At 72.2% G+C, this 55,868-nt stretch carries 50 protein-coding genes and 3 pseudogenes (2 of these 53 cut by a window edge); 30 read left to right on the top strand and 23 right to left on the bottom strand.

The genetic code is table 11. The annotated features are described in order from the left end of the window. Positions 1-2,304, bottom strand: partial view of a pyruvate carboxylase gene (locus tag ACZ49J_RS20340; RefSeq protein ID WP_467449717.1) — the 5' portion only. Its footprint begins 1,071 nt before the window's first position; only the first 2,304 of its 3,375 coding nucleotides appear in the window; it begins with the start codon at positions 2,302-2,304; its stop codon lies beyond the left edge, outside the window. Between the two features lie 188 nt (positions 2,305-2,492). Continuing rightward, the gene (locus ACZ49J_RS20335; RefSeq protein ID WP_467449716.1) at positions 2,493-3,539 is read right to left on the bottom strand and encodes a LacI family DNA-binding transcriptional regulator; all 1,047 of its coding nucleotides are present in this window, start codon (positions 3,537-3,539) and stop codon (positions 2,493-2,495) included. 116 nt (positions 3,540-3,655) lie between these two features. Between ACZ49J_RS20335 and ACZ49J_RS20330 the strand changes: the two genes are divergently transcribed. The 4 genes from ACZ49J_RS20330 to ACZ49J_RS20315 are packed head-to-tail and all read left to right on the top strand — an operon-like array spanning position 3,656 to position 7,675. Then, a complete protein-coding gene (locus ACZ49J_RS20330; RefSeq protein ID WP_467449715.1) occupies positions 3,656-4,846 on the top strand; it encodes a phytanoyl-CoA dioxygenase family protein in 1,191 nt (396 codons plus the stop codon). Positions 4,847-4,862: 16 nt separating this feature from the next. Beyond that, a complete protein-coding gene (locus ACZ49J_RS20325; RefSeq protein WP_467449713.1) occupies positions 4,863-5,624 on the top strand; it encodes an SDR family oxidoreductase in 762 nt (253 codons plus the stop codon). A 30-nt stretch (positions 5,625-5,654) separates the two neighbouring features. Beyond that, positions 5,655-6,659 (top strand): Gfo/Idh/MocA family protein, encoded by a 1,005-nt coding sequence (locus tag ACZ49J_RS20320; RefSeq protein WP_467449711.1) that lies wholly within the window; start codon positions 5,655-5,657, stop codon positions 6,657-6,659. After that, positions 6,656-7,675 (top strand): Gfo/Idh/MocA family protein, encoded by a 1,020-nt coding sequence (locus tag ACZ49J_RS20315; protein ID WP_467449710.1) that lies wholly within the window; start codon positions 6,656-6,658, stop codon positions 7,673-7,675. The genes ACZ49J_RS20320 and ACZ49J_RS20315 overlap by 4 nt, the downstream gene beginning before the upstream one ends. A gap of 59 nt (positions 7,676-7,734) precedes the next feature. On the opposite strand, the gene ACZ49J_RS20310 is transcribed toward ACZ49J_RS20315, so the two are convergent. Further along, positions 7,735-8,622 (bottom strand): sugar phosphate isomerase/epimerase family protein, encoded by an 888-nt coding sequence (locus ACZ49J_RS20310; protein WP_467449709.1) that lies wholly within the window; start codon positions 8,620-8,622, stop codon positions 7,735-7,737. A 254-nt stretch (positions 8,623-8,876) separates the two neighbouring features. On the opposite strand from ACZ49J_RS20310, the gene ACZ49J_RS20305 reads away from it, so the two are divergent. Next, entirely contained in the window at positions 8,877-9,782 is a 906-nt protein-coding gene (locus ACZ49J_RS20305) for a 2-hydroxy-3-oxopropionate reductase (RefSeq protein WP_467449708.1), read from the top strand. A 5-nt stretch (positions 9,783-9,787) separates the two neighbouring features. Here the strand turns inward: ACZ49J_RS20305 and ACZ49J_RS20300 are convergent, their stop codons facing one another. Continuing rightward, the gene (locus tag ACZ49J_RS20300) at positions 9,788-10,501 is read right to left on the bottom strand and encodes a GntR family transcriptional regulator (RefSeq protein WP_467449706.1); all 714 of its coding nucleotides are present in this window, start codon (positions 10,499-10,501) and stop codon (positions 9,788-9,790) included. A gap of 211 nt (positions 10,502-10,712) precedes the next feature. Between ACZ49J_RS20300 and manD the strand changes: the two genes are divergently transcribed. The 5 genes from manD (at position 10,713) to ACZ49J_RS20275 (ending at position 16,998) form a co-directional block, all read left to right on the top strand. Beyond that, on the top strand, positions 10,713-11,921 hold the full coding sequence (gene manD, locus ACZ49J_RS20295; RefSeq protein ID WP_467449705.1) for a D-mannonate dehydratase ManD: 1,209 nt from the start codon (positions 10,713-10,715) through the stop codon (positions 11,919-11,921). A gap of 5 nt (positions 11,922-11,926) precedes the next feature. Continuing rightward, positions 11,927-13,339: a mannitol dehydrogenase family protein gene (locus tag ACZ49J_RS20290; RefSeq protein WP_467449704.1), complete on the top strand. Its 1,413-nt coding sequence runs from the start codon at positions 11,927-11,929 to the stop codon at positions 13,337-13,339. Positions 13,340-13,601: 262 nt separating this feature from the next. After that, positions 13,602-14,678 (top strand): L-idonate 5-dehydrogenase, encoded by a 1,077-nt coding sequence (locus ACZ49J_RS20285; protein WP_467449703.1) that lies wholly within the window; start codon positions 13,602-13,604, stop codon positions 14,676-14,678. Beyond that, on the top strand, positions 14,671-15,744 hold the full coding sequence (locus tag ACZ49J_RS20280; protein ID WP_467449701.1) for a sugar kinase: 1,074 nt from the start codon (positions 14,671-14,673) through the stop codon (positions 15,742-15,744). Before ACZ49J_RS20285 ends, ACZ49J_RS20280 begins: the two co-directional genes overlap by 8 nt. Before the next feature lie 243 nt (positions 15,745-15,987). After that, positions 15,988-16,998 carry a sugar ABC transporter substrate-binding protein gene (locus ACZ49J_RS20275; RefSeq protein ID WP_467449699.1) on the top strand — a complete coding sequence of 337 codons (1,011 nt, stop codon included), beginning with the start codon at positions 15,988-15,990 and terminating at the stop codon, positions 16,996-16,998. A 27-nt stretch (positions 16,999-17,025) separates the two neighbouring features. Here the strand turns inward: ACZ49J_RS20275 and ACZ49J_RS20270 are convergent, their stop codons facing one another. From ACZ49J_RS20270 to ACZ49J_RS20260, 3 genes and pseudogenes are all read right to left on the bottom strand, one after another. Continuing rightward, positions 17,026-18,027 carry a LacI family DNA-binding transcriptional regulator gene (locus ACZ49J_RS20270; RefSeq protein WP_467449783.1) on the bottom strand — a complete coding sequence of 334 codons (1,002 nt, stop codon included), beginning with the start codon at positions 18,025-18,027 and terminating at the stop codon, positions 17,026-17,028. A gap of 163 nt (positions 18,028-18,190) precedes the next feature. After that, positions 18,191-19,183, bottom strand: coding sequence for an alpha/beta fold hydrolase (locus tag ACZ49J_RS20265; protein ID WP_467449697.1), 993 nt, complete (start codon positions 19,181-19,183; stop codon positions 18,191-18,193). A gap of 68 nt (positions 19,184-19,251) precedes the next feature. Next, positions 19,252-19,512 (bottom strand): annotated as a pseudogene (locus ACZ49J_RS20260) (sugar-binding transcriptional regulator); the annotation flags it as partial. Between the two features lie 87 nt (positions 19,513-19,599). Here ACZ49J_RS20260 and ACZ49J_RS20255 point away from each other — a divergent pair. Continuing rightward, positions 19,600-19,914 (top strand): hypothetical protein, encoded by a 315-nt coding sequence (locus tag ACZ49J_RS20255; RefSeq protein ID WP_467449696.1) that lies wholly within the window; start codon positions 19,600-19,602, stop codon positions 19,912-19,914. A gap of 91 nt (positions 19,915-20,005) precedes the next feature. After that, positions 20,006-21,460: a glyceraldehyde-3-phosphate dehydrogenase gene (locus ACZ49J_RS20250; protein ID WP_467449694.1), complete on the top strand. Its 1,455-nt coding sequence runs from the start codon at positions 20,006-20,008 to the stop codon at positions 21,458-21,460. 234 nt (positions 21,461-21,694) lie between these two features. On the opposite strand, the gene ACZ49J_RS20245 is transcribed toward ACZ49J_RS20250, so the two are convergent. Further along, on the bottom strand, positions 21,695-21,886 hold the full coding sequence (locus ACZ49J_RS20245) for a hypothetical protein (protein WP_467449693.1): 192 nt from the start codon (positions 21,884-21,886) through the stop codon (positions 21,695-21,697). A gap of 163 nt (positions 21,887-22,049) precedes the next feature. Between ACZ49J_RS20245 and ACZ49J_RS20240 the strand changes: the two genes are divergently transcribed. Genes ACZ49J_RS20240 through ACZ49J_RS20225 form a run of 4 tightly spaced genes read left to right on the top strand, consistent with a single transcriptional unit; the run spans position 22,050 to position 25,867 of the window. Beyond that, complete coding sequence (locus ACZ49J_RS20240; RefSeq protein ID WP_467449690.1) at positions 22,050-22,988, top strand: ABC transporter ATP-binding protein; 939 nt, start codon at positions 22,050-22,052, stop codon at positions 22,986-22,988. Next, positions 22,988-23,836: an ABC transporter permease gene (locus ACZ49J_RS20235; protein WP_467449689.1), complete on the top strand. Its 849-nt coding sequence runs from the start codon at positions 22,988-22,990 to the stop codon at positions 23,834-23,836. The genes ACZ49J_RS20240 and ACZ49J_RS20235 overlap by 1 nt, the downstream gene beginning before the upstream one ends. Before the next feature lie 25 nt (positions 23,837-23,861). After that, on the top strand, positions 23,862-25,202 hold the full coding sequence (locus ACZ49J_RS20230) for a sensor histidine kinase (protein WP_467449688.1): 1,341 nt from the start codon (positions 23,862-23,864) through the stop codon (positions 25,200-25,202). Then, positions 25,199-25,867: a response regulator gene (locus ACZ49J_RS20225; protein ID WP_467449687.1), complete on the top strand. Its 669-nt coding sequence runs from the start codon at positions 25,199-25,201 to the stop codon at positions 25,865-25,867. Before ACZ49J_RS20230 ends, ACZ49J_RS20225 begins: the two co-directional genes overlap by 4 nt. 175 nt (positions 25,868-26,042) lie before the next feature. On the opposite strand, the gene ACZ49J_RS20220 is transcribed toward ACZ49J_RS20225, so the two are convergent. Continuing rightward, entirely contained in the window at positions 26,043-26,858 is an 816-nt protein-coding gene (locus ACZ49J_RS20220) for a LysR family substrate-binding domain-containing protein (RefSeq protein WP_467449686.1), read from the bottom strand. 159 nt (positions 26,859-27,017) lie between these two features. On the opposite strand from ACZ49J_RS20220, the gene ACZ49J_RS20215 reads away from it, so the two are divergent. Further along, complete coding sequence (locus ACZ49J_RS20215; protein WP_467449685.1) at positions 27,018-27,422, top strand: DUF5997 family protein; 405 nt, start codon at positions 27,018-27,020, stop codon at positions 27,420-27,422. Positions 27,423-27,551: 129 nt separating this feature from the next. Here ACZ49J_RS20215 and ACZ49J_RS20210 read toward each other — a convergent pair whose 3' ends face one another. Next, entirely contained in the window at positions 27,552-28,151 is a 600-nt protein-coding gene (locus tag ACZ49J_RS20210; protein WP_467449684.1) for a DUF998 domain-containing protein, read from the bottom strand. Positions 28,152-28,322: 171 nt separating this feature from the next. Here ACZ49J_RS20210 and ACZ49J_RS20205 point away from each other — a divergent pair, with 171 nt between their 5' ends. Next, complete coding sequence (locus tag ACZ49J_RS20205; protein WP_467449682.1) at positions 28,323-28,493, top strand: hypothetical protein; 171 nt, start codon at positions 28,323-28,325, stop codon at positions 28,491-28,493. A gap of 226 nt (positions 28,494-28,719) precedes the next feature. Next, positions 28,720-29,175, top strand: coding sequence for a tautomerase family protein (locus ACZ49J_RS20200; protein ID WP_467449681.1), 456 nt, complete (start codon positions 28,720-28,722; stop codon positions 29,173-29,175). A 168-nt stretch (positions 29,176-29,343) separates the two neighbouring features. Here the strand turns inward: ACZ49J_RS20200 and ACZ49J_RS20195 are convergent, their stop codons facing one another. After that, on the bottom strand, positions 29,344-29,934 hold the full coding sequence (locus ACZ49J_RS20195) for a TetR/AcrR family transcriptional regulator (RefSeq protein ID WP_467449680.1): 591 nt from the start codon (positions 29,932-29,934) through the stop codon (positions 29,344-29,346). 141 nt (positions 29,935-30,075) lie between these two features. On the opposite strand from ACZ49J_RS20195, the gene ACZ49J_RS20190 reads away from it, so the two are divergent. The 3 genes from ACZ49J_RS20190 (at position 30,076) to ACZ49J_RS20180 (ending at position 32,270) form a co-directional block, all read left to right on the top strand. Beyond that, complete coding sequence (locus ACZ49J_RS20190; RefSeq protein WP_467449679.1) at positions 30,076-30,507, top strand: tautomerase family protein; 432 nt, start codon at positions 30,076-30,078, stop codon at positions 30,505-30,507. Beyond that, entirely contained in the window at positions 30,500-31,510 is a 1,011-nt protein-coding gene (locus ACZ49J_RS20185; protein WP_467449677.1) for a zinc-dependent alcohol dehydrogenase, read from the top strand. The genes ACZ49J_RS20190 and ACZ49J_RS20185 overlap by 8 nt, the downstream gene beginning before the upstream one ends. A gap of 523 nt (positions 31,511-32,033) precedes the next feature. Next, positions 32,034-32,270 carry a hypothetical protein gene (locus ACZ49J_RS20180; RefSeq protein WP_467449676.1) on the top strand — a complete coding sequence of 79 codons (237 nt, stop codon included), beginning with the start codon at positions 32,034-32,036 and terminating at the stop codon, positions 32,268-32,270. A gap of 163 nt (positions 32,271-32,433) precedes the next feature. Here the strand turns inward: ACZ49J_RS20180 and ACZ49J_RS20175 are convergent, their stop codons facing one another. The 4 genes and pseudogenes from ACZ49J_RS20175 to ACZ49J_RS20160 all read right to left on the bottom strand — a co-directional run bounded on the left by ACZ49J_RS20175 (position 32,434) and on the right by ACZ49J_RS20160 (position 37,129). Continuing rightward, complete coding sequence (locus tag ACZ49J_RS20175) at positions 32,434-34,008, bottom strand: RICIN domain-containing protein (RefSeq protein WP_467449674.1); 1,575 nt, start codon at positions 34,006-34,008, stop codon at positions 32,434-32,436. 426 nt (positions 34,009-34,434) lie between these two features. Continuing rightward, positions 34,435-35,087: pseudogene (locus ACZ49J_RS20170) on the bottom strand (TetR/AcrR family transcriptional regulator). Between the two features lie 212 nt (positions 35,088-35,299). After that, on the bottom strand, positions 35,300-36,358 hold the full coding sequence (locus ACZ49J_RS20165) for a threonine aldolase family protein (RefSeq protein ID WP_467449672.1): 1,059 nt from the start codon (positions 36,356-36,358) through the stop codon (positions 35,300-35,302). A gap of 78 nt (positions 36,359-36,436) precedes the next feature. Next, positions 36,437-37,129, bottom strand: coding sequence for a TetR/AcrR family transcriptional regulator (locus ACZ49J_RS20160; RefSeq protein WP_467449670.1), 693 nt, complete (start codon positions 37,127-37,129; stop codon positions 36,437-36,439). Positions 37,130-37,448: 319 nt separating this feature from the next. On the opposite strand from ACZ49J_RS20160, the pseudogene ACZ49J_RS20155 reads away from it, so the two are divergent. Beyond that, positions 37,449-37,601 (top strand): annotated as a pseudogene (locus ACZ49J_RS20155) (4Fe-4S domain-containing protein); the annotation flags it as partial. Positions 37,602-37,718: 117 nt separating this feature from the next. On the opposite strand, the gene ACZ49J_RS20150 reads toward ACZ49J_RS20155, so the two are convergent. Continuing rightward, positions 37,719-38,987, bottom strand: a complete 1,269-nt coding sequence (locus tag ACZ49J_RS20150; protein WP_467449668.1) for an SGNH/GDSL hydrolase family protein — start codon at positions 38,985-38,987, stop codon at positions 37,719-37,721. A gap of 472 nt (positions 38,988-39,459) precedes the next feature. Between ACZ49J_RS20150 and ACZ49J_RS20145 the strand changes: the two genes are divergently transcribed. Continuing rightward, positions 39,460-40,836, top strand: a complete 1,377-nt coding sequence (locus ACZ49J_RS20145; protein ID WP_467449667.1) for an MFS transporter — start codon at positions 39,460-39,462, stop codon at positions 40,834-40,836. Positions 40,837-40,862: 26 nt separating this feature from the next. On the opposite strand, the gene ACZ49J_RS20140 is transcribed toward ACZ49J_RS20145, so the two are convergent. The 4 genes from ACZ49J_RS20140 to lnt form a co-directional block, all read right to left on the bottom strand. Beyond that, positions 40,863-42,785: a helix-turn-helix domain-containing protein gene (locus ACZ49J_RS20140; RefSeq protein ID WP_467449665.1), complete on the bottom strand. Its 1,923-nt coding sequence runs from the start codon at positions 42,783-42,785 to the stop codon at positions 40,863-40,865. A gap of 109 nt (positions 42,786-42,894) precedes the next feature. Next, entirely contained in the window at positions 42,895-43,695 is an 801-nt protein-coding gene (locus tag ACZ49J_RS20135) for a 3-hydroxybutyrate dehydrogenase (protein ID WP_467449663.1), read from the bottom strand. 60 nt (positions 43,696-43,755) lie between these two features. Continuing rightward, the gene (locus tag ACZ49J_RS20130) at positions 43,756-44,229 is read right to left on the bottom strand and encodes an NUDIX hydrolase (RefSeq protein WP_467449662.1); all 474 of its coding nucleotides are present in this window, start codon (positions 44,227-44,229) and stop codon (positions 43,756-43,758) included. 67 nt (positions 44,230-44,296) lie between these two features. Continuing rightward, positions 44,297-45,910, bottom strand: a complete 1,614-nt coding sequence (gene lnt / locus ACZ49J_RS20125) for an apolipoprotein N-acyltransferase (RefSeq protein ID WP_467449660.1) — start codon at positions 45,908-45,910, stop codon at positions 44,297-44,299. Positions 45,911-46,176: 266 nt separating this feature from the next. Between lnt and ACZ49J_RS20120 the strand changes: the two genes are divergently transcribed. Beyond that, a complete protein-coding gene (locus ACZ49J_RS20120; RefSeq protein WP_467449659.1) occupies positions 46,177-47,199 on the top strand; it encodes an O-antigen ligase family protein in 1,023 nt (340 codons plus the stop codon). Positions 47,200-47,208: 9 nt separating this feature from the next. Here ACZ49J_RS20120 and ACZ49J_RS20115 read toward each other — a convergent pair whose 3' ends face one another. Both ACZ49J_RS20115 and ACZ49J_RS20110 read right to left on the bottom strand, forming a co-directional pair. Then, complete coding sequence (locus ACZ49J_RS20115) at positions 47,209-47,769, bottom strand: hypothetical protein (RefSeq protein ID WP_467449657.1); 561 nt, start codon at positions 47,767-47,769, stop codon at positions 47,209-47,211. Between the two features lie 98 nt (positions 47,770-47,867). Then, the gene (locus ACZ49J_RS20110) at positions 47,868-48,653 is read right to left on the bottom strand and encodes a glutamate racemase (RefSeq protein ID WP_467449656.1); all 786 of its coding nucleotides are present in this window, start codon (positions 48,651-48,653) and stop codon (positions 47,868-47,870) included. Positions 48,654-48,711: 58 nt separating this feature from the next. On the opposite strand from ACZ49J_RS20110, the gene ACZ49J_RS20105 reads away from it, so the two are divergent. Then, entirely contained in the window at positions 48,712-49,881 is a 1,170-nt protein-coding gene (locus ACZ49J_RS20105) for a glycosyltransferase (RefSeq protein WP_467449655.1), read from the top strand. 37 nt (positions 49,882-49,918) lie between these two features. On the opposite strand, the gene ACZ49J_RS20100 is transcribed toward ACZ49J_RS20105, so the two are convergent. Further along, positions 49,919-51,196 (bottom strand): TerD family protein, encoded by a 1,278-nt coding sequence (locus ACZ49J_RS20100; RefSeq protein WP_467449653.1) that lies wholly within the window; start codon positions 51,194-51,196, stop codon positions 49,919-49,921. Positions 51,197-51,490: 294 nt separating this feature from the next. Here ACZ49J_RS20100 and ACZ49J_RS20095 point away from each other — a divergent pair, with 294 nt between their 5' ends. The 4 genes from ACZ49J_RS20095 to ACZ49J_RS20080 form a co-directional block, all read left to right on the top strand. Then, complete coding sequence (locus ACZ49J_RS20095) at positions 51,491-51,931, top strand: DUF6643 family protein (RefSeq protein WP_467449652.1); 441 nt, start codon at positions 51,491-51,493, stop codon at positions 51,929-51,931. A gap of 45 nt (positions 51,932-51,976) precedes the next feature. Further along, positions 51,977-52,801, top strand: a complete 825-nt coding sequence (locus ACZ49J_RS20090) for an MOSC domain-containing protein (protein ID WP_467449651.1) — start codon at positions 51,977-51,979, stop codon at positions 52,799-52,801. 196 nt (positions 52,802-52,997) lie between these two features. Continuing rightward, positions 52,998-53,603 (top strand): Rv1733c family protein, encoded by a 606-nt coding sequence (locus tag ACZ49J_RS20085; RefSeq protein WP_467449649.1) that lies wholly within the window; start codon positions 52,998-53,000, stop codon positions 53,601-53,603. A gap of 108 nt (positions 53,604-53,711) precedes the next feature. Next, positions 53,712-55,868, top strand: partial view of a right-handed parallel beta-helix repeat-containing protein gene (locus tag ACZ49J_RS20080; RefSeq protein ID WP_467449647.1) — the 5' portion only. It continues 282 nt past the right edge of the window; only the first 2,157 of its 2,439 coding nucleotides appear in the window; the start codon lies at positions 53,712-53,714; its stop codon lies off the right edge, out of view.

The following is a 55,868-nucleotide window of genomic DNA, read 5'->3' as shown; positions in this document are numbered from 1 at the left end:
CTGCGAGGTGGTGCCCGCCATGGAGGCCACCGCGCCGTCCACGGCGTCCGCGCCGGCCTGGATCGCGGCGAGGTAGGTGGCGAGCTGGCCGCCCGCGGTGTCGTGGGTGTGGATGTGGACGGGGAGGTCGAACTCGCGGCGCAGCGCCGACACCAGCTTCGCGGCGGCCGGGGCGCGCAGCAGGCCCGCCATGTCCTTGACGGCCAGGACGTGTGCGCCCGCCTCCACGATCTGCTGGGCGAGGCGGAGGTAGTAGTCGAGCGTGTACAGGCGCTCCGACGGGTCGGACAGGTCCGAGGTGTAGCAGAGGGCGACCTCGGCGACGGCCGTCCCGGTCTCGCGTACGGCGTCGATGGCGGGTCGCATCTGGCCGACGTCGTTGAGCGCGTCGAAGATGCGGAAGATGTCGATTCCGGTGGCCGCGGCCTCCTGGACGAACGCGTCGGTCACCTCCGTCGGGTACGGGGTGTAGCCGACGGTGTTGCGTCCGCGCAGCAGCATCTGGAGGCAGATGTTCGGTACGGCTTCCCGGAGCCCGGCCAGGCGCTCCCACGGGTCCTCGGCGAGGAAGCGCAGGGCCACGTCGTACGTGGCGCCGCCCCAGCACTCCAGGGACAGCAGCTGCGGCAGGGTCCGCGCCACCACCGGCGCGACAGCGAGCATGTCCTTGGTACGGACACGGGTGGCGAGCAGCGACTGGTGGGCGTCGCGGAACGTGGTGTCGGTGACGCCGATGGTGGGCGACGCGCGCAGCCAGCGGGCGAAGCCCTCCGGACCGAGGTGGGTCAGCTGCTGCTTGGAGCCGGCGGGCGGCTCGGTGCCCTCGGGACGGGGCAACTTGGTGGAGGGGTCGATCAGGTCGGGACGCTCGCCGTGCGGCTTGTTCACCGTGACGTCGGCCAGGTAGGTGAGCAGCTTGGTGCCGCGGTCGGCGGAGTGGCGGGCGGTGAGCAGGTGGGGCCTCTGCTCGATGAACGACGTGGTGACCCGCCCGGCCTGGAAGTCCGGGTCGTCCAGCACCGCTTGCAGGAAGGGGATGTTGGTGGCCACACCGCGGATGCGGAACTCGGCCACGGCGCGCCGGGCGCGCTTGACCGCGGTGGTGAAGTTCCGGCCCCGGCAGGTGAGTTTGACCAGCATGGAGTCGAAGTGGGCGCTGATCTCCGTACCGGCGTGGGTGGTTCCGCCGTCGAGGCGGATGCCCGAGCCGCCGGGCGAGCGGTAGGCGCTGATCCGGCCGGTATCCGGGCGGAAGCCGTTCGCCGGGTCCTCGGTGGTGATCCGGCACTGGAGGGCGGCGCCGCGCAGGTAGACGGTGTCCTGGGCGAGCCCGAGGTCGGCCAGCGTCTCACCGGCGGCGATCCGCATCTGCGACTGGACGAGGTCGACGTCGGTGACCTCCTCGGTCACCGTGTGCTCGACCTGGATGCGCGGGTTCATCTCGATGAAGACGTGGTTGCCGTCGCGGTCGAGCAGGAACTCCACGGTGCCCGCGTTGCGGTAGCCGATCTGCCGGGCGAACCGCACGGCGTCGGCGCAGATCCGCTCGCGCAGCTCCGGGTCGAGGTTGGGGGCGGGGGCGAGTTCGATCACCTTCTGGTGGCGGCGCTGTACCGAGCAGTCGCGCTCGAAGAGGTGGATGACGTTTCCCTGCCCGTCGGCGAGGATCTGCACCTCGATGTGGCGCGGCTCGACGACGGCCTTCTCCAGGAAGACGGTGGAGTCGCCGAACGCGGACGCCGCCTCACGGGACGCCGCCTCGATGGACTCGCGCAGCAGGGCGGGGTCCTCGACCCGCCGCATGCCGCGCCCGCCACCGCCGGCCACCGCCTTGACGAACACCGGGAAGCCGATGTCCTCGGCGGCGCGGACCAGTTCGTCCACGTCCGTGGAGGGTGCCGAGGATCCGAGCACCGGCACCCCCGCCTCCCGGGCGGCCGCCACCGCGCGCGCCTTGTTGCCGGTCAGCTCCAGGGTCTGCGCGCTCGGGCCGACGAACGTGATGCCGGCCTCCTCGCACGCGCGGGCCAGCTCCGGGTTCTCGGACAGGAATCCGTAGCCCGGGTAGACGGCGTCGGCTCCCGCCAGGCGTGCCGCGCGGACGATCTCCTCGACCGACAGGTACGCCCGCACCGGGTGCCCCGGCTCGCCGATCTCGTACGCCTCGTCGGCTTTCAGCCGGTGCAGCGAGTTGCGGTCCTCGTACGGGAAGACGGCGACGGTCCTCGCGCCCAGCTCATAGCCGGCGCGGAACGCGCGAATCGCGATCTCTCCACGGTTGGCGACCAGCACCTTGCGGAACATCCCTGATCCCTTCAGCCTGCCGGTGACGACACCATCGTGTCGGCGACGCCCCCTGCCGCGCCACGCGAGGCCCGGCCCGTCACCCGCAGGTGAGACGCCCGGCCTGTCGTCCGGCGGCCACACTAGGGGCGCAGCGGTGGCTTTCTGAAGAGCTGGGAGTCGTAGATCACGTCACTTCCAAGGACTCGTCAGCTCGCGTCCATCAGGGCGGACGCCCCGGGCGGCATGTTGTACGGGGTGACCACCTGGATCGCCGAGGGCAGGGCGGGCCCTTCGTCGGGCAGGGCCTTGTGGGCGCGCATGATGGACTGGCAGGCGCGGCGCATGTCCTGGCGCAGGTCGTGGTGGAGGACGGCGGACAGGCGGCGTTCGCCGAGCAGCCGGGTGTTGTCGTGGTCCAGGTCGTGGGCGACGAACACCGCGCACGTGCGTCCGAGGGTGTCGAAGGCGTCGAGGGTCGCGGCGTTGCCACCACCGGCGGAGTAGACGGCGACGATGTCCTCGTCCCGCTTGAGCGCCTCCAGCACCAGGTCTCGCTGGGTGGCGTCCAGGCCGTCGCTGTCGGTGACCTCCACCAGGGACCGCCGGGGGTGGGCGACGCGCATCGCGCTGCGGAAGCCCATCTCGCGCTCCTCCTCGTTGCGGAAGGAACCCCGGCTGATGGTGATGAGCACGTTGCCGGGCCGGTCACCGAGCCACTGCCCGACGAGGTAGGCGGCCGTGGCTCCGGCCGCGCGGTTGTCGATGCCGACGTACGCCATACGGGCGCTGCTGGGCAGATCGGTGACCAGGGTGACGACGGGGATGCCGGCCGCGACCAGCCGGCCGACGACCGCGCCGACCTCCGGCAGGTCCGGGGCCTTGAGGATGACGCCCTGCGAGCCCCGCTTGGCGATCTTGTCCAGGGTGGAGATCAGCTCCGAGGCGGGACCGGTCTCACGGAAGTGGAAGCGCGAACGCACGACCGCGGGGTGCAGGGACGGCAGTTCGGCCTCCAGGGCGTTCCGTACGGCCGTCGAGAACCGGTCCGGGGTCTGCATCACGATGTCGATCATGAAGGTGCGTCCCCCGATGCGGACCTGGGTCCGCTGCCGGTCCAGGTCCTTGATCGCCTGGTAAACCTCCATGACGGTGCTCTCCCGCACGCCTCCCCTGCTGTTGAGGACCCGGTCGACGGTGGCCTCGCTCAGCCCTGCCTGACGGGCGATCTCCCTGATCGGATACGGATGCCGCATGACTGTTCCCGAGTTCCCGAGAGCCGATGATGGACTTTTGATGGGTTGCTGCGGATTGAATGACGGGTGCCGGTTCATAAGACTTGCAGAAAGGCACGCGTGGCGAAAGGACCGGGATGTCCCTCACAGACGCGGGATCACGCACGGGGTCACGGACGTGGCTGAGTCAGGACGACTGCGATCTCGAGGCGTTCCGCTCGCTGGTCGAGCAGGCCACCGACCCTCAGGCGTACCCTTCGGCCGAGCGGGTCGAGCGACAGGTCCTGGTGTACGACAGCGAGCGGCTCCGTGGTCTGACGGCGGAGCCCGGGGGCCGGCGGGCCGTGCAGAGCGAGTTGGTGCGGGCCCTGCTGGACGGGCCGGGTGTCGTGGTCCTCAAGGCCGCCTACAGCGACCCGGCCGTGGTGGACCGGGCGTCCGAGGCCTTCGACGCGCTGATCGAACAGGAGCGCGCGGCGGGCACGGCACGGGGCGACCACTTCGCCAAGCCGGGCGCCAACGACCGGATCTGGAACGCGCTGGAGAAGCTGGCCGTACACGCCCCCGAGGTCTTCGCCGACTACTACGCCAACGCCGTGCTGGAGCTGGTCTCCGAGGCCTGGCTGGGGCCCGGCTACCAGGTGACCTCGCAGGTCAACGTGGTGAACCCGGGCGGCGCCGCCCAGAGCGCGCACCGCGACTACCACCTGGGTTTCCTCTCCCAGGAACAGGCCGCCGCGTACCCCGCGCACGTCCACCGCCTCTCCCCCCTGCTGACCCTGCAGGGCGCGGTGGCGCACTGCGACATGCCGGTCGAGTCAGGGCCGACGCTGTTCCTGCCGCACTCGCAGAAGTACGAGCCCGGCTATCTGGCCTTCCGGCTCCCGGAGTTCGTCGCGTACTTCGACGAGCACCATGTCCAGCTCCCGCTGGCGAAGGGTGACGCGGTGTTCTTCAACCCGGCGCTCTTCCACGCCGCCGGGCACAACCGCTCGTCCGGCATCAGACGCATGGCGAACCTGTTGCAGGTCTCCTCCGCCGTCGGCCGCGCGATGGAGTCCGTGGACCGGGAGGCGATGGCGAACGCCCTGTTCCCGGTGCTGCTGCGCCGCAGGGCCGAGGGCGCCCCGCAGGAGTGGCTGCGCCGCGTCGTCGCCGCCACGGCCGAGGGCTACCCCTTCCCCACCAACCTGGACCTCGACCCGCCGGTCGACGGTCTCGCTCCGCCGTCCCAGGCGGACACCGTCTGGCGGGCCGTGACCGAGGGCTGGGCTCCTGAGCGGCTGCGACAGGAACTGCGTGCGGCCGCCGAGCGCCGCCAGAGCTGAAGGAGACCACGTACTCATGGGACTGCTGGAGGACAAGGTCGTCCTCGTCAACGGCGGCAGCCAGGGCGTCGGCGCGGGCATCGTGCGGGCGGCCCTGCGCGAGGGCGCGACCGTCGTGTTCACGGGACGCAGGGTGGAGATCGGCGAGAAGCTCGCCGCGGACACGGGCGCGCACTTCGTGCCCGCGGACCTCACGGACCCGGACCAGGCGCGCGACAGCGTCGTCCGCACGGTGGCCGGGCACGGCCGCGTCGACTGTCTCGTCAACGCGGCGGGGCTGACCTCGCGCGGCTCACTCCTTGACACCACTCCGGAGCTGTTCGACGCGCACATCGCGATCAACCTGCGGGCTCCGTTCTTCGCCATGCAGGCGGCCGTCCAGCACCTGGTCGGCCGCAAGGCGCCCGGCACGATCGTCAACATCATCACCTCCTCGGAACACGGCGGGCAGCCGTTCCTCGCCCCGTACGTCGCGGCCAAGGCCGGTCTCGCCGGGCTGACCCGCAACGCCGCGCACGCGCACCGCTGGGACCGCATCCGGATCAACGGCCTCAACATCGGCTGGACGGAGACCGAGGGCGAGGACGCGATCCAGCGCGCCTTCCACGGGGCGGGCGACGACTGGCGGGAGAAGGCCGCCCAGTCACAGCCGATGGGCAAGCTCGGCCAGGTCGACGAGATCGCCGATTTCGTCGTCTTCCTGCTGTCCGAGCGCAGCGGGGTGGTCACCGGATCGGTGATCGACTGGGACCAGATCGTTTTCGGCGGGCTCGACTGAACCGCCCTCTGGGCTATAAGGAGCAAGATCATGCGTTTGGGCATCATGGGGCTGGGCCGGATCGGCGCGTTCCACGCGGAAACCCTGTCGGGACTCGACGTGGTGGACTCCCTGGTGGTGACCGACCCGGTGGCCGCGGCCGCCGCGTCCGCCGCCGAACGGTTCGGGGCGACGGCCGTCGACTCCCCCGAGGCCGTGTTCGCCGCCGGTGTCGACGGCGTCGTCATCGCCGCCGCGACCGACGCGCACCCCCAGCTCATCCTCGCCGCCGTCAAGGCGGGCGTCCCGGTCTTCTGCGAGAAGCCCGTGGCCAAGGGCGTCGAGGAGAGCCTGGAGGTGCTGCGCGCCGTCGAGGACGGCGGTGTCGAGGTGCACATCGGCTACAACCGGCGCTTCGACGCTGGCTGCGTCGCCGCGCGGAAAGCCGTGGTGAGCGGCGAACTCGGCCTGTTGCACACCGTCCGGTCCACCACCTTGGACCCGGCCCCTCCGCCGGCCGCGTACGTGGCCGTCTCCGGGGGCATCTTCCGCGACTGCAGCGTCCACGACTTCGACATCGTGCGCTGGGTGACGGGCCGCGAGGTGGTCGAGGTGTACGCGACCGGCGGCAACCGGGGCGCGGACTACATCGCGGCGGCCGGTGACGTCGACACGGCGTCCGCACTGCTCACCCTCGACGACGGCACCATCGCCGTCATCTCCAACTCCCGGCACAACGCCCGCGGTTACGACGTGCGCCTGGAGCTGCACGGCATGAAGGACAGCATCGCGGTGGGCCTGGAGGACCGGCTGCCGCTGCGGTCCGTCGAGCCCGGGGTCACCTTCCCCTCGGGCACCCCGCACGACTTCTTCATGGACCGCTTCGCCGACGCCTACCGCGCCGAGCTCACCGCGTTCACCGAGGTCGTGACGGGCACCCGCCCCTCCCCGTGCACGGTGGCGGACGCCATCGAGGCGAGCTGGATCGCCGAGGCGTGCACGCTGTCGCTGCACGAGCACCGGCCCGTACGGCTGGAGGAGGTACGCAAGGCATGAGGGGCGAGCCGCTGCGGATCGGTGTGCTGGGCGCGGCCCGGATCGCCGAGCTAGCGATCGTCGGCCCCGCCCGTGCGGGGGGCCACCGCCTCGTCGCGGTGGCCGCCCGCGACCGCGCCCGTGCCACCGCCTTCGCGGAGCGTCACGGCGTGGAGCGGGTCGTCGGCTCGTACGGAGAACTCGTCGCCGACCCCGAGGTCGAGGTCGTCTACAACCCGCTCGCCAACGGGCTGCACGGCCCGTGGAACGTGGCGGCCCTGGCCGCGGGCAAGCACGTACTGACGGAGAAGCCGTCCGCGAGCAACGCGGAGGAGGCGGCCGAGGTCCACGAGGCCGTCACCACGGCGGGCACGGTCTTCATGGAGGGCTTCCACTACCTCTTCCACCCGGTCACCCGGCGCCTCCACGAGCTGCTGGAGAGCGGGGAACTGGGGGAGCTCCGGCACGTGGAAACCGTGATGACCATGCCCGCGCCCCACGACGACGACCCCCGGTGGTCGTTCCCGCTCGCGGGCGGCGCCCTGATGGATCTGGGCTGCTACAGCCTGCACGCCCTGCGGATGCTGGCCCCCTGGGCGGGCGGCGCGCCTCGTCTGGTCGCCGCGCGCGGTGGCGAGAGGGCGGGCGCGCCGGGGGTCGACGAATGGCTGGACGCCGACCTCGAGTTCCCGGACGGGGCGACGGGCCGTGCGCGCTGCCACATGGCTCACCCCGAACTGCGGTTCAGCTGCCGGATCGTGGGCAGCCGGGGCGAGGCCACGGCGCTGAACTTCGTGCAGCCGCACGTGGACGACCGGGTCGTGGTCCGGGCGCCCACCGGTGAGCGCACCGAGGAACTCGGCCGCCGTTCCTCGTACACCTACCAGCTGGACGCCCTCGCCGCCCATCTGCGCGAGGGCGCGCCCCTCCCCCTTGACGCCGGTGACGCGCTGACCACCATGCGCCTCATCGACGACTGTTACCGGGCGGCGGGCTTCCCGGTCCGGCCGCGGATGGTGCCTCCGACCGCACGGTGAGAAGCGAAAGGAGGGGGTGGCGCCGGTCCGGCGCCACCCCCTCCTGCGCCGTCCCCGTGCTACGCGGCGCCGCCCAGCACCGAGCGCAGGTGCTCGGTGCTGGCCCACACGTCCTCGACCGGGCCCTTCTGCCGGGGCTCCTCGGTGAGGATGGTGTCCTGCTCCAGGACGTACCAGCCGTCGTATCCGCGGGCGGCGAGGTGGGTCACGATGGCCTCGACGTCGACGTCACCCGCGCCGAGCGGGCGGTACATGCCCTCGCGCACGGCGTCCGTGTAGCTGAGGCGGCCGGACTGGACCTTGGCGGCGAGGGAGGCGTCCACGTCCTTCATGTGGGTGTGGGCGATCCGTTCGGGGGCCTGGCGGGTGAGTTCGGCCGGGTCGGTGCCGCCGATGAGCAGGTGCCCGGTGTCGAGGCAGAGCGAGATCGCCGAGTGCTCCAGGACGCGCCGCACCTCGTCGCCGTTCTCGATCATCGTGCCGACGTGCGGGTGCAGGACGGCACGTACGCCCCGTTCGGCGGCGAGGGTGGTGAGGCGGTCCAGGTTGGACAGGAGCAGCTTCCAGCCGTCGGCGTCGAGTTCGGGGCGGGAGTCGTAGCCGTCCTGGCCGGTGACGGCCGACAGGACGAGGACGTCGGCGTTCGAGGCCGCGTAGTTCCGCAGGAGCTGTTCCACCTCGGGCACCGGGTCGTGGCCGGGGACGTGGAGCAGGAGCGGGGTGAAGCCGCCGATGGCCTGGAGGTCGTGGTGGGCGAGGACCTGGGCCATGGCGTCCGGTTCGCCGGGCAGGAAGCCGTCGGGGCCGAACTCGGTGGCGGCCAGGCCCACCTCGCGCATCTCCTTCAGGACGCGCTCGGGCGTCAACTGGTATCCCCAGCCGGGTACCTCGCAGACGCCCCAGGAGATGGGGGCGCCGGCGATCCTGGCGTGCGGTGCGGTGCTCATGCCATGGCCTTTCGGTGGCGGGTCATGCCCATCAGGTGCGGGGTGAGGAAGGCGTCAGGAGCCGACCGGGACCTTCCCCGGACGCAAAGGTAGGTGCGCGACACCTCATTTCTGAAGAGATGGAACCCATCATTAATCCATCATTCGACATGCCCTTCTCCCGTCATCCGCACCCTGCGAACGCGCCCTTGGGCGGACCTCGCACGGCGTCGTAGTGTCGGGTCACGATCAGCTCGGAAGGAAGCGCAGACCACATGGGTACGTCAGCCGTCCAGTCCCGCACGATCGCCTTCATCGGCCTCGGCATCATGGGCTTCCCCATGGCAGCCAACCTCGTCCGGGCCGGGCACACGGTCATCGGACACAACCGGAGCCGCCCGGCGGTGGACCGCCTGGTCGAGGCGGGCGGCCAGGGGGCGGACAGCATCGCCGCCGCGGTCGCCGACGCGGACGTCGTCATCACGATGCTCCCGGCGGACCCCGAGGTCACCGAGGTCGTCCTCGGCGAGAACGGCGTACTGGACCACGCCCGTCCGGGCACCCTCCTCATCGACATGAGCAGCGTGAGCCCACGCACCGCCGTCGCGATCGCCGAGGCGGGCCGCGGCAAGGGCGTCCGCGTGCTGGACGCCCCGGTGTCCGGTGGTGAGGCCGGCGCCGTCGAGGGCGTCCTGTCCATCATGGCCGGCGGTGACGCGGCGGATTTCGACGAGGCCGAGCCGGTCTTCGGCGCCCTCGGCACGACCGTGGTCCACGTCGGGCCGCACGGTGCCGGGCAGACCGTCAAGGCCGCCAACCAGCTCATCGTGGCGGTCAACATCCAGGCGCTGGCCGAGGCGGTCGTCTTCCTGCAGAAGGCGGGCGCCGACCTGCCCTCCGCCCTGGAGGTGCTCGGCGGGGGCCTCGCCGGTTCCACCGTCCTCGCCCGCAAGAGGGACAACATGCTGAACCGGGACTTCAAGCCGGGGTTCCGCGTCGACCTGCACCACAAGGACATGGGCATCGTCACCGACGCGGCCCGCGCCACCGGCGCCGTGCTCCCCCTCGGTTCCCTGACCGCCCAGCTGATGGCGTCCGCCCGCGCCAACGGCGACGGCTCACTCGACCACTCCGCCCTGCTGCGCGGTGTCGAACGGCTGTCGGGCCGCGAGGCGGAGTGAGACCGCTACTCCCAGACCACGACGTTGCGCCGCACCGGCACCGCCGAGGGGTCGGTGGCGAACAGCTCGGGCGAATGGGCCCTGATGCGTTCGATGTCGCCGAAGACGGCTCGCAGGTGCGTGCGCATCGCCGTACGCGCCAGTGACACGTCCCCGCCGACCACCGCGTCGAAGATCTCCCGGTGCTGGTCGGCGAAGACCGCGGGCGACGCGTTCTCGTACAGGCCGAGCCGGCGGGCGCGGTCCAGGTGTCCCTTGGCCGCGGCGACGGTCGTCCAGGCGTTCGCGTGGCCGCTGAGCCGCATCAGGCCCTGGTGGAACGCCTCGTCGAGCTCGAAGAACTCCTCGAGCCCGAGGCCCTCGCGCTGCTGACGCCGGAGGTTGTCGCGCAGTTCCCTGAGGACCGCGGCGTCCAGGTCGGTGGGCAGGTCGTCCAGCGCGGCCAGCTCGACCGCCTCCCGCAGGAACTGGGCGTCGGCGACCTGGGCCGGGTCCACCCGTGAGACGAACGAGCCGATCTGCGGGAAGACCTGCACGAGCCCTTCCTGGGACAGGAGGATCAGGCTCTCCCGCACCGGCGTGCGGCTGACGCCCAGCGACGCCGCCAGCTCGTTCTCCGACAGCGCGGCGCCCGGCGGGAGCTGGAGCGTCAGCACCATCTGACGCAACGTCGCATAGATCTCGCGCCGGCTGCTCCGCTGCCGTTTCGGTTGGGCCATGAAGCCCATCGTATCGCCGGGATCATGACCGCCCGGCGCACGGCCAGGGGGCCCGCTCTTACGCGAAGACCTCGGCGGAGGCATTGCCGCGACTCCGCGACAGATGCTTGTATACCAGTACTGTTCGACAAGCAGTCCGGCCTGGCGTGGACGCCGAGGACCGCGGCCGTTGGCCGGAGCCGACCACCGTTGCCGTAAGGAGAGCTCATCAGTGAGCAGGATCGAACGCGTCGAGGTGTTCGTCGCCTCCCCAGGGCGCACGTTCGTCACACTGCGCATCACCACCACGGACGGGGTGACCGGCCTCGGTGACGCCACGCTCAACGGCCGCGAGCTGGCCGTGGCGAGTTATCTGCGGGACCACCTCGTGCCGCTGCTGATCGGCAGAGACCCCGCACGGATCGAGGACATCTGGCAGTACCTCTACCGAGGCGCGTACTGGCGGCGCGGGCCGGTCACCATGACCGCCATCGCCGCCGTCGACACCGCCCTGTGGGACATCAAGGGCAAGACCGCCTCACTGCCCGTCTACCAGCTCCTCGGCGGACGCTCCCGCGACGGCGTGCTCGTCTACTCGCACGCCAGCGGCACCGACGTGCCGTCCCTGCTCGACGACGTCGAGCGCTACCTGGAGCTGGGCTACAAGGCGGTACGGGCGCAGGCGGCCGTGCCCGACGTCGGCGCCACGTACGGCGTCCGCAAGGGCAAGCTGTACGAACCGGCCGCGACCGACCTGCCCGACGAGCAGCCCTGGGACACCGAGGCCTACCTCGGCTTCGCGCCGACGTACCTTCAGGCCGTCCGGGAGCGCTTCGGCTTCGACTTCCACCTCCTGCACGACGTGCACCACCGGCTCACCCCGATCGAGGCGGCCCGCTTCGGCAAGAGCGTCGAGGGCTGCAGGCTGTTCTGGATGGAGGACCCGACCCCGGCCGAGAACCAGGAGGCGTTCCGGCTGATCCGGCAGCACACGACGACACCGATCGCCGTCGGCGAGGTCCTCAACACGATCTGGGACGTCCAGCACCTGATCACCGAGCAGCTCATCGACTACGTGCGCACCACCGTGGTCCACGCGGGCGGCATCACACACCTGCGCCGGATCTTCGACCTCGCCGCCCTGTACCAGGTGCGGACCGGTTCGCACGGCGCCACGGACCTCTCCCCCGTCAGCATGGCCGCCGCCGTGCACCTCGACATCGCCGTGCCGAACTTCGGCATCCAGGAGCACATGGGCCACCCGGACGAGGCCGCCGAGGTCTTCCGGACGGGTGTCACCTTCGCCGACGGGATGCTGCACCCCTCCGACGAGCCCGGCCTCGGGGTGGAGTACGACGAGAAGGCCGCCGAACGCTTCCCGTACCAGCGGCGTTATCTGCCGGTGGCGCGCCGCCTCGACGGCTCGGTCCACGACTGGTGAGCGGCATGGGATCCCTCAACGCCCGTGCGCTGCGCGGGCTCGCGCCCGAGACGCGTCCCCTCGTCGACCCCGCCGAACTGCGCCCCCGTGTCCTGCACTTCGGTATCGGAGCCTTCCACCGGGCGCACCAGGCCGTCTACACGGAGACCGCGGCGGCGCGGTCGGGCGAGCCCTGGGGCATCGCCGCGGTCGCTCCCCGGTCCACGGCGACCGGGGACGCCCTGCGCGCCCAGGACTGCCTGTACTCGGTGACGGAACGCCACCCCGGGGGCGGTCCCCCACGGGTCGTCGGGTCGCTCGTCGGCGCCCACGCCATGGGACGCGACACCGCGGCCGTCGACGCGCTCCTCGCCGATCCGGAGACCACCGTGGTGACACTCACGATCACGGAGAAGGGCTACCACCGTTCGCCCCGGACCGGCGGCCTCGACCCGGCGGTTCCCGCCCTCGGGACCACGGTGATCGGACGGCTGGCCGCCGCTCTGGCCACGCGGATGCGCCGCGGCGCCGCCCCGATCAGCGTCGTCTCCTGCGACAACATGGCGGACAACGGCGCCGTACTGGGCCGGGTCGTACGGGACGCCGTCCGCGCGTCGGGGTGGCGGGACAGCGAGCGGGTGCTGGACCTGATGGCCCGGCACGTGGCCTTCCCCGACACCGTCGTGGACCGGATCGTCCCCGCCACGACGGCCGCCGACGTGACGGAGACGGCCGGCGCGCTGGGTGTCGAGGACGCGCTTGCCGTGAGCGGCGAGCCGTACCGGCAGTGGGTCCTGGAGGACCGCTTCGCCGCCCCGCGCCCGCCATGGGAACTCGACGGCGCCCTCCTCGTCCCCGACGTCGCTCCCTACCAGCTCACGAAGCTGCGGCTGCTCAACGGCTCGCACTCGGCGCTCGCCTTCCTCGGGACCGCCGCGGGCTGCACCACCATCGCCGACACCATGGCCGGCGGCTGGGGCGAACGGCTGGTGAGGGCACTGTGCGCGGAGGTCGCGCCCACCCTGCCCGCCGGAGGTCCCGATCCCGAGCGGTACGCCGACGACCTCGTCACCCGCTTCGGCAACACGGCCATGCGGCACCTGTTGCGGCAGATCGCCTCGGACGGATCGCTGAAGATCACCGAGCGCTGGCTGCCGGCCCTGCGGTCGCTGCGCGAGCGCGGCGCGTCCGCACCGGTGCTGGAACTCGCGCTCGCGGGCTGGGTGCACACCACCATGCCCGGGCTTGAGGACCTCGGCATCACCGATCCCGCGCAGGAGGCGCTCGCCGCGTGCTGGCGCACCGGCGCGGCTCCGGCGGACACCGTCCGCGCGCTCCTGACGACCGTGGGCGCGCACGACCTCGCGGACGACTCCGCTCTCACGGCCGCTGTCGCCCGGCATCTGTCCGCCCTGCGAGCCGGGCACGTCGGCATCTGAACCGGGTGACGCGGATCGGCATCCGCAACGGCGATCCGCGTCCTGCCGCACCGCCCCCGCGCACACCCTACGCGGGCCCCGCACACGTCCCCGCACACGAAAAACGGGTTCATGATGAAGGACCGCACCACCACGGCGGAGCCGGTCGGCGCCGTCCGACGCACCATCAGCGACCCCTCGTTTACTCCCTGATCACGCTCGCCGGGGCGCTCCTGTCCCCCGAGACGCGCGGCCGTGACCTCGTTCGACTGGAGGACGCCGTATGACGGCAGGACGCCCCATCGCGGGAGGAAGCCGTATGAAGGCCGTCGTCGTGCACGGCGCGGGCGACGTCAGGATCGACGTCCGGCCCCGGCCCGAGCCGGCGCCGGACGAGGTGCTGCTCGCCATGGAGTGGGGCGGTATCTGCGGCTCCGACGTCTCCTACTGGAGAAAGGGCGCGTCCGGCACCGCCGCGCTCGCGCATCCCCTGGTCCTCGGCCACGAGGTCGCCGGCCGGATCGCGGCCGTGGGAGCGGAGGTCACCGGTCTGTCGGAGGGGCAGCCGGTGACGGTCCACCCGGCCCGGCCCGGGGGCGGCGACCTCCTGCCGGAGCGGCTCGCCGGACGCACCAACCTGCACCCCCGTGTCCGCTACTTCGGCTCGGCGGCCCTCACCCCGCACACCGACGGCGGGTTCAGCGAGTTCCGGGCCGTACCCGCGGTGCAGGTCCGCCCGCTTCCCGACGGTGTGGGCACCGAGGCGGGCGCGCTGGCCGAGCCGCTGGCGGTCGCCCTGCACGCGGTCGGCCGCGCCCCCGACCTGCGGGGGCGGACCGTCCTGGTCAACGGCGCGGGTCCGATCGGATCCCTGGTCGTCGCGGCCGCCAAGTACCGCGGAGCGCGAACGGTGATCGCCGCCGATCTCTCCGCCTCGTCGCTCTCCGTGGCCCGGCGCATGGGCGCTGACGCGGTGATCGCCGTCTCCCGCGGCGCGGAGCTGCCGCAGGACGTCGACATCGTCTTCGAGGCGTCCGGCGCACCGGCCGCCCTGGGACCGGTGCTGCGGGCCACCGCACGTGGCGGCACCCTCGTCCAGGTCGGCAACCTGCCCGGCACGGCCGAGCCCGCCGTCCTGGGCGACCTGGTCACGCGTGAGATCACCTGGACCGGTTCCTACCGCTTCGTGGACGAGATCGACGACGCCCTCGCCGCCCTGCGCGACGGCCTGGACGTGTCTCCGGTCATCAGCCACCGCTTCCCGCTGGACCAGGCCGAGCGGGCCCTCGCGGTCGCCGCCGACCCCGCCAGTGCCAGCAGCAAGGTGATGCTGCGCCTGGCCACGTCCCTTCGTGCCTGACTACGGCCGCTCGTACCCGTCCCGTCCCGTTCCGTCCCGCCCAGGAGAACGCCTTGTCCCACTCGCCCGCCGGCGTCCACGCACCCGCACGCCCCGAGCATGCGTCGCTGGACGTCGTGTGCCTCGGCGAGACCATGGCCGTCCTCGCCCCGCCCGACGCGCGGCCGCTCGCGGACCAGCGCACGCTCCGTCTCCCGGTCGGGGTGCCGAGTCCAACGTGGCCTGCGGGCCGGCGGCCCTCGGGCACCGCGCCGCATGGCTGAGCCGTGTGGGGGACGATCCCTTCGGGCAGCGCATCGTCACGGAGCTGGCCTCCCGGGGCGTGGAGGTGACCGCTGTCCGCACCGACCCCCTCCACCCGACCGGCGTCTACTTCAAGGACCCCGGACCTGACGCGACGCGAACCCACTACTACCGGCGCGGATCAGCCGCCGCGCACATGGGCCCGGACCTGGCCCGGGCCCCCGAGCTGCGCGACACCCGCGTCGTGCACCTGTCCGGCATCACCCCGGCCCTCTCCGACAGCTGCGCCCGTCCGCTGGAGGAGATCGTGGTACGCCGCGCTCCGTGGACGGGCGACGCCTCCCGCACGCCGAACCGCCCCGTCGTCTCCTTCGACGTCAACCACCGTCCGGCCCTGTGGCGCCACCGCCGTGCCGACGCGGCGCGGACCCTGCTGGAACTCGCCCGTGCCGCGGACATCGTCTTCGTGGGTCGGGACGAGGCCGAGGCCCTGTGGCACACCGCCCGGCCCGACGAGATCGCCGCCCTGCTCGCGCCGGCACCGCTCGTCGTCGTCAAGGACGCCGAACACGGAGCCACCTCCTACTCCGCGGGCCGGCGTGTCTTCCCGCCCACGCCGCAGGTCGCGGTGGTCGAACCGGTCGGCGCGGGCGACGCCTTCGCGGCCGGGTACCTGCACGGCCGTGACGAGAGGTCGCGGCTCCGGCTCGGCCACCGCACGGCAGCGGCCGTCCTGCGCACCCGGGACGACGTTCCGGTGCCGGAGCACGACCTGGCCGCGCCGGACGTGCCCTCGCGTGGTCGGCGACCGTCCCTGTCGTAGGCGCCGAACGCTTTGTTGGAAAGTCAGGACAAACCTGTTGACAAGCCCTGTGGACGGCTGGATAGTACCTGCCACTAGAGCGCGCTAATAAAGCGCTCCAGTGACCCAGAACAGGTGGTCCGCACCCATGCGCCCCCCGGGTGGGGGGTGCTTGGTCATGTTGCTCGGGACCCGGCCTCCGGACCCCGGCCCTCTTTCCCACCTGACCCGCCACCCTGAACCGCACAGCGAGGTGCAACAGACATGCGCAGACACCACCGAGCGCGCGCCGCCACCCTCACCGCCACCGTTCTCGCCGGCACGCTGCTCGCGGCGGGCTGCTCCAGCGATTCGGGGGGCAAGAAGTCCGAGGAGGGCGGCGCGGACGCCTCGGCTGGCAAGGCGAACACCCCCCGCATGACGGTGGCCATGATCACGCACGCGGCCCCCGGCGACACCTTCTGGGACCTCATCCGCAAGGGCGCCCAGGCCGCCGCGGCCAAGGACAACATCAAGCTCGTGTACTCCAGCGACCCCAACGCCGGCAACCAGGCGAACCTCGTGCAGAACGCGATCGACCAGAAGGTCGACGGCATCGCGCTCACCGCGGCCAAGCCGGACGCCATGAAGGACGTCGTGGCCAAGGCCGAGGCAGCCGGCATCCCTGTCGTCGGCTTCAACTCCGGCCTGGACAACTGGAAGGAACTCGGCATGCTCGAGTACTTCGGCCAGGACGAGAACATCGCGGGCCAGGCCTTCGGCGAGCGGCTCAACGAACTCGGCGCCAAGAACGCCCTCTGCGTCGTCCAGGAACAGGGGCACGTCGCCCTGGAGGCGCGCTGCGCGGGACTGAAGAAGGGCTTCGAGGGCAAGACGCAGAACCTGTACGTCAACGGCACGGACATGCCGTCCGTGAAGTCGACGATCACGGCCAAGCTCAAGCAGGACAGCTCCATCGACCAGGTGGTCACCCTCGGCGCCCCGTTCGCGCTGACCGCGGTGCAGTCGGTGTCCGACTCGGGCGGCAAGGCGGAGGTCGCGACGTTCGACCTCAACAAGGACCTGGTGAAGGCGGTCGAGGACGGCCAGGTCGAGTTCGCCGTCGACCAGCAGCCCTACCTGCAGGGCTACCTCGCCGTCGACTCCCTGTGGCTGTACCGGACGAACGGCAACTTCAGCGGCGGAGGCACCGCCCCGGTGCTCACCGGTCCGGCCTTCGTCACCAAGGACAACGTCGCCGACATCGCCAAGTTCGCCGCGAAGGGGACTCGATAGCCGTAGGGGCGGATCTCGCGGGAGGCGTCAGACCGCTGCTTCCGGGACCGGCCCGCTGGTGCCGCGTACCACCAGCTTCGGTTCCACGACCGCCTCCCGCGGCTCCCTCCCCTCGTCCTCCAGGCGCTCCACGGCGAACCGCACCGCGTGCTCCGCCATGAGGGACGCGTCCTGGCGGACGGTGGTCAGGCCGATCGGCATCAGGTGGGAGAGGTGGCTGTCGTCGTAACCGACGACCGACATGTCGCGCGGGACCTCGACGCCCGCCCGGGTCAGCGCCATCAACAGCCCCCACGCGCACCGGTCGTTGCCCGCGAGGACGGCGGTCGGCAGCGGCCGGCCGCCGTCCCGCTCGCTCAGCAGCAGGTCACCCGCCTCGATGCCCGACTGTTCGGTGTGGTCGCCGGGGATCACCCGCAGCTCGGACTCCAGCCCGTGGCGCCGCATCGCGGCCCGGTAGGCGCGCCGCCGGTCCGCCGAACCGGGCCCCTGACCGCCGTCGATGTGCACGATCCGGCGGTGCCCCAGCTCCACGAGGTGGTCCATGGCCTGCCGTACGCCCTTGCCCTCGGCCGAGTGCACGAAGTCGACGTGGGCCTGCGGCACCCGGCGGCTCACCGAGACGGCGACCGTCCGGCGGCCGAGCGCGTCGAGGTACGCGGGCTCGGCGTCGGGACCCAGCAGGATGACCGCCTCGCAGCGGTGGCTGAGCAGCGCCTCGATGGCCTTGGCCTCTTCGCGGCTCTGAGTGGCGGCGGAGAGCAGGACGTCGTAGCCGAGCCGTTCGGCTTCGGGGTAGATGCCCGCGATGAGGTTGGTGTGGAACGTCTGGTGGACGGTGAACATCACGCCGAGCGTGCGGCTGCGGCCGCGGGCCAGTAGCCGGGCCGCGTTGTCGGGGCGGTAGCCGATCTCGTCGGCGACGCGCAGGACACGCTCGCGGGTCTCCCGGCTCGCGCCGGGCTGGTCGCGGAACACGATCGAGACCAGCGCCCGGGAGACGCCCGCCTTGGCGGCGACGTCCGCCATCGTGGGCCGCTGCCTGCCCGGAACACCCACCTGTGAACCACCCTTCGACGGCGCCCACCTTACGGGTGGTCTCCACTCCCCCGGCAACACGGTGTTGACACCACTTATGAGCAGAGGTTCATCGTACTCGGCTGGAGCGCGCCAATAGAGCGCACCAGACGGCTCAACGCGGACGGCCCGCGACGTTGTCGAGGAAGTCGAGCAGGGCGGCGTTGACTTCCGCCGGGCGCTCCTGCTGCGTCCAGTGTCCGCAGCCCGGCAGGGTGATGTCGGCGTGCAGCAAGGGAGCGATCCTGCCCAGTGAGGCGCGCAGCCGGTCCGCGCCCCGCAGCGATGTGACCATGTCGCGGTCGCCCACCACGTACAGGGCGGGAACCTCGATCCGGCGGCCCTTGAAGGGCGCGAGCAGTTCGCTGTTGCGCTCGATGTTGCGGTACCAGTTGAGGCCGCCGGTGAAGGCCCGTTCGCCGTGGCGGGCGAAGTCGTCGGCGTAGGCCCGGATGTCGTCCTCGGTCAGCCAGTCCGGCAGGGCGGGCGGTTCGGGCAGGGCATCGAGGAGGCCCCGGCCTTCGGGTATGACCCACGGACGGGGCCGGGTGGTGTCCGGGTTGTCGCCGGAGGCCCCGTACAGGACGCGGCGGAGGGACTCCGGGATGTCCTTGGCCAACTCGGCGTCGGCGGGCCCCGGCTGCTGGAAGCGGATCTGGTAGAAGCCTTCGCCGTAGACCTCACGGGTGATCGAGGGCGGGACGCCGCCGGCGGGCAGGACGGGCAGGACACTGAGTCCGGCGACGGCCCGCACGAGGTCCGGACGCAGCATGGCCGTGACCCAGGCGACGGGGGCGCCCCAGTCGTGGCCCACGAGGACGGCCTGCTCCTCCCCCAGTTCGCGGATCAGACCGACCACGTCGCCGACCAGATGGAGCAGGGTGTAGGAGCTGATGTCCTCCGGCTGCTCGCTGCGGGCGTAGCCGCGCTGGTCGGGCGCCACCACCCGGTACCCGGCCTCGGCCAGGGGCGTGAACTGGTGACGCCAGGAGTACCAGCTCTCGGGCCAGCCGTGCAGCAGCACGACCAGCGGGCCCTGGCCCTGCTCCGCGATGTGCAGCCGGACCCCGTTGACGTCGATGTGGCGGTGAATCGGTGTACTGCTCATGGAAACCTCCCTGCCCTGTGCAGCGTCTCCGAAGACAGCTGTGTCACGTCGCACACTCCGCGCGTCGGTTACCGCGCTATCGGGCCCCGGGCCTGTTCCCCGGTCCCGGGCGGGCCGGCCGGGACCCGGGCGGGGAGCGGGGCCCGGGCCAGGGCGCTGTCGCAGATCAGCACGTGGCCGGTGCCGCTGCGCGGGGCGCCCAGCACGCCGCGCGCCTTCTCCGCCCCGGCGACGCGCGGGATCCGGGACAGCTGGTCGAGGGACACGGCCAGCACCCGGTCCTCGACCGGGCCGGGGATCGCCCTTACCCGGGCGTCGAAGAAGCGGGCGCAGAGGTCACCGCATTATGCACATGTGTGCACGCAGGAGATGGGCGGGCACCGGGCGCACCCGCGCACCCGAAGAAGGAGCCGGCAATGACCGAGACCCAGACGGAGACCGCGTATCTGGAGTGCACCTGCGGTGGAGAGCGACTTCATCGGCTCACCTACGTCCACGGCTGCCTGCTGACGATCGTCTGCGACATCTGCGGGAAGACCACGACGATGCCCAGGGAACTGGTCATGGGCCAGTACGCCCGCGACTTCCGCGACCGCCTGGGCCGGCTGCCCGCGCGGCTCCGGTCCGACGCGCGCGACCATCCGGTGCGCTTCTCCATCGGCCTGCCGGGCAAGGCCATCAACAAATTAGGCCAAGTCCTGCAGGAGACAAGACTGATCGCCCGCACCTGAGCTGCGGCGACCGCAGGCACGGCACCCCGTTGAACAGTCAAAACGACGTACGGCTAGCATATGAGCGCCGCCTAGCTCGAAAGATAAGCCTGTGACTGCCAACGAGGACTCGTTCACCAACTGGAATACCCGCGAGGAGATCGCGGAGTCGATGATCCCGATGATCGGGAAGCTGCACCGCGAGCGGGACGTCACGGTCCTGCTGCACAGCCGCTCCCTGGTGAACAAGTCGGTGGTCAGCATCCTCAAGACCCACCGTTTCGCCCGGCAGATCGCCGGTGAGGAACTGTCGGTCACCGAAACCCTGCCGTTCCTGCGGGCCCTCACCACCCTCGATCTCGGTCCGTCCCAGATCGACCTGGGCATGCTCGCCACCACCTACCAGGCCGACGACCGCGGACTGTCGGTCGAGGAGTTCACCGCCGAGGCCGTCGCCGGGGCCACCGGTGCCAACAAGATCGAGCGTGGCGAGGGGCGCGACGTCGTCCTGTACGGCTTCGGCCGGATCGGCCGCCTCGTCGCCCGCCTGCTGATCGAGAAGGCGGGCTCCGGCAACGGTCTGCGCCTGCGGGCCATCGTCGTCCGCGGCGGCGGGGGGCGGGCCTCCGAGGATCTCGTCAAGCGCGCCTCACTGCTGCGCCGCGACTCCATCCACGGCCAGTTCCAGGGCACGATCACCGTCGACGAGACGAGCAGCACGATCGTCGCCAACGGCAACGAGATCCGGGTGATCTACGCGAGCGACCCGTCCGAGGTCGACTACACGGCGTACGGCATCAAGAACGCCATCCTCATCGACAACACCGGCAAGTGGCGCGACCGCGAGGGGCTGTCCCAGCATCTGCGCCCCGGTATCGACAAGGTCGTCCTGACCGCGCCGGGCAAGGGCGACGTCCCCAACATCGTCCACGGCGTCAACCACGACACGGTCAAGCCGGACGAGCAGATCCTGTCCTGCGCGTCCTGCACCACCAACGCGATCGTCCCGCCGCTGAAGGCGATGGCCGACGAGTACGGCGTTCTGCGCGGCCACGTGGAGACCGTCCACTCGTTCACCAACGACCAGAACCTGCTGGACAACTACCACAAGGCCGACCGCCGCGGCCGCTCGGCGCCGCTGAACATGGTCATCACCGAGACGGGCGCCGCCTCGGCCGTCGCCAAGGCGCTGCCCGACCTCAAGGCGCCGATCACCGGCAGCTCCATCCGCGTCCCGGTGCCGGACGTGTCGATCGCGATCCTCAGCCTGCGGCTCGGGCGCGAGACCACTCGCGAGGAGGTCCTGGAATACCTCCGCGACGTCTCGCTGACCTCGCCGCTCAAGCGCCAGATCGACTTCACCACGGCCCCCGACGCGGTGTCGAGCGACTTCATCGGCTCGCGTCACGCCTCGATCGTCGACGCCGGCGCCACCAAGGTCGACGGCGACAACGCGATCCTCTACCTCTGGTACGACAACGAGTTCGGCTACTCCTGCCAGGTCATCCGTGTCGTCCAGCACGTCTCCGGGGTGGAGTACCCCACATACCCGGCCCCGGCGGTCTGATCACGGCGGCCGGCCCTCGACGCTCTGTCGCGCGGAGGGCCGGCCGGTCCACGAGGGCGTGACGCGCCGAACCCTGACGGGCGCAACCGGGCGTCAAGAGGGTCAGCCGCGTGCGCGGGAGTTCCGCGATGTGTCCGACGTACGGTGCCGGGAAGTCGTCCTCACCGGCCGGGGACTCCGCCCCTGCCCGGCGCTCCGTGCCGGGGCTCACCCCGGTCGGCGCGAGCGCGGCGATCAGTGTGGGCGTCTCGCCGTCCGCCCGCCGCCCCGGTCACCGCGCGCGGGGCGTGCCTCGTCGCGCCCGGCGAACTCGGCGGCCGGCGCCGGGGGCAGCTGCGCCTGGGCTGCCGACAGGACGGCGGCCTCCTCGTCCTCGGCGTGCGCCACGGCATGGCGCGTCTGCCGGGGCCCTGTCTTCCGCGTCATCCCTGAGTCGCACGGACGCGGGCTGCCCGGTGGTACCGCGGTACCACCGGGGTACCGAAGATTCCCCCGCGGTCCCAGGGCTTCGACCGGCCCCGCTCATAACGTCGAACGCAGACGCCGCGGCGCTTCCGCGGCCGGATTCGAGGCGAGAGAGGCGACTTCCATGATCGAAGCGCGTGAGCTGACGAAGCGCTACGGGGACAAGACGGTCGTCGACCGGTTGAGCTTCACCGTGAAGCCGGGGGAGGTGACCGGGTTCCTGGGCCCCAACGGCGCGGGCAAGTCCACGACCATGCGCATGATCGTCGGCCTTGACTCCCCCACCGGCGGCTCGGTCACCGTCAACGGCGCGTCGTACGCCGAGCACACCGCACCGTTGCAGGAGATCGGCACCCTGCTGGAAGCCAAGTCCGTCCACCCGGGGCGTACCGCGTTCAACCACCTGATGGCGCTCGCGCACACCCACGGCATCCCGCGCCGCAGGGTGGACGAGGTCATCGAGCTGGCCGGGCTGACCAGCGTGGCCGGCAAGCGCGTGGGCGGCTTCTCCCTCGGCATGGGCCAGCGGCTCGGCATCGCCTCCGCCCTGCTCGGTGACCCGGCGATCGTCATGCTCGACGAACCGGTCAACGGCCTCGACCCCGAGGGCGTGCTGTGGGTGCGCACCCTCCTGCGTGCGCTGGCCGACGAGGGCCGCGCGGTGATGCTCTCCTCCCACCTGATGGCAGAGACCGCGCTGATCGCCGACCACCTGGTGATCATCGGGCGCGGCCGGCTGCTCGCCGACACCACGGTCGACGACTTCACCCGTGACGCCGGCGGCGCCGGCGTGAAGGTCGCCAGCACCGAGGCCGGGAGGCTGCGTTCCCTGCTGGCCGGCCCGGACGTCACGATCAGTTCCGCGTCCGAGGAGGAACTGCTGGTCTCCGGACGTGACGCGCGCGAGATCGGGGCGATCGCCGCCCAGCACGGGGTGCCGCTGTACGAACTCACCCCGCAGGCCGTCTCCCTGGAGGCGGCGTTCATGGACCTCACCCGCGATGCCGTCGAGTACCAGAGTGCTCCCGCCGACACCGCCCGCCCGGACCGGAAGGCCGCCTGATGACTGTCACCAGCCTTACCCCCGCCGCTGCCTCTGCCCCTGTCCGCACGACGCGGTACAAGGTGACCGGGCTGCGGGTGCTGCGCTCGGAGTGGGCCAAGCTCTGGTCGCTGCGCTCCAGCTGGATCACCCTGGGTGTCGCCGTGTTCCTGTTGGTCCTCTTCGGGGCGATCGCCTCCTACACCTACAGTCCCGACGCCGTAGCGTCCGACGGACCCCCCGGTCCGGGGGGCGGCGGCGACAGCGACGCGGTCAGCCTGGCCCTGAGCGGCGTGTCCTTCGCTCAGCTGGCCATCGGCGTACTCGGGGTGCTGCTGGCCGCGGGCGAGTACACCACCGGCATGGTCCGCTCCACCCTCGCCGCGGTCCCGCGACGCCTGCCGGTCCTGTGGTCCAAGGCCGCCGTGATCGGTCCCATCGCCCTGGTCCTCACCACCATCGGCGCGCTGGCCGCGTTCCAGCTGGGCGCTCCGGGCCTGGACGGCGAGAAGATCGCACTCTCCCTGGGCGACGACGGCGTGCTGCGCAGCCTGGCGGGTGCCGGGATCTACCTCGGCCTCGTCGCCGTGTTCGGCGTCGCCCTCGGCGTGCTGATCCGCTCCTCCGCCGGGGCCATCGCCGCCCTCGTCGGCATCCTGCTCGTCCTCCCGGGTCTGGCCTCGCTGCTGCCCGACTCCTGGTACGACACCCTCAGCCCCTACTTCCCCAGCAACGCGGGCTCCGCCGTCTACGCCCTGCACGAGTCCTCCGACGCCCTCTCGCCGGGTGCCGGGCTCGCGGTCTTCGCCGGCTGGGTGGCACTGGCTCTCGCCGGGGCGGCGTTCCGGCTGGTCCGAACCGACGCCTGACCAGGACACCAGGACAATGGGGTCCATGAGCGCGGAACGCGCGGCAGCCGCCGCGAACACCGCCCGGGGGGCTGCGATCCCGGCGTCCCCCGGGCTCGACGCCGACTGGGGCCACCCGGTCCTCGGGCGCATGTGGCGCGGCCGGCAGGACCGGCAGCGCCTGGACCGCCGGCATCCCTGGGTCCTCGACACCGCGGTGGTTCTCGCCGTCGCTCTGATAAGCCTGCCCGACCTGCTCTCCGACACCAGCCACGGCCCCTTCGGGGAGGCCGTCCGCCATGGCCGGCTGCCGTCCGGTGTCCTGTACCTGTTCGCCGCGGCCCTCATCGTGCCCCTGTGGTGGCGGCGCAAGGCCCCCGCGGTCACCTTCTTCCTGCTCGCGTGCGTGAACCTCGTCCAGTGGTCGTTCGGGGTGTGGCAGCAGGCCGGCGTCAGCACGCTGATCGCCCTGTACTCCCTGGCTCTGCACGGTTCGCTGGGCGCGCTGGGCTGGGCCGCCGCGGTGACCGTCGCCGAGACGACGGTGGGGGTCCTGGTGCTGGTGGACACCGGGAATCCGCTGCGTGGCCTGTTCTTCCTGCTGGGGACGGCGACGGCGGCCATGGCCGTCGGCCTGACCCTGCGGATCAGCCGGATGTACCGGGCGGCGCTGGAGGACCGCGCCCGGCGTCTGGAGATCGAACGCGACCAGCGCGTCCGGCTCACCGCCGCCGCGGAGCGCTCCCGGGTCGCCCGCGAGATGCACGACATCGTGGGCCACAACCTCTCGGTCATGGTCAGCGTCGCCGACGGCGCCGCCACCCTAGCCACCAACCGGGGCGAACAGTCCGCCGAGGCCCTGCGCGTCCTCGGCGACACCGGCCGCCAGGCCATGAGCGAACTGCGCCGCGTGCTGGGCGTCCTGCGCGACGAACAGGACGACGCGGCGATGCTCAGCCCGCAGCCGGGCATCCGGGACCTGGAGCCCCTGCTGGCGCGGGTCCGCGCCGCGGGTGTGCCGGTGACCTACCGGACCATGGGCGACCCCGACGCCCTCGGCGACGGCGTGCAGCTCACCGTGTACCGCATCGTCCAGGAGTCACTGACCAACACCCTCAAGCACGCCGGGGCCGGCGCGTCCGCCGAGGTCACCCTCGCCGTCGAGGCGGGAGAAGTACGCGTCCGGGTCGCCGACACCGGCGGACCGCCAGAAGCCCCCCGGCGGCCGGAGGCGGCGGAGAACGACGGCCCCGGCCACGGTCTGGTCGGCATCCGGCAGCGGGCCGCCATGTACGGCGGGACCGTCGTCATCGGACCGCACGACACCGGCCACGGCTGGCTCGTCGACGTCGTGCTCGACGTACCAGCGGGAGAGCGACTGCCATGACCACCGTCCTCGTCGCCGACGACCAGCCTCTCCAGCGCATGGGCGTCCGCATGCTCCTGGAAGGCACCCCGGGCCTGGAACCGCTCGGCGAGGCGGAACACGGCGCCGAGGCCGTCCGCAAGGCCGCCGAACTCCGCCCGGACGTCGTCCTCATGGACATCCGCATGCCCGGTATGGACGGCATCGAGGCCACCCGCCGTATCGTCGCCTCCGGCGGCCGCACCCGCGTCCTCATCGTCACCACCTTCGATCTCGACGAGTACGCCCACGACGGCCTGCGCGCCGGCGCCAGCGGCTTCCTGCTCAAGGACGCCCGCCCCGAGGAACTCGTCGCGGGCATTCGCGCGGTCGCCTCCGGCGACGCCGTCGTGGCCCCGCGCCTGACCCGCCGGCTGCTCGACGCCTACGCCCACCGGGTGCTCGCGCCGGCCGGCGCCCCCGCTCCGGAGGACCCCCGGCTCCAGTCCCTCAGCGACCGCGAACGCGAGGTCCTCGTCGCTGTGGCCCAGGGCTGGACGAACACGGAGATCGCCGAGCGGCTCGTCCTCACCGAGTCCACCGTGAAGAAACACGTCGGACGTGTCCTCGCCAAGATCGGCGCGCGCGACCGCGTCCAGGCGGTGATCATGGCGTACGACGCCGGGCTGGTCAGGGCCAAGCCGTAACGCCGTCACCCGTACTCACGGTCCGTCATCCCGTGGGCGGGGCGCAGACGGGCGGCCTGGGGCCCCCGTTCGAGGAACTGGCGACGGCGCCGGGCATCGGGGGCCGGGGGGAAGTAGGAGGGCTCACGTCACGGACGTCACGCCCGTGTTGGGCTGCCGTCAGCGGCGACGCTCCTCACCGGTGGCGCGGCCTTCCGCGCCGGCCGCCCCGGGAGCCGCCGGAACGGCTGGAGCCGCTGGAGCCGCCCCCTGTCTTCCTGGTCCCGCGGCTCGCGTTTCCCGCCCCGTCGGTCTTCTTGCCGCTCGTGGCCCCTGCCCCGGGCTTCCGCCGTGCGCGGTCCGCGTCGGGGCGCCCGCGCTCCGTCTGTGCGGTGTTCGCGGCGCGCCCTCGTGTGCTGTTGACGGTCCGTCCCCGGACGATTCCGATGAAGTCCTCGACCAGATCGGTCGTCGCGTCCTCGGGCCATGACAGCGCGACGCTCGACTGTGGTGCGTCCAGGAGCGGCCGGTACGTGAGATCCCGGCGGTGGTACAGGCGGGCCAGGGACTGGGGGACGACGAGGAGACCCACGCCTGCCGCCACGAGTTCGATGGCGTCGGCCGTCGTGGCGGGGCGTTCGAGGGCGGGACGCCCCGGCGGCTCGTCCCAGCCGAGGACGTCGTCGAGCGGGTGGAACACGACCTCCTCGGCGATGTCCTCGGCCGACACCTCGTCCACCGCTGTCGCGAGGTGGTCCTTGGGAACGACCACCACGGTGGTCTCGGTGTAGAGGGGGATCGCGCTGAAGACCGTACGGTCGACCGGCAGCCGCAGCAGCGCCGCGTCCGCCGTCCCGCTCCGCAACGCGTCCGCCGCTTCCGCGTCCGGCACGGGGACGAGGGTCAGCGGGACGTCGGGGAGGCGCTCGTTCCAGGTCCGCACCCACTTGGAGGGCGTCACCCCCGGGACGTACGCGAGCCGGAACGAAGGGGATGCTTCCGAACCTGTCACCCGGCCAGGTTACCGGTCGCCGGACGAGGTCTCGCCAACAGGCGCCTCAGCTGCCCGGCTGACAGATGGTTCGCCGACCGCGTGCCTCACCGGCGGACAACCCACGGGCAGACGGCTCGGCGTCCCGGGGCCCGGTACACGGCCGATAGTCTGGACACCATGAAGTCGCACAAGAGCACCCAGACGATGAAGCCCGCGACCGCGGCGAAGAAGCTGGGTGTGTACCTCGAGGCCACCCCGGCCGAGTTCCAGGCCGGTGTCGTCTCACGCGCCGAGTTGAACGAGCTGCAGGCCGATCCACCCGAGTGGCTGCGGGAACTCAGGCGCGACGGCCCCCACCCGCGGCCGGTGGTCGCGGCGAAGCTGGGGGTGTCCATCTCGGGTCTCGCGCGCGGTGGGGTGACGGACCCCCTCACCACCGAGCAGATCCAGGCCTTGCTGACGGACCGGCCCGAATGGCTGGAGAAGGAACGCGCCACCCAGGCCGAGGTCCGCAGGGAAGCCGCACGCATCAAGCAGAAGAACGCCGGCCCCCGCCAAGAGGCCGGCGGACCGGGCGCCTGACGGCCAGCTCTCATCCCCGAGTCCTCACCCTCGGCTCCTGCTTTCCACTCCTGTCCCCCTCGGCTCCTGCTTCCTTCGGCTCCTGTCCCTTTTTCGCCGACCCGGCGGTGCGCCACCCGTCGGCACCGGTCACGTCAACCGTTGATCGTGGCGGGGGTGGAGGAGGCAGGAGGCGACGACCACGAACGGCCACACGGACTGGACGGACGCCACAACGCGTTCGGCGACACCGGCGGCACCGCGCACCTGCATCTCGAACAGGAACCACGCCGCGCCGACGCCCATCACCGCGGTCGCCACGAGGGAGGGCACGGGTCGCAGGCCCCACGGCGCGGCGCTGTCGCGCCGGGCGGCCAGGACCGGCCACACCGCCATGAGGGTGAATCCCGCCGCGGCGACGGAACCGTGGCGCAGGGAGCCCCCACTGACCGGCGCCGGGAACAGCGCCACCATCAGCGCCGCCACTCCGCCGCCCCCCAGCGCCACACGTCCGGGAAGCGCGGCGGCACGCAGCCCCCAGGCAGTCAGCAGGTAACAGGCACCCAGGGCGACCAGCGCTCCGGTCATCACCCAGAATCCCGCAGCGCCGTAGGCCCCCAGCACGCTGATGGTCTGGGTGACGGGGTCGTAGGCGGGCCCCTCGAGTGACCCCGCGATCACCCAGCCCGCGGCCAGCAGGACGGGCGCGCACCCGGACGGGAGCAGGGCCCATTTAGGCACAACTCGCATCAAGACACCGTAAATCACCCGACGAACCCGTCGCCTCGCACACACGCGGGTCCGGACGAGGCGAACGCCAGGCGTGACGACACCCCCTGCCACGGCATGTTTCAGCCGTCCGGCGGCGGGGAACCCGGTCGGCTCCAGGGAAGAGCGGTACCGGAAAGAAGATGAGGCGTCGTGAGCACGCATACGGCAGAGAAACTCGTGGTCCGGGAGACTGGCTGGGCGAAGGCCCGCCGTCAGCGCGGGAAGGGGCTGCGCACCTGCCTTCCCGCACTCGAGGTCCGGGGACTTCGCCGTACGGACGGCACCGGCGCGGACTCGAACATCGTCAGGGGCGAGGACTGACCGCTCGAACCACACCGCACACCGCGCGGGGCGCACCGGCGAAGGGAAGAACCAGGGGAAGGTGCCGGGTGGGCGGTCCGCGGAGGGCCGGCAGGGACAGGCGGAGCTGTCCCTGCCGGCCCTTCGCGTGTCTCCACCTCACTGGTATGACACTCGTTTTTGCCCGTGTACGATGCGACTATAACAGTTGTCATAGGAGGTTGCCGCGACCGTCATCACCGCGAACGTGCCGAAGGACCGTCTGAGTCCCGACCAGCGCCGCACCCTGGCCGAGACTCTGACGGACGCCGTCCTGGTGCCCGAGGTCGGCCGGTTCGCACCGGCCGCGCGACCCGGCTTCCAGGTGCACTTCGTGGAGCGCGAGCCGGACATGATGGCCATCGGAGGGCGCTTGCTGGCGGACACCGGCCAGGACCTCGACGTGATGGTCGTCGACGTGGCGGTCATGGACGGGGACCGGCCCCGGGAGGTCCGGGCCAAGGTCATCGAGCACATCCTGTCCGCACTGGCCGAGGCCTGCGGACTGCCGCAGCCGTCACCGTCCTGGTGGGTCGACTTCCGAGTCATCGAGGAAGGCAGCTGGGGCTCCGGCGGCGGCACCCTGTCCATCCTCTCCCTCCTGGCCAGCGGTGTGTTCACCGAGGAGAAGGCCCAGGCGATCCGCGCGGCGATCGACGCCTGAGACCCGCCATCGCCGAGGACGGCGCCGCGGCCTTGACACAGGCGGGGTGGTAGCGCTCCTCCGCCAGATCGACCACCCAGGGCATCCGGCGACCCTGGCGTGTGGCACGCTCAACGGGCCCCTCGCTCGGGGCGCGACTCGGCCCCACCACGCCGGAAGCCCTCGCCGTCAGGCCGGACGGCCCAGCGCACCGACGATCAGCGCTTCGAGCTGCTCCGCGACCTGGTCCAGGGCTCGCGCGCTGCGCCCGGCGCGGCACATGGCGGTGGCACCCTCGACCGACGCCACGACGAGTGCCGCGAGCCCCTCGGCCCGATCGGCGGCCACCCCGTGCGCCCGCAGCGAGTCGGCGAGCAACCGCTCCCAGCTCTCGAACGCCTCAGCTGCGGCGGCGAGGGCGGGCGGGACCTCATCCGCCGGCGGCTCCTCGACGGAGACGGCCAGCACAGGGCAGCCGGCCCGGAAGTCGCTCTCGACGACAATCCCCCGCCACAGGACCAGGAAGGCCCGGAGTCCGGCGAGCGGACCCGCGTCCAGTTCCTTGCGCAGAACGCGCGCGACCGCTCCACCCGCGTACCGCACCGCCTCGGTGGCCAGTTGCTGCTTACCCTCGGGGAAGTAGTGGTAGGTCGAGCCGAGCGGTCCGCCGGCGTGCCTGGCCAGCTCCCGGATGCTCGTCGCGTTCAGGCCCCGCCTGCTGATCATGTCCGCCGCACCGGCCACGATGCGCTCGCGCGACGGCGCGCTGGGTTTGGCCAAGGCCGCACTCCCCTCTGAACCTCTGAGACCGCTGAGACCTCTGGATCTCCGCGCCCTGGATATAACGCTCGTCATAGTCTAGCGTGACCTCCGGCTATAACGACCGTCATAGTCCGTGCACCGCCGAAAGGAGACCACGTCGTGCCGATGATCCGGCTCACCGTCCCGTCCGGTTCCTTGACCGAGGAAGGCCGCGGGACCGTCCAGCGTGAGCTGGCCGCCGTACTGCTGCGCTGGGAGGGAGCGCCCGACACCGCGTTCCTCCGGGCCCAGGCATGGAGCTACCTCGTCGAACTGCCCGAAGGGGCACAGACCACCGCGGAGGACGGCACGCCGCGGTTCCTGGTGGAGGTGACGGTCCCCCAGGGCGCCTTGTCGGAACGCCGCAAGGCCGGCCTGGTCGAGGACGCCACCAGGACCGTGCTCGATGCCGCCGGGCTTCCCCAGGCCGACGCCCTGCGCGTGTGGGTGCTGGTGCACGAGCAGCCGGACGGCACCTGGGGCGCCGGAGGTTCCGTCATCCGGTACGCCGATCTCGTCGCCCTGGCGAAGGAGCAGAACGCCGATGCGTGAACTGACCTATGTCGCCCGGCACACCGTCGAATGGCGCGAGGCACCCGACCCCACGCTCCGGTCCGGCCGGGAAGCGATCGTCGCCCCCGTGGCCGCCACTTCCTGCGACGTCGACTCCGCGATCCTCGCCGGACACGGCTTCATCGACCCGCCGTTCGCCCTCGGCCACGAGTGCGTGGCGCGGGTCGTCGAGACCGGCGACGCGGTGACGTCCGTGGCTCCGGGTGCCCTGGTGGTCGTGCCCTGGTCCATCAACTGCGGTACCTGCGACAACTGCCGCACCGGGCTGACCGCGCACTGCACGGCGGTCCCGCACATGGCCATGTACGGCGCCCCGATCGGCGGCGACTGGGGCGGCCTGTTCTCCGACCTGGTCCGCGTACCGTACGCGGACGCCATGCTCGTACCGCTGCCGGAAGGTCTGGACCCCGTCGCCATGGCGTCGGCCAGTGACAACTGGTCCCTTTCCTGGCGGTTGGTCGCGCCCCATCTGAAGGTCAAACCGTCGGCCCGCGTCCTGGTCGTCGCCCGGGGCAGCATCGGCCTGTACGTCTGTGACATCGCCCGAGCGCTCGGCGCCTCCGACGTGCTGTACGTCGACCCCGACCCCGAACACCGCAGGCTCGCCGAGGGTTACGGCGCCCGCACGGCCGAGACGGTCGAGCCCGTCCGGCACGGCTTCGACCTCGCCGTCGAGGCGACCGGCCGGGTCGACCAGCTCGCCCTCGCCGTCCAGTGCCTCGCCCCGGAGGGCATCTGCGAATCGGCGGGCAACCACTTCCGTTCCGGCGAACTGCCCCTGCTCGACATGTACCTCACCGGCGTCACCCTGCGCATCGCCCGTGACAACGTCCGGGGCCACATCCCCGACGCCATCGAACTCGCCCGCTCCGGCGACGTCGACCCCGCCGGGGTCGTCTCCCACGTCCTCGACTGGGAACAACTCCCTGACGCCCTCCCCGAGAAGCGCCTCAAGCCCGTCTTCGTACGCGACGGCGGCTGACCGAGCGCCCACGGCCCACCGGGCCCCGACCGAGAAACCCGGTGAACGCACGACGGACCCACACCCCGGCGCCCGACGCCGATCCCGTACGACCGACCGGAGATGAACTGGACCGCCGGAGGGCCGCGATCGCCGCACTCGGCCACGAGCTGCGGGCCCTGGTCGACGCCACCGTCCGCACCACGACCCCGGCCGAAGCCCTGCACCGCGTGGCGGACGGCGTCCGCCTGCTCACCGGGCAACTGACCGGCCGGGCGCGCGCACTGGCGGAGATACCGGCAGTGGACGAGTTCCCGGACGGGATACGGATGTACAGTCCCGTCACCGGAGCCGGCAGCCCCCTCGCCCCGCCCCTGCGCGTGGCTCCGGACGGGGACGGCTTGGTCGGCCACTGCACCCTGCGCGCCGCCCACGAGGGCCCGCCCGGCCACGGGCACGGCGGCATGAGTGCCATGCTGCTGGACGAACTGATGGGCAGGGCCTGCGTCGCGGCCGGAAGCCCCGGCATGACCGTGTCCTGCGGGTGCGCTACCACCGGCCCGTCCCGCTGGAGACACCCCTGCGGGTCCACGCCCGGGTCACGGGATCCGAGGGCCGCAAGGTCTTCGTTGACGGCTCGATCAGCGTCGAGACGGACCCGTCGGTCGCCGTGGTCACCGCGGACGGCGTCTTCGTCACGCCTGACCCCGACCGCACCCGCGTGCCTGTTCCCGGGTGTGCCGGCCCGGCGGCCGACGCCAGGTCCTGCGGTGTCACATGAATGAGCGCCGCATTGCGGCGTCTCATTCGGCCCCGGGAGAGGGGATTCCGGGAGGGGAGCGGACGTGACCTCGCCCGCCGGTGCGTCCGGTCGGCGACGACGATTGGCCCGCCGGCGTCCACCTGTGTACCGGGAGGTCCGGTCGCGCGCGGCCGGGTGGGCCTCAGTCCGCGGCCGTGGTGTCCCGTGGGGGCCGCGACGCCGAGAGGGCAGTGGTGGCCACCTCGTCGGTACGCCAGCGCTGGGACCTGCGGACCCTGTCCTCGGGGACGGGTTCCAGGAGGACGATCGACCCTTTGACGGGGCGGTCGGGCGTCACCGCCACGTCGGCCTCCGAGGCGAGAGTGAAGAGGCCGTCGGCCGCCAGGTCGTACCGCGTGTCGTCGGGCTGCTCACCGTCCGCGGCCCTGGAAACCTGCGGGTCGGCACACGGCTGCAGTTCGAGGCTTCCTTCCGGCTCGGCGGTCAGGCACAGGTCGCGGGCGGCCTGGTTCCGCAGTCGTCCCTCGTCCGTAAATCGCCACACCTGGGTCGCCGATGCACCGCACTCCGCCATCACGGCGGGCGCGCCCGCCACCTCGGCCGGTGCGGCCACGTCGAGGCACAGCCCGGTCCTCGCATTGCGGAACCGCGTGACCAGGGCGTCCTCCGTGCCGGGTGAAGGGGAGGCGCTGGGTGGCGGGGTGGCGGCGGACGATCCGGGGGCGGAGTCGGACGGGCTCCGGGTGGGGGAGGGCCCTGGGCCGCCCGCTTCCGCCAGGTCGTCCCCGGTTCCCGTGAGGGCCATGGGCGCCGCCGCGACGACCCCGCACAGAGCCACGCCCATGGCGACAACCAGCGGCCACCGGCGGCGCCGCGGTACGAGTTCGTCCGAACCGGCCGGCCGGGCCTCGGCGCCCGCGTGTTCCGGGGCGGGCCCCGGGCGCCCATGAGCCGACGCCACCCGGCGGGCGGGCCGGGTGGCGAGGTAGTCGGCCGCGCGGAAGCCCAGGACGGCCTCGGCGAGCAGGGTGGGGAGCCGGTCCGGGGACTGGTCCAGCTGGTCCGCCGCCGCGGCGCAGTAGGCGCAGCTGTCGAGGTGTTCGAGTACCTGGGGCACCGTCTCGCCGGCTCCGGGGCGGGCGTGGACGTCGATGAGCCGGTTGTGGCGGCGGCAGCGCTCCTCGGGGGCGAGGTCGAGGTGGGCCCGCACGCACTCGTCGCGCAGCAGGGTGCGGGCGCGCTCGGCGTTCAGCAGGGAGGGCTCGGCGTCGAGCAGGGACGCCACCGCCTCGATGTCCTCCGCCTCGACCTCGCTGTGCCACAGCAGTGCCTGGGTGCGGTCCGGCATGTTCCGGAAGGCGCGCAGGACCAGGCCTCTCCCGCCGGTCCCGCGGTTGGGGGCGGGCGCGGTCCGGCGCACGGCAGGGGTGACGCCGTCCCTCAGGTCCGGGTGGAGGGACGAGCGCCTGTCGTCGGCGTTCCATTCCCGGGCGGCCTCGAGGACCGCCGCGAGAAGCCGTGGCCGCCACGGGAAGCTGGCGTCGGCATGCGATGCCGCGTCGCGGTAGGTGGTGCGGAAGGCCTGCCCGGCGAGCCGCTCCGCCGCGCCCGGACTGGGCCCGGTGCACAGCGCCGCGTAGTCCAGGATGGGTTTGCCGTGCAGCGCCAGCAGTTCCTCGACCGAGGGCGCCGCGTCTCCTCCTTCCGCTTCCCCGGGCTCGGCCTGCTCGGAGACGAAGTCCTCTCCGGGCGTCATGAGCTCTCGTCCGCGGAACGGAGCTTCCGCTGCGGGAGCACCCTCCATGAAACCGGTCCCCTCCCTGTTCCGTACCACCGATGCGGCCGACCGCGGCTCCGCGCTCGGACACCCGAGACGGAGGGCCCCGATCACTCCGGGATCGGTCAGGAGTACGTTCCGTGCGGTTACACGGTTCACATCATCCAGAAGCGCGTGCCGGGTCGGTGGCTCGTCGTGCCGGACAGGGCGACGAGCCCTTCGCCGCCGGGGTGGGCACGCGTGGGCGAGCGACGCGGCTGAGGGTGGACTGGCCGACCTGGGCCGCCGGTTCCTCAAGGGTCCAGCCATGCGCCGCGCGCCGCGCACGAAGGCGTGTGCGTGCCGGGCTGCCCTCCGCGGAACCACCCGCCGGACGCACAACGACTGCGTCTGGCGGGTCGACCGTCAGTCCTCGCGGGTGACCGGCGCCTGCCACAGGGCGGCGACGGCGTCGACCAGACCGTTCGCCGCCTCACGCCAACTGGCGCGGGGCGTCGGCGCGTTGTCCGCCAGTGCGCGTTCGCGTTCCGCGACCATCTGCGTGATCAGGTGACGGGTCATGGCGGAACGCTCGGCATGCACCTCGGCCGGCAGGTCGGGCAGACAGCGGTTCAGGCCGTCCTGCAGCTTCCGCATCGACGGCGAGCCGGCCGTGAACTCCTCACTCGTGACCGCCCGGAGGACCGGGTCGGCCGTGAGTGGGCCATGAACCGGCCGTACCAACTGGAGGTTCCCAGGGCCTCCACATGTTCGGTGACAGGACGCACCGCACAGGCCACCCAGTCCCTCGGGTCCGCGGAGTCGTCGATGTCGGCGAGCATGCGCAGACGGCCGATTTCTATGCCCTCGGCGTGCCGGCGGGCGATGGCGCGCACCAGGTCGATCTTGGTGCCGAAGTGGTAGCTGACCGCGGCGTTGTTGCCCTGCCCGGCGGCCTCGCTGATCTGACGATGGGCGACGGCGTGCACCCCGTGCTCGGCGAACAGCCGCTCCGCGGCACGCAGGAGCGCCTCGCGTGTCGCGCTGACCTGCTCGTCCCGCCTCGTCCTGCCGGCCATCACCACCACCGGGGACGTGGGATCCGTCCGCGAGGCCCGTCCCCGAAGCCGGCGCAGACCCTCGACCAGGTCGGCGAGGTCGAACGACGAAAGCGTACGCAATCGCATGAGCCGGCTCGGGCCTTCTTCTTCCGTCGACACCGCGAACGGCTTCTGACCAGGAATCACGGACTCCGGCTCCCCCGCGGCGAGGGACCTGCGCGTCCGTTGGGTCAGGTGGCGTGGCGGCCGGCGGCCTGAACGAGGTCGTCGACGTCCTGCTCCGTGGTGGTGAAAGAGGTCACGAAGCGGACGACGCCCGGCTCCCAGCGGTCGTGGTAGAAGGCAAAGCCCTCGGCCAGGAGGCCTTCGGTGACCTTCCGGGGCAGGCGGCAGAAGAGGATGTTGGCGTCGGCGGCGCCGAGCAGACCCACCGCGGGGATCGCCTTCAGGCCCTCCTGGAGCCGGGCGGCCATGGCGTTGGCGTGGGCCGCGTTGCGCAGCCACAGGTCGTCTCTGAGGTAAGCGTCCATCTGGGCTGCCTGGAAGCGCATCTTGGCGGTGAGCTGGCCGGCCCGCTTGGCACGGAAGGCGAGTTCGGAGGTGAGGGTGCGGTCGAAGACGACGATGGCGTCGGCGGTCATCGTGCCGTTCTTGGTGGCCCCGAAGGACAGCAGGTCGACTCCGGCCCGCCAGGTCAGATCGGCGGGGGCGCAGCCGCGGGAGGCGACGGCTCCGGCGAAACGCGCGCCGTCCATGTGGAGGCGCAGACCGGCTTCCCGGGCGATCGAGGCGAGGGTGCGGATCTCGTCGAGGGTGTAGACGGCTCCGGTCTCCGTGGCCTGGGTGACGCTCACCGCGGAGGGCTCCACGCTGTGCACGTCACCGGCCTTGTGGCGTGCGGCGGCTCGCAACTCCGCCGGGTCGATCTTGGCGTCGTCCCCGCCCAGCGGAACCAGCTTCGCGCCCGCAGTGTAGAACCCGGGCGCACCGCATTCGTCGTTGTTGATGTGGCTCTCGCGGTGGCACAGCACGCTGCCCCAGGGCGGGGTCAGCGCGGCCAGGCTCAGGGCGTTCGCCGCGGTCCCCGTCGAGACCAGCAGGACATCGACGTCACGTTCGAATATCTCGCCCAGTCGGCGCTTGACCGTGGCCGTACCGTCGTCCGCTCCGTAGGGCAGGGCCGGGCCGGTGATCGCCCGGGTCACCGCTTCGATGATCTCCGGCGAGGTGCCGGCCGTGTTGTCGCTGCTGAAGACGCGCGCCGTGGCGGTGGTCGTGGTCGTGGTCATGCTCGGAGTCCTCGCTGTTGTCGGACGGGCTGTTCTTCTACGGCGGGAGGAGGAAGCGGGCACCGCCCCGCTTTCGGGTCAGCTGTCACGGGTGTCCCTGGGTGCGGCGAAGTCCGCCGACGAGTCGGGCGCCCGCGCCGGATCCACCGCCTCGATGAGCTGGCGCAGCGCGCCGTAGTAGACCTCGTCGTCGGTCACAGCGTGCACGATCACGGGCAGGTTGCCGGTCAGCACCGGGAACTCCTCCGGGTCGAGCGCGGCCAGCGCGGTGCGGGTGGCCGCCTGGGCGGCCATGGCGCCACGGTGGTCCACGAAGCCGGCGCTGCCGAGGGTGAGCAGATACATCCGCCGGTACGCGGTGATCGCCTCCTCAGGAGTCATTCCGGCGGCAAGACTGTCGGCCAGCTGCGGTTCGACCAGGCGGGCCAGCAGGTGGGGCCCGAGCCAGGGTCGCGTCCCGCGCAGGGCGAGCAGCCCCGGACGGTCCGCCAGCAGCCGGTAGAGGGCGGTGAACCGGGACTCGGTGGCGGCGGCCCAGTCGGCGTCCGGCCCGGCAGCGGGCAGTTGGGCGGCCAGGTGGTCGAGGCACAGGTCGAGCAGTCCGGCCAGGTCGGTACAGCGGCGCTGGAGCGAGGCGAGGGAGATCTGCAGCCGCGAAGCCAGCGCGCGGAAGGTCAGAGCTTCGGGGCCGCCCTCGTCGATCAGGGCGAGGGCGGTCTCGGCGATGCGGTCCGGGGTCGCGCGGTCCAGCGAAGCGGAGTGACGAGGCATGCGGGTCAACGTACGGTACAGCGTATCGACGGTCAATGGGGAGCATTCGGCCACATCGCCAGGACCGCCTTGGAGAGACGTCACCCTGACGGTACGTTAAATAAGTCCCTTGCTTTAAAAGGGAGTCAGCACTCCAACCCCTCCCCCCACACATGCAGATGCCAGATGGGTCAGCACAGCGGCTTCCCCGTCCGCCTGCCGTTGCCCTACGACGGACCTCTCGGTCCTCCCGCCGACTGGAAGCGGCTGCGCGAGCAGTGCCCGGTGGCCACCGCCGAACTCCCCAGCGGAGACACGGGCGCCCTACTGACCCGTTACTTGTGTCCTGGCCGCGCCGGACGTCTTCGACCAGCGTGACGAGGACGGTGTCGTCGTACTGCTCGACGCCGAGCCCGCCGAGGACCAGCACACGGCGGTCCGGGAGGCGGCGGCCGTCTGTCCCGCGGCAGCCATCGCACTCGCCGAGGGCTGAAGCGCCCACCGCTGACGCGGAGCCCGCGGCAGGGCACGCTCAGGCGGGTTCGTCCCCCGGGCTCTCGGGTTCCCGACGGCCGCCCGCAGCACGCGGGCGGCCCGTGTGCGGGCTGGGTCAGGCGGCGTCGCGCCGGGCGCTCTGTCCGCCGCTGAAGCGGAGGTCGTTCAGATCGATCGCGTCGGCCATCGCCTTCAGTCCCTCGTCGTTGAAGTGCAGGTGGTCACCCGGGTCGTAGGCGGGCAGGATGCGGTGGGGGTCGGCGGGATCGCGGACCACCGCGTCGAAGTCCACGACGGCGTCGAAGAGGCCGCTGGTGCGGATGAACGTGTTGACGGACTGGCGTACGGCCTCCCGGGCCTCGGTGTAGCCGCCGTTGCCGCCGTACGGGGTGATGGTGGCGCCGATGACGCGGATGCCGCGGGCGTGGGCGCGTCGCACGATCTGCCGGTAGGCGTCCTCGAACGCGGCCGGGTCGGTCTGGTTGGGGTTGCCCTTGATGTCGTTGATGCCCTCCATGAGGATCACCGTGCGTACGCCGGTGCGCGAGAACACGTCGGCGTCGAGCCGGGACAGTGCACTGGGGCCGGTGCCGTCGAGCAGGAGGCGGTTGCCGGCGATCCCGGCGTTCAGGACGCCGAGCCGGCGGTGCGGCGGCAGCTCCCGCAGCCGTTCGGCGAGCCGGTCGGGCCAGCGGCGGTTGGCACTGGACGTCGACCCTGACCCGTCGGTGATGGAGTCACCGAGGGCGACGACGCTGCCGGCGGTGCGCGGGCTGAACACGTCCACGCCGGTCACGTAGTACCAGGAGCCCGTGGTCTGGGTGTAGGCGGATCCGTCCTCGTCGGCGGCGCGGTTGCCGGAAGGGGCGAGGAAATTGGTCTGCAGGGCCGAACGGTGGTACGTGGCCGGGCCGGAGTCGACCGGCGTGTATACGGTGATCAGGAGGTTGGCACCGTCGGGCACCTTGAGCGGCACCGGGTCGGTGACCGTGTCCTCGCCGGACGGGACTGTCACCGAGGGGGCGCCGCGGAAGGTGGCGGTGCGCATCGTTCCCGCGGCGGCGTTCGGGCTCTTCGGCGCGCCCCTCTCCTGGAGTGCCACGGTCACGGCGCCGATTTCGAGTGGTGAGGTCCCCAACCGGTTGGAGATGCGGACGCGCGCGGCGTGGCCGCCCACGCTGACGTGGACGACATTGCGGATGGAGGTACCGGGCAGGCCCGGGACGGTGCCGGAGGCCGCCGCCTCCCAGGTGCCCGTCCAGCCGCGACCGGTGGCGGGGGCAGGCCCCGCGTCGGCTCTTGCGGGCAGGGCGCCGGCCGTCCCCAGCAGGACGATCGCCAGCGCCGCCACCAAGGTGGCGAGAAGGTGCCGGTTCTTGGGCATGCGGGTTCGCCTTTCCAGTGGTCCGTGGCCATGGGGGTGCGCGGAGTCGACCGGAGGCTGAGCGCATCGAAGGCAATCACCGATTCATCGGAGGTGTCAATGGGTCGAACGCTGGCCACATATGTGATCGGCTCGATGGCTCGGCGCCCATGCGTTTGAAGTAGTCGATGAACGCCTGCTTGCCGTCGGCGACATGCGGTTGTGCTGATGCAGGTCTCACCGGCGAACCGGTCGATGGCTTCGGCCGGCCGGCACTGGTTGAACATCAGGTGGGAGCAGGCTTTGGCCGCGGCCTGGTTCTTCTCCGGGTTCCCGTGCAGCCAGCATCCGCCACCACCGCCCCACGCATGGTGGCCACATGCACAGCCCACCCCTGAACTATGTTGTCGCGCCACATGTGCGTCTGACCTGCATGTTCCTACGGTGTCCGGACAACCCACCCGTCCCCACCGCACACGAGGAAGTGGCGAACATGGCCTCCGCAGCAACCGCTCCCCCACCACCCGCCAACCTCAAGCGCATCGTCGCCGCCAGCCTCATCGGCACCACCATCGAGTGGTACGACTTCTTCCTCTACGGTTCCGCCGCCGCGCTCGTCTTCAACAAGCTCTTCTTCCCGGACTCCGACCCGCTGGTGGGCACCCTGTTGTCGTTCCTCACCTACGCGGTGGGGTTCGCGGCCCGGCCCCTGGGTGCTCTGGTGTTCGGGCACTACGGCGACCGGATCGGTCGCAAGAAACTGCTGGTTCTGAGCCTGCTGCTGATGGGCGGGGCGACGTGCGCGATCGGTCTGCTGCCGACGCACGCCACGATCGGGACGGCGGCGCCCGTGCTGCTGACCATGCTGCGGCTCGTCCAGGGCTTCGCGCTCGGTGGCGAGTGGGGCGGTGCCGTGCTGCTCGTGTCCGAGCACGGGGACGCGCGGCGCCGGGGATTCTGGGCCTCGTGGCCGCAGACCGGTGCGCCCGCAGGTCAGCTCCTGGCGACCGGCGTGCTCTCCCTGCTGACCGCCGTGCTGTCGGACGCCGCCTTCACGGCCTGGGGCTGGCGGGTCCCGTTCCTGCTCTCCGGTGTGCTGGTGATCGTCGGTTTGTGGATTCGTCTGTCTGTCGACGAATCACCCGTCTTCCAGCGGGCACGGGCGCAGGCCGAGGCGCGGAAGGCCGATGCCGCCGCCGAGAAGCTCCCGCTGGTCGCCGTGGTGCGGTACCACTGGCGGGACGTGCTGGTCGCGATGGGCGCGCGCATGGCCGAGAACATCAGCTACTACGTGATCACCGCCTTCATCCTCGTGTACGCCACCACGTCCGCCGGGGTCTCGAAACAGACGGCGCTCAACGCGGTCCTCATCGCCTCCGCCGTGCACTTCGCCGTGATCCCGCTCTGGGGCGCGCTGTCCGACCGGGTGGGCCGGCGGCCCGTGTACCTGCTGGGCGCGGCCGGGGTCGGCCTGTGGATGTTCCCGTTCTTCTCGCTCATCGACACGGGCGGTTTCGGCAACCTGATCGCCGCCGTGACCGTGGGCCTCGTCCTGCACGGCGCGATGTACGCCCCGCAGGCGGCCTTCTTCTCCGAGATGTTCGCGACCAGGATGCGCTACTCGGGCGCCTCCATCGGCGCGCAGTTCGCCTCCGTCGCCGCGGGCGCGCCCGCCCCGCTCATCGCGACAGCGCTGCTGTCCGACTACGGCGACTCCACGCCGATCGCCCTGTACGTGATCGCGGCCGCCGTGCTGACCCTGATCGCGGTGGGGGCCGCGAAGGAGACACGCCATCGTGACCTGGCCGATGTCACGGTACGGGCCGGAGCGGAGCCGAGCACCACGCGGGCGCCGGACGCCCGCGTCTGAACCGGGATGCCTACGGGTGGCGGCGCTCAGCGCCGGTCCGGCGACGACAGCCGCCGTAGCCGCAGGGCCAGCTGGACCTCCAGCACGCGGTCTGGGCGCTGCCAGTCCTCGCCGAGCAGCCGCCCCACCCGCTCCAGTCGCTGCGCGACGGTGTTCACGTGGACGTGCAGCGCGTCCTTCGTCCGGACCGGGCTCATCCCACAGGCGAAGTACGCGTCGAGGGTGCGCAGCAGATCCGTGCCGCGCCGTTCGTCGTAGGCGACGACCTCGCCGATCGTGCGGTCCACGAACCCTGGGATGTCCCGGTCCCCCGCCAGCAGCAGCCCCAGGAACCCGAAGTCCTGGGCGGCGGCGCCGTCTCCTGTCCGGCCGAGCAGCCGCAGGGCCTCCAGGCACCGCAGGCCCTCGGCATAGGCGGTGGCCACGGAGTCGGCGCCCGCGGTGAGGTTCTCGACGGGGGCGGAGGCCCCGACGGTGACCGTTTCGTGGACGGCCCTGCCGAGGTGGCCCGCCGTACGACGGGCCAGCTCCGTGGCCGTGTCGCCTCCGTCGAGGGGCAGCAGCAGGACGGTGCCGCCGTCACGGGCCGAGGCGAGTCCGTGCCGCGTGGCCGCGAGATGGGACGCGGCGGACCACAGCCGCCGGCGGGCCGCGGCCTCCTCGTCCGGGTCGGACGCCGCACCGTCCAGGCGGGCGGCCAGCACCACGTGCGTGGCGTCGAGGTCGGCGTCCAGCCGGGCCGCCCGCTCGCGCAGCAGCCGCGGGTCGCGGTCGCGCGCGTCGAGCAGGTCGTCCAGCAGCTCGCCCCGTACACGCTGTTCGGCCTCGGAGGCCGAGCGTCTGGCGAGCAGCAGCAGGGAGGTGACCATGGCGGCGCGTTCCAGGGTGCGCTGGTCGACGGGGTCGAGGCCGGGGTGTCCGCGCAGCACCAGTGCGCCGAGCAGTTCGCCGCCGGCCGTGACGGCGGCGATCCAGTCGTCCCCGTGCCGCACGGCGTGGCCCTCGGCGCGGGAGGTCTCCAGGGCCGCGCCGGGTGCGGCGCCCTCCTCCGCGAACTCCACGGTGCCGCCGAGGACCCGGGAGACGGCCGCGGCCACGTCGTGGACCCCTCCCCCGCGCAGCACGAGTTCGGCGAGCCGGTCGTGGACCTCGGACGCGCGCTCGATGGCTCCACTGCGGTCGCGGATGATCTCGTTGGCCTGCTCCAGGTCGGCGAGGGCCGAGCGGGTCTCGGTGAGCAGGTTCGCGGTGTCGATGGCGGCCGCCGCGAGGGCGGCGAACGACCCCAGGAGGGCGATCTGCTCCCGCTCGAAGACCCGCGCACGCCGGTCGGCGGCGAAGAGCACCCCGATGACGTGGGGCCCGTGCATGAGGGGCACTCCGAGGATGGCGACCAGCCCCTCGTCCTGCACGCCCGCGTCGATGGCCCGGGTGTGCTGGAAGCGGTCGTCCTTGAAGTAGTCGTCGGTGACGTAGGGGCGGGCGGTCTGGGCGACGAGCCCGCCGAGTCCCTCCCCCATGCCGAGCCGCAGTTGCTGGAAGCGCGCCGCGACCGACCCCTCGGTGACGCGCATGTAGGTGTCGCCCCGGTCAGGGTCGTTCAGGCTGAGGTACGCCACGTCCGTGCCCAGCAGTGAGCGGGCGCGCTGGACGATGGCCCGCAGTACGGAGTCCAGGTCCCGCAGGCCTGCCAGGTCGTGCGCGGTCTCGAAGAGCGCGGACAGCTCGGCCTCGCGGCGGCGCCGTCCCTCCATCTCCGACCGCACGCGCAGCGCCAGCCGCTGTGCGTGTTCGAGCGCGGCGACGCGCTCGGGCGGCCTGCCCTCGGCGCGGGCGAGCAGCACCGGCTGCTCGTAGGCGTCAACGGACGCGCCCCTGGCCAGGAGCTCCAGGAACGGTGTCTCGACGCTGTCGGTGGACTCGGTGGGCTGGACGTCATCGCGGGACATGGACACAGGATCACTCATCGCACGGACACGTCCGCCGGACCTGTGGACAACTCGGCCCACCCGCTGGACGCGCGGCTGTGGACAACTCGGAGCCTCCTGGTCGGTGCGGTCAGTGCGCGGTCCAGCCGCCGTCGAGCACCAGGGAGGTGCCCGTCACGAAGGACGCCTGCGGAGCGCACAGGTACGCCACCGCCTCCGCCACCTCCTCGGGCTCGATGAGCCGCTTGACGGCGCTGTCCTGCAGGAGCACCTCGGAAAGGACCCGCTCCTCGGGGATCCCGTGTGCGTGGGCCTGGTCGGCGAGCTGCTGTTCGACCAGGGGGGTGCGCACATAGGCGGGTGCCACACAGTTCGAGGTGACACCGTGGGGGGCGCCTTCCAGGGCCACGGTCTTGGAGAGCCCTTCGAGGCCGTGCTTGGCGGTCACGTACGCCGACTTGAACGCCGAGGCGCGCAGTCCGTGGACCGACGACACGTTGACGATCCGGCCCCACCCCTGCCCGTACATGTGGGGCAGCGCCCCGCGGATGAGCCGGAAGGGTGCCTCCACCATCACGGTCAGCACGGTGTGGAAGACGTCGGGCGGGAACTCCTCGACCGGGCGCACCAGTTGGAGCCCGGCGTTGTTCACGAGGACGTCGGTGCCCGCGGCGGCCAGTTCCGCCGCGTCCAGGTCGGTGAGGTCGAGGACGTGGGGTTCCACGGTGCCCGGGAGCCCCCGGGCCCGGTCGGCGAGTGCGGACAGGCCCTCGGCGTCCCGGTCGACGGCCCGCACTTTGGCTCCGGCTCGGGCGAGCCGCAGCGCGCAGGCCCGGCCGATCCCGCCCGCGGCACCGGTGACGAGGGCTGTGCGGCCACCGAGGTCGAGTGAGGTGGTGTGGGGTCCTGGAGGGGCGGGGGGTGCGGTCATGTCGCGACCCTAGGCGCCACTTCCCCCCGGCCCCATATGGTCGGCCCCCACACTTCTCCCTCAGGTCATGGGGTCGAACCACGTGGGGCCGTCGGACATGGCCTGCTTGATCCGGAGCAGCCCGAACTCGTTCAGCTCCGGCAGCGCGTCCACGTCGAACCAGCCCACCTCCAGCGACTCGTCGTCGTTGACCCGCGCCTGCCCACCGAGGGCCCGGCAGCGGAAGGTGGTGTCCATGTACTGGCAGACGTCCCCGTTGTCGTAGCGCACGGGGCCCACCGCCTGGACCAGGACGACCCGCTCGGCCGCGCACCGCACCCCGGTCTCCTCGAAGACCTCCCGCACCGCGCAGGCCGCCGGCTGCTCCCCCGGCTCCGGGATACCGCCAAGGACCGACCACCTGCCCGTGTCCGACCTGCGGTTCAACAGCACTCTGCCCTCGTCGTCGAAGACGATGGCGGTGACTCCGGGGAGCCAGAGCAGCTGGTGTCCGATGGAGGTCCTCAGCTCGCGGATGAAGTCAGGAGTTGGCATGAGGTGACCCTAACGGCCCGGTGGGCGACCACCCGACGCGTTCCGGCCGCGCATGACCGGCGTACGGCTACACGCCACCGGCGCGCCGCTGGCGCACTCCCGTCACGACGGCCCATCCGAGCCCGCCGGCCGCGACGAGCAGCAGGAGCACCTCCGGCAGCACCCCGAGGCGGGTGGCGGGGGTTTCGGAGGAGCGCAGGGGCACCTTCTGCACCAGGGAGTCGGCGACGAACATGCCCGTCTTCTGAGTGATCTTCCCGTCCGGCATGATCACCGCGCTGACTCCGCTGGTCACCGGCACGGTGACGGTACGGCTGTGCTCGACGGCGCGGACGCGGGACATGGCGAGCTGCTGGTAGGTCATCTCGCTGCGGTCGAACGTGGCGTTGTTGCTCGGCACCGAGATCATCTGCGCTCCGTCGGTGACCTCGGAGCGCACGGCCCAGTCGAAGGCCGCCTCGTAGCACGTGACGAGGCCGACCTTGGCGCCGTCCATGGTGAACACGCCCGGCTTGCTGCCCCGGCTGAAGTCCTGGCGGACCATGGACGTCCACTCGCTGTTGATCGCTCCGATCAGCGACCGCAGCGGTAGGTACTCACCGAAGGGCTGGATCTGCCGTTTGTCATAGGTGTCGGTGGGGCCCTTGGCCGGGTCCCACAGGATCTGCTCGTTGTAGAGCTTGCCGTCCTTCTCGACCACGCCTCCGACCGAGATGGGGGCGCCGATCGCCTTGGCGGCGCCGTCGATGACGGCGTACGCGTCGGGGTTGGTGAACGGGTCGATGTCGGAGGAGTTCTCCGGCCAGAGGACGAAGTCCGGCTGGGCGGCCTTGCCCGCCCTGACCTCGGCGGCCAGCCGCTCGGTCTCACGCACGTGGTAGTCCAGCACGGCCCGCCGCTGGGAGTTGAAGTCGAGCCCCGCCCGCGGGACGTTGCCCTGGATGACGGCGACGGTGGCGGTACCGTCCTCGGCCGCGTCGCTCACCAGGGAACGGGCCCCGAGGGCACCCACCACGGGCACGGCCACGCTCAGCAGCGCCACCGACGCGGCGGCCCGCCGTACGACATGAGTGCGCCGCGCCTCGGCGGCGAGCCGCACGGTCTCGTACAGCCCGAAGCCGCACAGCACGACGGCGAATCCGAGCACCGGTGTGCCACCCAGCGCGGCGAGCGGCAGGAACACGCCGTCGGCCTGCCCGAAGGCGATCTTGCCCCAGGGGAAGCCGCCGAACGGTGCCCGCGCCCGTGCCGCCTCACCCGCGATCCAGAGAGCCGCGGCCCACACCGGCGCCCCGGGCAGCTTCGACACGACCGCGACGCCCGCGCCGACGAGCCCGACGAACACCGCCTCGATGACGGCGAGCGCCAGCCACGGGCCGGGGCCGACCTCCACACCGGTCCACACGAGCAGGGGCAGCAGGAAACCGAGCCCGAACAGATAGCCGAGCCCGAAGCCCGCCTTCCAGGTGCGTCCGCGCAGGACCCAGCCGAGGACCGCGAAGGCGGGCAGAGCCAGCCACCACAGGGTGCGCGGGGGAAAACTGACGTACAGCAGCACTCCGGAGAGCGCCGCCGCGGCGGCGGGGAGGAGCCTGCGCGCCAGTCCGGCGGCCCGCGATGCGGGCCCGGACTGGGGGTCGAGCTGTTCCGGCTCGCCCACGGATGTTGCGGTGGCGGTCACTCGGGGAGTCTACGGCGCGTCAGCGGACCGCGGACAGCGCGGTCCGCCCGGTCACAGCGAGGCATCGCCCACACACCCGCCGCAACGTTCCTGCGCAACGCATCCACAAACCGGCACATCACCCGTTACGGTGTGCCCGAGCCTCTGACGTGCGGCCGGATCCGGCCACGGCGGTCGGGGCCCGTCACAGTCGGGGGGACGACGGGGTGGGGTCCACGGGGACGGAGTCCGCGGCCGGTGCGCCGGCCGCGGGTGAGAGACGCAACGTGGTGGACGCCACGGGCGTCATCGTGCTCGGTGCGTGCGCGGCCTGGTCCCTGACCACGGCCACCGCGCACGGCGGCCGGCCCGAGGGCGTGCTGCTGGCGGTGCTCGCCCTGGCCGCGGGGTACGCGGCGGGCCGGATCTCCGGGGCGCTCCTGCCGGTCGCCGCGCCCTGCGCCGCGTCCCTGGCCATGCTGGGGCTCGCCATCAACATCCCGGACACCGCGGCCGTCACGCCGCTGATCACCTCGCTGGGCCGTACGGGCGCGACCGCCGCGCTGCTCGCCCTGTCGGCGGGTGCCGCCTGCTGTGCGGCCTCGGCGGCCCGTGGTCCCGCGCCGCGTACGGTACTGCGTCTGGTGGCGGCCGGGATCGTGGTCACCGCGGCCGTGCTGGGCTCGACCACGGGAAGCGCGGCCGGTGCCGCGGTGCTGCTGTGCTCGCTGGCGGCCGACCGGATGCGCCGCCGCGGGCTGGGGCTCGTGGGCCTCGCGGCGGCCGCGGCCGTGGTGACCGGGGCGACGTGGGCGGTGGCCGAGGACATCCTGCCGGACGGGCTGACCGACTCCTTGGAGGGTCAGCTCGGCCCGCACCGCGTCCAGTTGTGGCGTGAGGCGCTGGGCATGGCACACGACGAACCCGTGCTCGGTGTGGGCCCGGGACGCTTCGAGGACCTCAGCCCGACGGTCGCGCAGTCACTGGCAACCGACGGCAAGCCGCACTCCGCGCCGTTCCAGCTGGCGGCAGAGCAGGGCGTCATCGGCGTGGCCCTGCTGGCCGCGGTGTTCTGCTGGGTGCTGTACGCGCTGTGGAGGGCGGCCCGCCCCACGCCGGTCGCCCTCACGGCGGGTGCGGCCCTGACCGCGCTCGCCGTCGTCGCCGCGGTCGGGAACGCGCTGAGCTTCACCACGGTCACGGCGGGCGCGGGACTGCTCGCGGGGATCGCGACGGCACGGCCGCTCGCGGAGGCGGCGGCGCGGCACGAGGCCGGCCCGTGGGCACCCGGTGGTGACCCGGCGCCGTGACGGACCGCGTCAGCGCCCCGCCCGGGACGATGCCGGGCGCAGCCGCTCGCGGATGACCCGTACGGCCGACTCCGCGTCGTCCACCGTGATCGTGAACGTGTGTCCGTCCCACAGGCGCAGCACGACGCCCTCGCCGCGCCGTACGACGACGGCGGTGCCCTTCTCGGGCCGCCAGCGGTAGCCCCAGCCTCCCCAGTGGCGCGGCGTGACCCGCGGCGCGAAGTCGGCGCCGGCCACCTGCGAGAGGGGGATGCGGCGGCGCGGCAGACCCATGTGGCCGCAGCGCACTTCGAGGTAGTCCTGGTCGACCTTCACGGCCACGTGCACGAACGCCAGCGTGCCGAAGAGGACCAGCAGCCCCGCCGCGATGCAGCCGACGACCGACATGGCGAGCGGGGCGACGCCCGACGTCCACGCCGAGTCCACCGCCAGTTCGATGCCGAGCGCCATACAGGCGCACCCGCCGAGCGCCAGCAGCCACTGGACGCGGTTGGTCGCGCGCCCGGTCCATACTTCGGGACGGTCGGAACCCTCGGGGGTACCGCCTTCGCCGTGGGGGTGGTCCCTCATGCCATTGAGACTACTCAGGTTCCGCTGTGCGGGCAGCGGACTGCGGAGCGTCACTGCTCCACGCGGGCAGCGCGAGCCCCGCGCACCTTGGCCGGACCTCAGCGCGCGGGGGTCACCGCCTGGAGGAAGCGGCCCTCCTCGTACGCCAGCGCGGCCGGGGGAAGCCGCTCCTCTCGTCCGCTGAGAATGACGGTGAGGGTGCCCTCGTCAGGTGCCTGCGGTGCGGGCAGTTCGTTGATCCGGCGCAGGGCCTGCGCGGCGACGGCGACGGCCGAGCCGTGCAGGACGAGCGGCGGCAGACCCGGCTGCTGCACCGCGGCGCGGATGCGTTCGGCGACCAGTTCGTAATGGGTGCAGCCCAGGACGACGGTCGTTACATCGGCCGGGGTGTTCTCCGCGGCCTCAAAGATCGCGGCGTCGATGGCCGCGTCGTCCGCGTACTGCACCGCCTCGGCCAGCCCCGGGCAGGCGACCTCCGTGACGCTCACCCCGTCGGCGAAGTCACGGATGAGGCCGCGCTGATAGGGGCTTCCGGTGGTGGCGGGGGTGGCCCAGATGGCGACGGGCCCGCCTCCGGCGGCGGCGGGCTTGATCGCCGGCACGGTGCCGATCACCGGTAGGCCCGGTTCGAGCCGGGCGCGCAGAGTGGGCAGGGCGTGCACGGAAGCGGTGTTGCAGGCGACGATCAGCGCGTCGGGGTGGTGCGCGGCGGCCGCTTCGGCGACGGCGAGCGAGCGGGTCCTGATGTCCTCGGGGGTGCGCGGCCCCCACGGCATGCCGTCGGGGTCCGAGGAGAGGACGAGATCGGCGTCGGGTCGCAGTCGGCGTACGGCGGCGGCCGCCGCCAGCAGTCCGATTCCGGTGTCCATGAGCGCGATCTTCACCCGGGCACCTTACCGGATCGCCCCGAACGGGCTGACGTGGTGGGGCAGACTGCGAGGCGTGAGTGCCGTCGTGTGGACCGCTGCCGGATCACTGGCCGCCTGGCTGTGGCTGCTCCTTGGCCAGGGATTCTTCTGGCGCACGGATGTGCGCCTGCCTCCGCGCAAGGAGCCGGCAGCGTGGCCGTCGGTCTGCGTCGTCGTCCCCGCGCGGGACGAGGCGGCCGTCCTTCCCGAGAGCCTGCCCACCCTGCTGAGGCAGGACTATCCGGGGCACGCGGAGGTCTTCCTCGTCGACGACGGCAGTACGGACGGCACCGGGGACCTGGCCCGCGACCTCGCGCGGCGGCACGGCGGGCTGCCGCTGACCGTCTCCTCTCCGGGTGAGCCGCCGGCGGGCTGGACCGGCAAGCTCTGGGCCGTACGGCACGGCATCGAGCTCGCACGCGCGCGTGGACCCGAGTTCCTGTTGCTGACGGACGCCGACATCGCACACGGCCCGGACAGCCTGCGGGAGCTGGCGGCGGCGGCGCGCACGGGCGGCTTCGACCTGGTGTCGCAGATGGCCCGGCTGCGGGCGGAGAGCGTGTGGGAGCGGCTCGTAGTGCCGGCCTTCGTCTACTTCTTCGGGCAGCTCTATCCGTTCCGCCGGGTCGGCGTGCGGGGCTCGGGGACGGCGGCCGCGGCCGGTGGGTGCGTGCTGCTGCGGACCGCGGCCGCGGAGCGCGCCGGTGTCCCGGACTCCATCCGGCAGGCCGTCATCGACGACGTGGCGCTGGCGAGGGCGGTCAAGACGAGCGGCGGCCACATCTGGCTGGGGCTGGCGGAGCGCGTGGACAGTGTGCGCCCGTATCCGCGGCTGTCCGACCTGTGGCGCATGGTCTCGCGCAGCGCCTACGCCCAGCTGCGGCACAACCCGCTGCTGTTGTTCGGCACGGTGATCGGTCTCGCAGTGGTCTACCTGGTGCCACCGGTGGCGTTCGCCGTGGGCCTGGTCACGGGGAGCACGGCGGCAGCGGTCACCGCAGGACTCGCGTGGCTGCTGATGACGGCGACGTACGTGCCGATGCTCCGCTACTACCGGCAGCCGCTCGCACTGGCTCCTCTGCTGCCGTTCACCGCTTTGCTGTACCTCTTCATGACGGTCGATTCGGCGGTGCGGCACTACCGGGGGCGGGGCGCGGCCTGGAAGGGGCGCACGTACGCGCGTCCCGCTCCCGAGCAGCGGTGACCGGCGCTTCCCGGCGCGCTGTCACTTCGGTGCGGTGTCACTTCCTGCCCGGGGTCCAGTTCATGCCCCACCCGTAGGCGTGGTCGACCGTGCGCTGCGGGCTGACCCCGCGCTCGGGGACCAGATAGCGGGCCTCGCGCTGGACGACCAGGTCGCCGTCGTGGTGGGTGATGAGGGCGAGTGCGCACACCGTGGAGGGGACCGTGCACTCGTCCAGCGAGAAGTCGACGGCCGCGCCGTGCTGCGGCTGGAGGGTGACCGTCGCGTGCAGGTCGGCGAAGGAGCGGGCGCCTTCGTAGATGGTCACGAAGATGAGGACGCGCCGGAAGGCGTCCTTGTGGTCGAGGTTGACGGTGAGGTTCTCGCCGCTGGTGGCCGCTCCCGTGCGGTCGTCGCCGTCGAGGTGGATGTACGGCGGGCGGTGGAGTGAGCCGAAGGCGTTGCCGAGCGACTGGACGACGCCCTTGCTGCCGTCGGACAGCTCGTACAGGGCGCACAGGTCCAGGTCGAGATCCGCGTGCACGGCGACGGGGCGGCCCAGTTTGGCGGCCCACCCGGTGAACTGCTTGCGCACCTGCCAGTTCAGGTTCACGCGCAGGGCACCCGACGTGCCGCCCTGCTTGGTCAGGGAGACGGCCGGGGCCTCCTTCGTCAGGGTGACCTTGGTCAGCCGGACCGGTGCCGCGGGCGCGGCGGGCGGCGGTGGGGCGGTCACCGGGACAGGCGGGGCGACGGGAGGCGGCGCCGGGGCGGGCGCATGGGCGGGAGCCGCAGGTGGCGTCGCGTGTTGCGGTTCGTCCACGGTGATGCCGAAGTCTGTCGCCAGTCCTTCGAGCCCGCTGCTGTACCCCTGCCCGACGGCGCGGAACTTCCAGGCGCCCTGGCGGCGGTAGAGCTCGCCCAGGACGAACGCGGTCTCCACGCTCGCGTCGGCGCTGTCGTAGCGCGCGACCTCGGTGCCGTCGCGGTCGTCGACCACGCGGACGTACAGGCCCGGCACCTGTCCGAAGGAGCCGCCGTCCGCCGAGGCCGCGAGCACGACGGTCTCGATGGAGGGCTCCATGCGCGGGAGGTCGACGAGCAGCGTGTCGGTCACCTGGCCGTCCGTGGTGCGCTTGCCCTCGTGCCGGACCGCGCCGGAGGAGTGCGCGGGTTGGTTGTAGAAGACGAAGTCCGCGTCGGAGCGCACCCTTCCGGAGACCAGCAGGAGCGCCGAGGCGTCCGCGTCGGGCGTGCCCGGGCCGGCGCGCCAGCCGAGTTCGACGCGCAGCGCGGCCGTCGGCACCGCGACATTCGATCCCTTGGGCATTGACATGTTCGCCCCCATGCTCACGTGCTCACCGCCGGGCCACGCCCAGGGCCGTTCGATCCGTTCGCGGCCAACCTATTCCCCAGGGGCTGTCAACCCCCAGGCGCCGAACACGAGGACGAGGGAGCCGACCCGCCGGTAACCCTCCCGGAACTCGGCTTTTACAAAAAAGTCGGACTCGAGTTCGTCCCTTTTTCGTCGAGTTCGCTCACATTGGGGGCCCGGCGTCACCGCAGACACGGAAAACAACCCTCTTATCGGTCTCCCCAACCAGCACATCGTGGGCTTAACTTATGTGCCATGACCTCCCCCCGCTCCACCTATGGCGGCGGTTACTACTCCGCCTCGTCCTTCGCGGACACGCCCATCTACGACCGCCTCGTGGCGGAGCGGGGCACCCCGCAGATCGCACCGATCCGGGTCCCCGCGATGTACGACACGCCGGGCGGCAACCTGCCCGCGCTGCCGTCGGCACTCCCCGCGCTGCCGGCCGGACCGTCGCAGTCGGCGCCCTCGTACGGCTATCCGCCGGCCCAGCAGCCCTCGCCGCTGCAGCAGGCTCCCGCGGCCTACATCCCGCAACAGGCCTCGGCCCCGCGGGGATACCCGGGTGTCCAGCCGCAGCAGCCGCGTCCGGCGGCGAACGGCACGGGCTACGAGGCGATGCGCCCCGCGTCCCCGCGGCCGGCCCAGGCTCCCTATCAGGACCCGTACAACGGGCAGCAGTACCGCGGATACTGAGGCGCTCCGCGTGGGGTTGTCGTCGCCTGCTGGCAGGATGGCCCCATGGGGAATCCGTCGCTGCGCTCGATTCATGTCCACCCGCTGAAGGCGGCCCGGGGCGTCACGCCCGACGAGGCCGTGGTGGAACCCTGGGGGCTGGCAGGGGACCGGCGTTGGGCGCTGGTCGACGAGGCGGGCAAGGTCATCACGCAACGCCCGCATCCGCGCATGGCGCTGGCCGCCGCCGAGCCGCTGCCCGGCGGCGGCCTCGTGCTGTCGGCGCCCGGCCGCGAGCCCCTGGCCGTCACGGTGCCCGTGCCGTCCGGCACGACGACGGTGGAGATCTGGCGGGACAAGGTGGAGGGGGTCCTCGCCGACTCCGCGGCGCACGCCTGGTTCAGCGACTACCTGGGGATCGACGTGCGTCTCGTACACCTCGACGACCCGGCCACCCGCCGCCCCGTCGATCCGGAGTACGCGCGTCCCGGTGAGACCGTCAGCTTCGCCGACGGGTATCCGCTGCTGCTCACCACGCTGGCCTCGCTGGACGCCCTCAACTCCCTCGTCGCGCGCGGCGACCACCCCGAGGAGGGGCCGCTGCCGATGAACCGGTTCCGGCCGAACGTGGTGGTGGCGGGCACCGACGCCTGGGCCGAGGACGACTGGCGGCGGATCGCCATCGGCGACGTCACCTTCCGGGTGGCCAAGATGTGCGGGCGGTGCGTGGTGACCACCACAGACCAGGAGACCGCCGGGCGCGGCCGGGAGCCGCTGCGCACCCTCGGCCGGCACCGCCGCTTCGGCGACAAACTGGTCTTCGGCCAGAACCTGGTACCGGAATCGGTCGGTACGATCCGGTCCGGCGATCCCGTGCGCGTTCTCGCATAGCCGGGCCGGACAGCAGGTTTCCGGTCCGTAGAATCACCCCGCGGTGGGAACACACGCCGGGGCCGTACTCGTTGGGTCCTGATGAGAAGTTCATGAGAGGCCGCTGGGAAGGGTGATTTCGCTCTCTCTTCGCCGGGCCCGCGCGTGGACGGCTCCAGCCGGGGTTATCACGGACGCGGAAAGGGGGTGCGGGACGGTGCGAGCTATCGGCGGACTCTGGCGCTGGCGGCACAATCCGCTGCGCCGCACGACGGATCTGGTCGAGGCCTGGCTGGCCCTCGCCGCCCTCGTGCTGATCCTCGTGGCCGCGCCGGTGATCGGTGCCGTCGTCGGGTCCGCCGCGCAGGACGCCCTGCAGCAGTCCGTGAAGGAACAGCGCCAGGCCCGGCACGAGGTGACGGGCACCGTCGTCAAGAAGGCCGACAACTCCCCGCTGGACCCTGATCCGGAGACCGCGACCGCCCGTGACCGCAGCAGCCGTGTGATCGCCGACTGGACCGCGCCGGACGGCACCCGGCGGCACGGCATGGTGCTGGCGAACCTCAAGGACCCGCGCCCCGGCGACCACTTCAAGCTGTGGACCGACCCGCAGGGCCGCATAGTGGGCCGCCCGCTGGACTCCGCCACGGCGGCGACGCACGCCGTGCTGGCCGGTTTCGGCTCCGCGGTGCTGGCCGCGGGAGTCGTGGAGGGCGCCAGGCGTCTGATCGTCTGGCGCATGGTCCGCCGCAGGTACGCCCGTTGGGACCAGGCATGGGACAAGGCGGGCCCGGACTGGGGCAGGACGGGCACCGGCAGCTGACGGCCTTGCGGCTCTGGTCAACCGCCCGTCCCCGCGCACGCTACGGTGGACCGGCCGAACTGTTCGGCTGACGAACCGCGTTCAACGAGGTGGGGGCACAGCATCGCCATGGCACAGGGCACGGTCCAGGTGACGCACACCGGCACATCGCGGTGGCGGCGCCGCACGGGTGAGTACGCTTCGCTCGCCGCGGCCCTGGAGGCCGCGAGCGACGGCGACGTGCTGACCGTCGCTCCCGGTACCTACCGGGAGAACCTCGTGCTGCAGCGGTCCGTGACACTGCGCGGCCCCGAAGGCTCCCCGGGCTCCGTGCGCATCGCCCCGCTCGACGGCGTGCCGCTGACCGTGCGGGCCTCCGCCGTGGTGCAGGACCTGCACGTGGAGGGCCAGGACTCGGCCGCGCCCGCCCTGCTCGTCGAGAGCGGCGTGCCGGAGCTCCTCGACGTGCGGATCGTGACGCGGTCCGCGGCCGGCATCGAGGTGCGCGGCGACGCACGGCCGACGGTGCGCCGCTGCACGGTCGACAACCCGGCCGGGATCGGGATCGCCGTCGTGGACGGCGGCAGCGGGGTGTTCGAGGAGTGCGAGGTCGTGGCAGCCGGGCAGGCGGCCGTGGCCGTCCGCGGCGGCGCCCACCCACGCTTCGAGCGCTGCCGGATGCACCACGCCTCCGGTGTGGGCCTGTCCGCGACCGGTGAGAACTCCTCGCTGGAAGCCGTCGGCTGCGAGGTGTACGAGGTCCGGGGCTCCGGTGTGCAGATCACCGGGCGCGCCACGGCACACCTCACCGACTGCGAGGTGCACCGGACCAGCGCGGACGGGGTCACCCTGGACACGGACGCCGTGCTCACGCTCGCGGACTGCCGCATCCACGACATCCCGGAGAACGCGGTGGACCTCCGCTCCCGCTCCGTCCTCACGCTGACGCGCACGACAGTACGGCGGTTCGGACGCAACGGCCTGTCGGTGTGGGACCCGGGCACGCGCGTGGACGCGAACCAGTGCGAGATCTTCGACAGCACGGGCGACTATCCGGCGGTCTGGGTGAGCGACGGCGCGACGGCCGTGCTGGAGTCGTGCCGCGTGCACGACGTGCCCGACGCGCTGTTCGTCCTGGACCGAGGCTCGCGCGCCGACGTCGTCGACAGCGACCTCTCGCAGGTTCGCAACACGGCCGTGTCCGTCAGCGACGGTGCGACCGCGCAGCTCGACGACTGCCGGATCAGGGATGCCGCGACCGGCGCCTGGTTCCGGGACCACGGCAGCGGCGGCACCCTGTCCGGCTGCACCGTGGACGGCACGCAGACAGGCGTGATCGTCACCAAGGGCGCCGACCCCACCATCGAGCGCTGCACGGTCACCTCGCCCGCGGAGGCCGGCTTCTACGTCTCGGCCGAGGGCCGCGGCAGCTTCGTGGGCTGCCGGGTGACGGGCAGCGGCGGCTACGGCTTCCATGTGATCGACGGCTGCCGTACGACGCTGCGCAGGTGCCGTACGGAGCGCTGCGCGCGCGGGGGTTACGAGTTCGCGGACGGCGGCCCCGGCGACACGGGCGGCGGCCCCCTGGTCGAGGACTGCACCAGCGACGAGAGCGCCGGGGTGCGGCCACCGGCGGCGCGGGAGACCGCGGTGCAGACCGCGAGTCAGTCACACGGACTACTGGGGTCGATCCCCGGCCAGCGCGCCACCGAGCAGGAGCCGGTCGTCACGGCCGCTCCGCAGGCCGAGCAGCCCTCGCGGACCTCGCAGGACGTGCTGGGCGAACTCGACGCGCTGGTGGGCCTGGACAGCGTCAAGCGCGAGGTGCGCGCCCTCACCGACATGATCGAGGTGGGCCGGCGCCGTCAGCAGGCGGGCCTCAAGGCGGCCTCCGTCCGGCGCCACCTGGTCTTCACCGGCTCCCCGGGCACCGGCAAGACGACGGTCGCCCGCCTGTACGGCGAGATCCTGGCCTCCCTGGGCGTCCTGGAGAAGGGCCACCTCGTCGAGGTGTCCCGGGTCGACCTGGTCGGCGAGCACATCGGGTCCACGGCGATCCGCACCCAGGAGGCGTTCGACCGGGCGCGCGGCGGGGTGCTGTTCATCGACGAGGCGTACGCGCTGTCGCCGGAGGACTCGGGCCGCGACTTCGGCCGCGAGGCCATCGACACCCTGGTGAAGCTGATGGAGGACCACCGGGACGCGGTGGTGGTGATCGTCGCGGGTTACACGGCCGAGATGGAACGGTTCCTTCAGGTCAACCCCGGTGTGGCGTCCCGCTTCTCG

The organism is Streptomyces sp. NPDC030840 (assembly GCF_055572015.1).
This window is presented reverse-complemented; position numbering and strand designations above follow the sequence as displayed.

Excerpts from the sequence above, each read along its gene's own strand:
- ACZ49J_RS20165 (WP_467449672.1), bottom strand. The coding sequence starts at position 36,358 with ATGACCACGACCACGACCACCGCCACGGCGCGCGTCTTCAGCAGCGAC.
- ACZ49J_RS20095 (WP_467449652.1), top strand. The coding sequence starts at position 51,491 with ATGACCTCCCCCCGCTCCACCTATGGCGGCGGTTACTACTCCGCCTCG.
- ACZ49J_RS20305 (WP_467449708.1), top strand. The coding sequence starts at position 8,877 with ATGGGTACGTCAGCCGTCCAGTCCCGCACGATCGCCTTCATCGGCCTC.
- ACZ49J_RS20325 (WP_467449713.1), top strand. The coding sequence starts at position 4,863 with ATGGGACTGCTGGAGGACAAGGTCGTCCTCGTCAACGGCGGCAGCCAG.
- ACZ49J_RS20145 (WP_467449667.1), top strand. The coding sequence starts at position 39,460 with ATGGCCTCCGCAGCAACCGCTCCCCCACCACCCGCCAACCTCAAGCGC.
- ACZ49J_RS20090 (WP_467449651.1), top strand. The coding sequence starts at position 51,977 with ATGGGGAATCCGTCGCTGCGCTCGATTCATGTCCACCCGCTGAAGGCG.
- ACZ49J_RS20335 (WP_467449716.1), bottom strand. The coding sequence starts at position 3,539 with ATGCGGCATCCGTATCCGATCAGGGAGATCGCCCGTCAGGCAGGGCTG.
- ACZ49J_RS20225 (WP_467449687.1), top strand. The coding sequence starts at position 25,199 with ATGACCACCGTCCTCGTCGCCGACGACCAGCCTCTCCAGCGCATGGGC.
- ACZ49J_RS20140 (WP_467449665.1), bottom strand. The coding sequence starts at position 42,785 with ATGTCCCGCGATGACGTCCAGCCCACCGAGTCCACCGACAGCGTCGAG.
- ACZ49J_RS20245 (WP_467449693.1), bottom strand. The coding sequence starts at position 21,886 with ATGACGCGGAAGACAGGGCCCCGGCAGACGCGCCATGCCGTGGCGCAC.
- ACZ49J_RS20300 (WP_467449706.1), bottom strand. The coding sequence starts at position 10,501 with ATGGCCCAACCGAAACGGCAGCGGAGCAGCCGGCGCGAGATCTATGCG.
- ACZ49J_RS20175 (WP_467449674.1), bottom strand. The coding sequence starts at position 34,008 with ATGACGCCCGGAGAGGACTTCGTCTCCGAGCAGGCCGAGCCCGGGGAA.
- ACZ49J_RS20185 (WP_467449677.1), top strand. The coding sequence starts at position 30,500 with ATGCGTGAACTGACCTATGTCGCCCGGCACACCGTCGAATGGCGCGAG.
- ACZ49J_RS20130 (WP_467449662.1), bottom strand. The coding sequence starts at position 44,229 with ATGCCAACTCCTGACTTCATCCGCGAGCTGAGGACCTCCATCGGACAC.
- ACZ49J_RS20315 (WP_467449710.1), top strand. The coding sequence starts at position 6,656 with ATGAGGGGCGAGCCGCTGCGGATCGGTGTGCTGGGCGCGGCCCGGATC.
- ACZ49J_RS20285 (WP_467449703.1), top strand. The coding sequence starts at position 13,602 with ATGACGGCAGGACGCCCCATCGCGGGAGGAAGCCGTATGAAGGCCGTC.
- ACZ49J_RS20330 (WP_467449715.1), top strand. The coding sequence starts at position 3,656 with ATGTCCCTCACAGACGCGGGATCACGCACGGGGTCACGGACGTGGCTG.
- ACZ49J_RS20115 (WP_467449657.1), bottom strand. The coding sequence starts at position 47,769 with ATGAGGGACCACCCCCACGGCGAAGGCGGTACCCCCGAGGGTTCCGAC.
- ACZ49J_RS20240 (WP_467449690.1), top strand. The coding sequence starts at position 22,050 with ATGATCGAAGCGCGTGAGCTGACGAAGCGCTACGGGGACAAGACGGTC.
- ACZ49J_RS20270 (WP_467449783.1), bottom strand. The coding sequence starts at position 18,027 with ATGGCGGACGTCGCCGCCAAGGCGGGCGTCTCCCGGGCGCTGGTCTCG.
- ACZ49J_RS20210 (WP_467449684.1), bottom strand. The coding sequence starts at position 28,151 with ATGCGAGTTGTGCCTAAATGGGCCCTGCTCCCGTCCGGGTGCGCGCCC.
- ACZ49J_RS20310 (WP_467449709.1), bottom strand. The coding sequence starts at position 8,622 with ATGAGCACCGCACCGCACGCCAGGATCGCCGGCGCCCCCATCTCCTGG.
- ACZ49J_RS20275 (WP_467449699.1), top strand. The coding sequence starts at position 15,988 with ATGCGCAGACACCACCGAGCGCGCGCCGCCACCCTCACCGCCACCGTT.
- ACZ49J_RS20320 (WP_467449711.1), top strand. The coding sequence starts at position 5,655 with ATGCGTTTGGGCATCATGGGGCTGGGCCGGATCGGCGCGTTCCACGCG.
- ACZ49J_RS20100 (WP_467449653.1), bottom strand. The coding sequence starts at position 51,196 with ATGTCAATGCCCAAGGGATCGAATGTCGCGGTGCCGACGGCCGCGCTG.
- ACZ49J_RS20290 (WP_467449704.1), top strand. The coding sequence starts at position 11,927 with ATGGGATCCCTCAACGCCCGTGCGCTGCGCGGGCTCGCGCCCGAGACG.
- ACZ49J_RS20265 (WP_467449697.1), bottom strand. The coding sequence starts at position 19,183 with ATGAGCAGTACACCGATTCACCGCCACATCGACGTCAACGGGGTCCGG.
- ACZ49J_RS20160 (WP_467449670.1), bottom strand. The coding sequence starts at position 37,129 with ATGCCTCGTCACTCCGCTTCGCTGGACCGCGCGACCCCGGACCGCATC.
- ACZ49J_RS20255 (WP_467449696.1), top strand. The coding sequence starts at position 19,600 with ATGACCGAGACCCAGACGGAGACCGCGTATCTGGAGTGCACCTGCGGT.
- ACZ49J_RS20150 (WP_467449668.1), bottom strand. The coding sequence starts at position 38,987 with ATGCCCAAGAACCGGCACCTTCTCGCCACCTTGGTGGCGGCGCTGGCG.
- ACZ49J_RS20230 (WP_467449688.1), top strand. The coding sequence starts at position 23,862 with ATGAGCGCGGAACGCGCGGCAGCCGCCGCGAACACCGCCCGGGGGGCT.
- ACZ49J_RS20135 (WP_467449663.1), bottom strand. The coding sequence starts at position 43,695 with ATGACCGCACCCCCCGCCCCTCCAGGACCCCACACCACCTCACTCGAC.
- ACZ49J_RS20235 (WP_467449689.1), top strand. The coding sequence starts at position 22,988 with ATGACTGTCACCAGCCTTACCCCCGCCGCTGCCTCTGCCCCTGTCCGC.
- ACZ49J_RS20215 (WP_467449685.1), top strand. The coding sequence starts at position 27,018 with ATGAAGTCGCACAAGAGCACCCAGACGATGAAGCCCGCGACCGCGGCG.